55 protein-coding genes (2 of these 55 only partly in view) are annotated in these 56,409 nt (G+C 67.5%); 40 read left to right on the plus strand and 15 right to left on the minus strand.

The window, feature by feature from the left end; all coding sequences use genetic code 11:
* Positions 1-647: the beginning of a glucose-6-phosphate dehydrogenase gene (zwf, locus tag IEY84_RS05675; RefSeq protein ID WP_183544739.1), read on the minus strand. It extends 796 nt beyond the left edge of the window; the window shows 647 of its 1,443 coding nt (coding positions 1-647); it begins with the start codon at positions 645-647; its stop codon lies off the left edge, out of view.
* A gap of 8 nt (positions 648-655) precedes the next feature.
* A complete protein-coding gene (locus tag IEY84_RS05680) occupies positions 656-1,546 on the minus strand; it encodes a hypothetical protein (protein ID WP_183544738.1) in 891 nt (296 codons plus the stop codon).
* Between the two features lie 147 nt (positions 1,547-1,693).
* Here IEY84_RS05680 and IEY84_RS05685 point away from each other — a divergent pair, with 147 nt between their 5' ends.
* The 7 genes from IEY84_RS05685 to IEY84_RS05715 all read left to right on the plus strand — a co-directional run bounded on the left by IEY84_RS05685 (position 1,694) and on the right by IEY84_RS05715 (position 7,049).
* A complete protein-coding gene (locus IEY84_RS05685) occupies positions 1,694-2,884 on the plus strand; it encodes an acyltransferase family protein (RefSeq protein WP_229788380.1) in 1,191 nt (396 codons plus the stop codon).
* A 157-nt stretch (positions 2,885-3,041) separates the two neighbouring features.
* On the plus strand, positions 3,042-3,329 hold the full coding sequence (locus IEY84_RS05690; protein WP_183544737.1) for a WXG100 family type VII secretion target: 288 nt from the start codon (positions 3,042-3,044) through the stop codon (positions 3,327-3,329).
* A 95-nt stretch (positions 3,330-3,424) separates the two neighbouring features.
* Positions 3,425-3,721 carry a hypothetical protein gene (locus IEY84_RS05695; RefSeq protein ID WP_183544736.1) on the plus strand — a complete coding sequence of 99 codons (297 nt, stop codon included), beginning with the start codon at positions 3,425-3,427 and terminating at the stop codon, positions 3,719-3,721.
* Complete coding sequence (locus tag IEY84_RS05700; protein ID WP_183544734.1) at positions 3,718-4,851, plus strand: TrbC/VirB2 family protein; 1,134 nt, start codon at positions 3,718-3,720, stop codon at positions 4,849-4,851. Before IEY84_RS05695 ends, IEY84_RS05700 begins: the two co-directional genes overlap by 4 nt.
* Positions 4,848-5,519 carry a hypothetical protein gene (locus IEY84_RS05705; protein ID WP_183544732.1) on the plus strand — a complete coding sequence of 224 codons (672 nt, stop codon included), beginning with the start codon at positions 4,848-4,850 and terminating at the stop codon, positions 5,517-5,519. The genes IEY84_RS05700 and IEY84_RS05705 overlap by 4 nt, the downstream gene beginning before the upstream one ends.
* Positions 5,497-6,147 (plus strand): hypothetical protein, encoded by a 651-nt coding sequence (locus IEY84_RS05710; protein WP_183544730.1) that lies wholly within the window; start codon positions 5,497-5,499, stop codon positions 6,145-6,147. Before IEY84_RS05705 ends, IEY84_RS05710 begins: the two co-directional genes overlap by 23 nt.
* A gap of 29 nt (positions 6,148-6,176) precedes the next feature.
* Positions 6,177-7,049, plus strand: a complete 873-nt coding sequence (locus IEY84_RS05715) for a hypothetical protein (RefSeq protein ID WP_183544728.1) — start codon at positions 6,177-6,179, stop codon at positions 7,047-7,049.
* A gap of 45 nt (positions 7,050-7,094) precedes the next feature.
* Here the strand turns inward: IEY84_RS05715 and IEY84_RS05720 are convergent, their stop codons facing one another.
* Positions 7,095-7,988, minus strand: a complete 894-nt coding sequence (locus IEY84_RS05720; RefSeq protein WP_183544726.1) for an HAD family hydrolase — start codon at positions 7,986-7,988, stop codon at positions 7,095-7,097.
* Positions 7,989-8,137: 149 nt separating this feature from the next.
* Here IEY84_RS05720 and IEY84_RS05725 point away from each other — a divergent pair, with 149 nt between their 5' ends.
* The gene (locus IEY84_RS05725) at positions 8,138-8,854 is read left to right on the plus strand and encodes a class E sortase (RefSeq protein WP_183544724.1); all 717 of its coding nucleotides are present in this window, start codon (positions 8,138-8,140) and stop codon (positions 8,852-8,854) included.
* Positions 8,855-8,863: 9 nt separating this feature from the next.
* Here the strand turns inward: IEY84_RS05725 and IEY84_RS05730 are convergent, their stop codons facing one another.
* Together IEY84_RS05730 and IEY84_RS05735 are read right to left on the minus strand one after the other, a co-directional pair.
* Entirely contained in the window at positions 8,864-10,474 is a 1,611-nt protein-coding gene (locus IEY84_RS05730; RefSeq protein WP_183544722.1) for an ABC-F family ATP-binding cassette domain-containing protein, read from the minus strand.
* 250 nt (positions 10,475-10,724) lie between these two features.
* Positions 10,725-11,375 carry a TetR/AcrR family transcriptional regulator gene (locus tag IEY84_RS05735; RefSeq protein WP_183544720.1) on the minus strand — a complete coding sequence of 217 codons (651 nt, stop codon included), beginning with the start codon at positions 11,373-11,375 and terminating at the stop codon, positions 10,725-10,727.
* Between the two features lie 38 nt (positions 11,376-11,413).
* On the opposite strand from IEY84_RS05735, the gene IEY84_RS05740 reads away from it, so the two are divergent.
* The 4 genes from IEY84_RS05740 to IEY84_RS05755 all read left to right on the plus strand — a co-directional run bounded on the left by IEY84_RS05740 (position 11,414) and on the right by IEY84_RS05755 (position 13,283).
* A complete protein-coding gene (locus IEY84_RS05740; RefSeq protein ID WP_183544718.1) occupies positions 11,414-12,211 on the plus strand; it encodes an alpha/beta fold hydrolase in 798 nt (265 codons plus the stop codon).
* A 106-nt stretch (positions 12,212-12,317) separates the two neighbouring features.
* The gene (locus IEY84_RS05745; RefSeq protein WP_183544716.1) at positions 12,318-12,632 is read left to right on the plus strand and encodes a hypothetical protein; all 315 of its coding nucleotides are present in this window, start codon (positions 12,318-12,320) and stop codon (positions 12,630-12,632) included.
* 22 nt (positions 12,633-12,654) lie between these two features.
* The gene (locus IEY84_RS05750) at positions 12,655-12,951 is read left to right on the plus strand and encodes a chorismate mutase (RefSeq protein ID WP_183544714.1); all 297 of its coding nucleotides are present in this window, start codon (positions 12,655-12,657) and stop codon (positions 12,949-12,951) included.
* A 119-nt stretch (positions 12,952-13,070) separates the two neighbouring features.
* On the plus strand, positions 13,071-13,283 hold the full coding sequence (locus tag IEY84_RS05755; RefSeq protein WP_183544712.1) for a dodecin: 213 nt from the start codon (positions 13,071-13,073) through the stop codon (positions 13,281-13,283).
* 22 nt (positions 13,284-13,305) lie between these two features.
* On the opposite strand, the gene IEY84_RS05760 is transcribed toward IEY84_RS05755, so the two are convergent.
* Positions 13,306-13,806 (minus strand): Lrp/AsnC family transcriptional regulator, encoded by a 501-nt coding sequence (locus IEY84_RS05760; protein ID WP_229788381.1) that lies wholly within the window; start codon positions 13,804-13,806, stop codon positions 13,306-13,308.
* Between the two features lie 105 nt (positions 13,807-13,911).
* On the opposite strand from IEY84_RS05760, the gene IEY84_RS05765 reads away from it, so the two are divergent.
* A complete protein-coding gene (locus tag IEY84_RS05765) occupies positions 13,912-15,093 on the plus strand; it encodes a trans-sulfuration enzyme family protein (RefSeq protein ID WP_183544708.1) in 1,182 nt (393 codons plus the stop codon).
* Positions 15,094-15,192: 99 nt separating this feature from the next.
* Here IEY84_RS05765 and IEY84_RS05770 read toward each other — a convergent pair whose 3' ends face one another.
* From IEY84_RS05770 to IEY84_RS05780, 3 genes are read right to left on the minus strand one after another with little or no spacing between them, the layout of a single operon-like run.
* Positions 15,193-16,563 (minus strand): hypothetical protein, encoded by a 1,371-nt coding sequence (locus tag IEY84_RS05770; RefSeq protein ID WP_183544705.1) that lies wholly within the window; start codon positions 16,561-16,563, stop codon positions 15,193-15,195.
* A gap of 33 nt (positions 16,564-16,596) precedes the next feature.
* Positions 16,597-17,595, minus strand: coding sequence for a 5'-3' exonuclease (locus tag IEY84_RS05775; RefSeq protein ID WP_229788383.1), 999 nt, complete (start codon positions 17,593-17,595; stop codon positions 16,597-16,599).
* Positions 17,596-17,621: 26 nt separating this feature from the next.
* Entirely contained in the window at positions 17,622-18,899 is a 1,278-nt protein-coding gene (locus IEY84_RS05780) for a cation:proton antiporter (protein WP_183544703.1), read from the minus strand.
* Between the two features lie 129 nt (positions 18,900-19,028).
* Between IEY84_RS05780 and IEY84_RS05785 the strand changes: the two genes are divergently transcribed.
* A complete protein-coding gene (locus IEY84_RS05785; protein ID WP_221208728.1) occupies positions 19,029-20,531 on the plus strand; it encodes an FAD-dependent oxidoreductase in 1,503 nt (500 codons plus the stop codon).
* 10 nt (positions 20,532-20,541) lie between these two features.
* Here the strand turns inward: IEY84_RS05785 and IEY84_RS05790 are convergent, their stop codons facing one another.
* The gene (locus tag IEY84_RS05790) at positions 20,542-20,988 is read right to left on the minus strand and encodes a hypothetical protein (RefSeq protein WP_183544699.1); all 447 of its coding nucleotides are present in this window, start codon (positions 20,986-20,988) and stop codon (positions 20,542-20,544) included.
* 34 nt (positions 20,989-21,022) lie between these two features.
* Positions 21,023-21,637 (minus strand): aromatic acid exporter family protein, encoded by a 615-nt coding sequence (locus tag IEY84_RS05795; RefSeq protein WP_183544697.1) that lies wholly within the window; start codon positions 21,635-21,637, stop codon positions 21,023-21,025.
* A gap of 308 nt (positions 21,638-21,945) precedes the next feature.
* Between IEY84_RS05795 and IEY84_RS05800 the strand changes: the two genes are divergently transcribed.
* Together IEY84_RS05800 and IEY84_RS05805 are read left to right on the plus strand one after the other, a co-directional pair.
* Positions 21,946-22,665, plus strand: a complete 720-nt coding sequence (locus tag IEY84_RS05800; RefSeq protein ID WP_183544695.1) for a sulfite exporter TauE/SafE family protein — start codon at positions 21,946-21,948, stop codon at positions 22,663-22,665.
* Between the two features lie 152 nt (positions 22,666-22,817).
* Positions 22,818-24,806 (plus strand): VWA domain-containing protein, encoded by a 1,989-nt coding sequence (locus IEY84_RS05805; RefSeq protein ID WP_183544693.1) that lies wholly within the window; start codon positions 22,818-22,820, stop codon positions 24,804-24,806.
* A 162-nt stretch (positions 24,807-24,968) separates the two neighbouring features.
* On the opposite strand, the gene IEY84_RS05810 is transcribed toward IEY84_RS05805, so the two are convergent.
* Positions 24,969-26,351, minus strand: coding sequence for an outer membrane protein assembly factor BamB family protein (locus IEY84_RS05810; protein WP_183544691.1), 1,383 nt, complete (start codon positions 26,349-26,351; stop codon positions 24,969-24,971).
* A gap of 142 nt (positions 26,352-26,493) precedes the next feature.
* Here IEY84_RS05810 and IEY84_RS05815 point away from each other — a divergent pair, with 142 nt between their 5' ends.
* The 5 genes from IEY84_RS05815 (at position 26,494) to IEY84_RS05835 (ending at position 31,255) form a co-directional block, all read left to right on the plus strand.
* Positions 26,494-27,111, plus strand: a complete 618-nt coding sequence (locus tag IEY84_RS05815; RefSeq protein ID WP_229788400.1) for a TetR/AcrR family transcriptional regulator — start codon at positions 26,494-26,496, stop codon at positions 27,109-27,111.
* A 138-nt stretch (positions 27,112-27,249) separates the two neighbouring features.
* Positions 27,250-28,467 (plus strand): acetyl-CoA C-acetyltransferase, encoded by a 1,218-nt coding sequence (locus IEY84_RS05820; protein WP_183544689.1) that lies wholly within the window; start codon positions 27,250-27,252, stop codon positions 28,465-28,467.
* A gap of 40 nt (positions 28,468-28,507) precedes the next feature.
* A complete protein-coding gene (gene fabG, locus IEY84_RS05825; RefSeq protein WP_183544687.1) occupies positions 28,508-29,257 on the plus strand; it encodes a 3-oxoacyl-ACP reductase FabG in 750 nt (249 codons plus the stop codon).
* A complete protein-coding gene (locus IEY84_RS05830; RefSeq protein ID WP_183544685.1) occupies positions 29,254-29,706 on the plus strand; it encodes a MaoC family dehydratase in 453 nt (150 codons plus the stop codon). Before fabG ends, IEY84_RS05830 begins: the two co-directional genes overlap by 4 nt.
* A gap of 34 nt (positions 29,707-29,740) precedes the next feature.
* The gene (locus IEY84_RS05835) at positions 29,741-31,255 is read left to right on the plus strand and encodes a long-chain-fatty-acid--CoA ligase (protein ID WP_183544683.1); all 1,515 of its coding nucleotides are present in this window, start codon (positions 29,741-29,743) and stop codon (positions 31,253-31,255) included.
* Between the two features lie 54 nt (positions 31,256-31,309).
* Here IEY84_RS05835 and IEY84_RS26650 read toward each other — a convergent pair whose 3' ends face one another.
* On the minus strand, positions 31,310-31,855 hold the full coding sequence (locus tag IEY84_RS26650; RefSeq protein WP_221208726.1) for an MmyB family transcriptional regulator: 546 nt from the start codon (positions 31,853-31,855) through the stop codon (positions 31,310-31,312).
* A 617-nt stretch (positions 31,856-32,472) separates the two neighbouring features.
* Between IEY84_RS26650 and IEY84_RS05845 the strand changes: the two genes are divergently transcribed.
* The 7 genes from IEY84_RS05845 to IEY84_RS05875 all read left to right on the plus strand — a co-directional run bounded on the left by IEY84_RS05845 (position 32,473) and on the right by IEY84_RS05875 (position 38,674).
* The gene (locus tag IEY84_RS05845) at positions 32,473-33,783 is read left to right on the plus strand and encodes an MFS transporter (RefSeq protein WP_221208725.1); all 1,311 of its coding nucleotides are present in this window, start codon (positions 32,473-32,475) and stop codon (positions 33,781-33,783) included.
* Positions 33,784-34,180: 397 nt separating this feature from the next.
* Positions 34,181-35,134: an NADPH:quinone oxidoreductase family protein gene (locus tag IEY84_RS05850; protein WP_183544681.1), complete on the plus strand. Its 954-nt coding sequence runs from the start codon at positions 34,181-34,183 to the stop codon at positions 35,132-35,134.
* Positions 35,131-35,655 carry a thioesterase family protein gene (locus IEY84_RS05855; protein WP_183544679.1) on the plus strand — a complete coding sequence of 175 codons (525 nt, stop codon included), beginning with the start codon at positions 35,131-35,133 and terminating at the stop codon, positions 35,653-35,655. The genes IEY84_RS05850 and IEY84_RS05855 overlap by 4 nt, the downstream gene beginning before the upstream one ends.
* 199 nt (positions 35,656-35,854) lie before the next feature.
* Positions 35,855-36,613 (plus strand): SDR family oxidoreductase, encoded by a 759-nt coding sequence (locus IEY84_RS05860; RefSeq protein ID WP_183544677.1) that lies wholly within the window; start codon positions 35,855-35,857, stop codon positions 36,611-36,613.
* Positions 36,614-36,697: 84 nt separating this feature from the next.
* A complete protein-coding gene (locus tag IEY84_RS05865; RefSeq protein ID WP_221208724.1) occupies positions 36,698-37,303 on the plus strand; it encodes an HAD family hydrolase in 606 nt (201 codons plus the stop codon).
* A complete protein-coding gene (locus IEY84_RS05870) occupies positions 37,300-38,349 on the plus strand; it encodes a phosphotransferase family protein (protein WP_221208723.1) in 1,050 nt (349 codons plus the stop codon). Before IEY84_RS05865 ends, IEY84_RS05870 begins: the two co-directional genes overlap by 4 nt.
* A gap of 19 nt (positions 38,350-38,368) precedes the next feature.
* Positions 38,369-38,674 (plus strand): putative quinol monooxygenase, encoded by a 306-nt coding sequence (locus IEY84_RS05875; RefSeq protein WP_183544673.1) that lies wholly within the window; start codon positions 38,369-38,371, stop codon positions 38,672-38,674.
* A 104-nt stretch (positions 38,675-38,778) separates the two neighbouring features.
* Here the strand turns inward: IEY84_RS05875 and IEY84_RS05880 are convergent, their stop codons facing one another.
* A complete protein-coding gene (locus IEY84_RS05880) occupies positions 38,779-39,792 on the minus strand; it encodes an NADP-dependent oxidoreductase (protein ID WP_183544671.1) in 1,014 nt (337 codons plus the stop codon).
* The gene (locus tag IEY84_RS05885; protein ID WP_183544669.1) at positions 39,789-40,283 is read right to left on the minus strand and encodes a MaoC family dehydratase; all 495 of its coding nucleotides are present in this window, start codon (positions 40,281-40,283) and stop codon (positions 39,789-39,791) included. The genes IEY84_RS05880 and IEY84_RS05885 overlap by 4 nt, the downstream gene beginning before the upstream one ends.
* A gap of 185 nt (positions 40,284-40,468) precedes the next feature.
* Between IEY84_RS05885 and IEY84_RS05890 the strand changes: the two genes are divergently transcribed.
* The 12 genes from IEY84_RS05890 to IEY84_RS05945 all read left to right on the plus strand — a co-directional run.
* Positions 40,469-42,004 (plus strand): class I adenylate-forming enzyme family protein, encoded by a 1,536-nt coding sequence (locus IEY84_RS05890; protein ID WP_183544667.1) that lies wholly within the window; start codon positions 40,469-40,471, stop codon positions 42,002-42,004.
* A 57-nt stretch (positions 42,005-42,061) separates the two neighbouring features.
* Positions 42,062-42,832, plus strand: a complete 771-nt coding sequence (locus IEY84_RS05895; RefSeq protein WP_183544665.1) for an SDR family oxidoreductase — start codon at positions 42,062-42,064, stop codon at positions 42,830-42,832.
* Positions 42,833-42,845: 13 nt separating this feature from the next.
* On the plus strand, positions 42,846-44,189 hold the full coding sequence (locus IEY84_RS05900) for an MFS transporter (protein WP_183544663.1): 1,344 nt from the start codon (positions 42,846-42,848) through the stop codon (positions 44,187-44,189).
* Positions 44,190-44,287: 98 nt separating this feature from the next.
* Positions 44,288-47,539: a carboxyl transferase domain-containing protein gene (locus IEY84_RS05905; protein WP_183544661.1), complete on the plus strand. Its 3,252-nt coding sequence runs from the start codon at positions 44,288-44,290 to the stop codon at positions 47,537-47,539.
* A gap of 120 nt (positions 47,540-47,659) precedes the next feature.
* Positions 47,660-48,349 carry a TetR/AcrR family transcriptional regulator gene (locus IEY84_RS05910; RefSeq protein ID WP_183544659.1) on the plus strand — a complete coding sequence of 230 codons (690 nt, stop codon included), beginning with the start codon at positions 47,660-47,662 and terminating at the stop codon, positions 48,347-48,349.
* A gap of 554 nt (positions 48,350-48,903) precedes the next feature.
* Positions 48,904-50,631, plus strand: a complete 1,728-nt coding sequence (locus tag IEY84_RS05915) for an AMP-binding protein (protein WP_183544657.1) — start codon at positions 48,904-48,906, stop codon at positions 50,629-50,631.
* A gap of 271 nt (positions 50,632-50,902) precedes the next feature.
* Positions 50,903-52,243: an ABC transporter substrate-binding protein gene (locus tag IEY84_RS05920; RefSeq protein WP_183544655.1), complete on the plus strand. Its 1,341-nt coding sequence runs from the start codon at positions 50,903-50,905 to the stop codon at positions 52,241-52,243.
* Between the two features lie 32 nt (positions 52,244-52,275).
* A complete protein-coding gene (locus IEY84_RS05925) occupies positions 52,276-53,298 on the plus strand; it encodes an ABC transporter ATP-binding protein (RefSeq protein WP_183544653.1) in 1,023 nt (340 codons plus the stop codon).
* Positions 53,295-54,329, plus strand: a complete 1,035-nt coding sequence (locus IEY84_RS05930; RefSeq protein WP_183544651.1) for an ABC transporter ATP-binding protein — start codon at positions 53,295-53,297, stop codon at positions 54,327-54,329. Before IEY84_RS05925 ends, IEY84_RS05930 begins: the two co-directional genes overlap by 4 nt.
* Complete coding sequence (locus IEY84_RS05935; protein ID WP_183544642.1) at positions 54,329-55,273, plus strand: ABC transporter permease; 945 nt, start codon at positions 54,329-54,331, stop codon at positions 55,271-55,273. The genes IEY84_RS05930 and IEY84_RS05935 overlap by 1 nt, the downstream gene beginning before the upstream one ends.
* On the plus strand, positions 55,273-56,145 hold the full coding sequence (locus IEY84_RS05940) for an ABC transporter permease (RefSeq protein ID WP_183544640.1): 873 nt from the start codon (positions 55,273-55,275) through the stop codon (positions 56,143-56,145). Before IEY84_RS05935 ends, IEY84_RS05940 begins: the two co-directional genes overlap by 1 nt.
* Position 56,146: 1 nt before the next feature.
* Positions 56,147-56,409 carry the 5' portion of a CaiB/BaiF CoA transferase family protein gene (locus IEY84_RS05945; RefSeq protein ID WP_183544638.1) on the plus strand. It continues 925 nt past the right edge of the window, so only the first 263 of its 1,188 coding nucleotides appear in the window; the start codon lies at positions 56,147-56,149; its stop codon lies beyond the right edge, outside the window.

Genomic DNA, 56,409 nt, shown 5'->3' on the forward strand with positions numbered 1-56,409 from the left:
ACGGACTCGATGCTGTGCCGGTTCCAGGCGGGCTCGAAGAGACCGTTGGCGAAGCGCAGCGCCAGCAGGTTCTGCACGGCCTCCTTCCCGATGAAATGGTCGATCCGGAAGATCTGCTTCTCCTCGAACGCCTCGCTGAGCACGGCATCGAGCTCGCGCGCCGACGCGAGATCAGTGCCGAACGGCTTCTCCGCGACCAGCCGGCTGCGCGCGTTCAGCCCCTCGCGGGCGAGCATCCCAACCATCGGCTCCACCGCCTGCGGCGGCACGGACAGATAGAGAAGCCTCTGTACGTCACCCACGGTCTGCCCGCTGTCCAGCGCCAGCCGGTCCTCGGCCTCGTGCACGGCCGTCGCGAGCGCGGTGCCGTCCTCGGCGGAGGAGGCGACGAACCGGATCCGCTCCAGCAGCGGCCCGGCCACGCCCTCGTCGACCTCCTTGACGAACTCCTTCAGCGCCTGGCGAACCTGGTCGCGAAACTCGTCGTCGGTGCCGGGCGAGCGCCGCCCGCTGCCGATGATCGCGAGCTGGTCGGGGAGCCGCTTCGCGAGGGCGAGCCGGTACAGCCCGGGGAACAGCTTGCGCGCGGCGAGGTCACCGGTCGCGCCGAAGAGGACGAGTACGTGCGGTGCGGGCTTCGAGGACACAGGCACAGTCAATCACCCGCGGTCGAACGCGCGGAGAGACGCGCTTCGGTCGTCAGGTAGCCGACCGCGGAGGACAGGATGTCTTGGCGCTGCTGCTCGGGCTTGCCGCGACAGGGTTGGCGGCTCATCGTGTCGAGGAGATCGCGTACCCGTTCGGGTCGGTCCAGCAGCAGGGTGCTGATCAGGATCCCGTCGCGGTGGAAGCGCCGGGATCCGATCCGGAAACGACGACGCGGGGCCACAGCGAGTGAGGTTGCGCCGGCCTTGGGCCGGACCACAACATAGGCGTAGCGGAACGGGATGATGCCCTTGATACGCACGGTGCGTACGTCCATGTCGACGCTGTCCACGTCGTCCCAGCCCAGCGTGATGCTGTCGCTGCCGAGCTCGATGGCCAGGGTCTCGGGGGTGAGTACGAGAGCGCGACGGCAGGGCCACGTGGTGACCGTGTCGATGATGACCGGGACGATGGGAACGGCGAGGACGCCGACCAGTATGCCGAGCAGAGGGTTGCCGGCATCGATCGCGGCAGCCGCGGCCTCGACGAGGAGGGCGAAGAGGCAGACGAGGACGAGCGCGCCGAAGACCTCCGTGACACGTCTGAGACGTACTTCGAGACCGGGTACGCCGCTAGGGCCGACCGTGTGACGAATCCGGCGGGCAGCGGCCGACTTCGTCGGACCGATGCTCTTGATCAGAAGCAGGCCTGCTCCGCCGACGATGAGGAGTATGGCGAAGGTGGTGAAGAAGGCGGGGGAGATGAACACATCTTCTTCCGTGACGAGGACGCCGAGGATGAACGAGAGCCCGAGCCCGGCGCAGAGGAGCGCCAAGACCGACCAGCCGAGGCGTCCCACCGTGCGTTGCCACCAGGGTCGTGGATCGTCCTCGCCGAGCATGGGTCGAGCGTAGGGCTGGTCCGCCGCCGATTGCGCCTCGACGAAGCGGTGACCCGGTGTCCGCCTTCTGGGTCTGCCTGAAAACGGACGCGGATGACCTCGCCCCGCCCTACGCTGAGTCGCACCACGCCGTGACGGAGGCCACCGGTGCACGCTCCAGACCAGCCCGTGACCGAGCGGCGCCCCGAGCTGGATGCACTTCGCGCGCTGATCGTCGTCGGCCTGATCTTCTTCCACTCGGCGATGGTCTTCGACACCGAGGGCGACTTCTACGTCAAGAACGGCGCCACGACCAACGTGACCGCGGCCGCCGGACCGGTGGTGGTCTGGGCGATGCCGCTGATGTTCGTGATCGCCGGGGTCGGCGCGGCGACGTCGCTGCGGCGTCGTGGTGCGGGCGGCTTCGCCGTCGAGCGCGTACGTCGCCTCGGGGTCCCGCTCGTGTTCTCGGCCTTCGCGCTCCTGCCCCTGCCGCAGTGGCTCCGCCACCGGCAGGACGGCTCGACGGAGTCCTACCTCGCCTACTGCCGGCGGTTCCTCGACGTACATCTGAGCGTGTCGAACCTGCCCTTCCTCGTGCGCGGCGACGAGTTCGAGTCCGGCCACCTGTGGTTCGTCGTACTCCTCCTCGCGTTCTCCCTCGTGGTCGCGCTCCTGGTCGCACTCGTCACGTGGCGCGCCTTGGGCCGCAGCTCGGCCTGGTCGGAGTCGACCGCTGCCGTGGTCGAGGCCCGCCCCGTACTGCTGCTGGTCCCCGCATTTCCGCTCGCCGCCGTCTGCGCGGTGTGGGGACTCGAGGTGGAGTACGGCGGCTGGCACCGGCTCGCGTACCTCATCTTCTTCGCCGGAGGCGTTGTGATCGCCACCGATCCGCGGTTCCGCACCGCGATGCGACGGATCGCCGCCCCGGCCGCATGGCTCTGCCTGCCGTTGTTCCTGGCCAGCACGCCGGGATTCTTCGGGACCGACGAACCGTTCACGGCGATGGAGCCGCTCGCCATCTGGGCCCGCGTCTGTTACGGCGTGACCGGATGGTGCGCGGTCGTCGCGATCCTCGGCCTCCTCGACCGCCCCCGACCCGCTGCCCGGTCGGCGGTCTCCTCGCGTCGATCCCGTCTGACGGCGTACCTCGGCGACGCCGTCCTCCCGCTCTACGTGCTCCACCAGCCGATCGTGGTCGCCGTCGCGTACGTCGTCGTGGCCAGGGAGCTTCCGGCCGTGGCCAAGTTCGTGATGATCGTGGCTGTCTCGCTCACGCTGACCATCGCGATCTACGACTTGCTCGTACGCCGTACCGAGGTCACACGGTTCCTGTTCGGGATGCGGCCGACTCCTTAGGGAAGCTCGATCCCGCAGGCTCGTGGAGGGATGTCAGAAAGTTCGGCGACGTTTTACTTTCTGGGCTGTTTAGAACTCGCCGCATTGGGTAGAAGTCACTCTGACGAACGGCGCCTCGACGGGTGTCGGCAATGAAATCGCGGGAAGGCAATGACCGATGAGTGACTTCGGGGCAACATACGACGAGATGACCGGCACCGCCGACAAGCTCGACCAGGGCAAGGACACGATCGAGTCCGCTCTGGACGAGTGCCAGGGTTACGTCGACGAGCTCGTTCAGGACGGGTTCAAGACGGAGAAGGCGTCGGGCAAGTTCCAGGACGGCTACCAGGAGATGACCCAGGGTCTGAAGGACGCCATCGCTGGTGTCGAGGACATGGCGCAGTCGCTGCGCGACATGGCCTCTGCGATCCAGGACCTCGACTCGCAGCTCGCCGGCGGCTGATCGCCGTACGAGTGCGGGGTGGGCCATCGACTTGGCCCGCCCCGCGTCTCAACTCGTTCGACTGGGTTGTCAGCGATCAAGACCGGAGGTGACACGTGGACGTGTCGATGAATTACGCCGCGATGGAGAGCAGCTCGCGCGCGTATCGGAACATGCGTGATCTGCTCGAAGCGTCGACAGCAGGGATGGACGACATCGATTCGTCCGCAGTCCCTCAGGACGTACTCCGCGACCGTCTGTCGGACCTGCATGACTCGTGGGGCAGCGGCATCGACAAGCTGGCCGAGTTCTCAGAGGGCGCCGGCAAGGCGGTCGACACTGCGCTCGAAGCATTTCGCTCGTTCGACACGGATACCGCGGCCGCGTTCGAGGGTGACGGAGGATCCGCATGAGCGGCGAGTTCCCCGCGCTCGGGTTCGATCCTGCTCCCGGTGACGTAGGGAGCGTCGAAGCGTTCGTCGAGACGCTCGGGGCCGCGGCGACCGGGCTCAGCGATGCTCGGACCATGCTCGACGGCACGAACGAGGACGACTGGTCCGGCGAAGCCGCGACCGCGTTCCGTGCCTCGATGGACGACGACTTCCGTCCCCGGCTCGTCGACACAGGCGACGCCCTCCAGGGCTCGTACGAGGCGCTGAGCCGTTGGGCATCCTCGCTGGCGTCCTTTCAGCAACGTGCCCGTGACCTGGAGTCGCGTGCAGCCGAGGCCCTGGCCAGCGCCAACGCCGCTGACCAGGAGCACGACGAGGCGCAGTCGGCACCCGATGGTGACGACCAGGCGACCCAGGACGCTGCCGACCGTGCCGATGCAGCACACCAGGAGCTGGAGGGCATCCGTGCCCAGGCACGTAGCCTGAAGTCGGAGGTCGACGACGAGTCCATCGCCACCGCCGGAGATCTGGAGTCGGCCGCAGAGGTTCTCGACAAGCATCACGGGAACTGGTTCGGCGACCTCGTCAACGATGTCGGCAACGCCATTGCCGACGGCTTCGACTGGTTCATGGAGTACGTCGTCCCGGTTCTCGAGGACATCCTCCGTGCCGTGGCGCCGATCATCGCGATTCTCGCCATCTTCATCCCGGTCCTGGGGCCGATCGCACTGGGAATCAGCATCGCCCTGGTCGCGATCGACGGACTCCAGGCACTGACCGGTCGAGGATCGTGGAGCGACTTCATCACCGGCGCAGCTGGCCTTGCCATCGGCTTCGGGGCGGGCGCCCTTGCTCGCTCGGCCTTCGGATCCGGCGGATCCATCGTTCAGTTGAACCTCCCGTCCATGGGCCCAGCCCTTGCCGGCGGCGGAGCCGCGGCTGGAAGTGTCGTGACGGTCGCGACGCTGAGCTTCAACTCGGCAAACATCGCAGCGAACACCTACTGGGCCTTCACCACCGCCAAAGGCGCGGTGGACGACAGCCAGGGCTTCGCCGACTCGCTGTCGGGTCCGTGGACGAATCTCTCGGAGCGCATGCACAACCTGACCTCAGGGGACGGGCCGCGTACGAACGAGGAGCTGGGTTCATGACGGAGACGTCGACGCCGCTGAAGATCTGGCAGCGGATGCCGCCGGGGTGGATCGAGTTCCGTGCCATCGACGACCCGGACGTCTGGTGGGAGAGCTATCTCGCCTCCGGCGAGGGGTGGTTGAGCGAGGAAGCCACCAGGGTTCTGACCACGGCGTTTCGTGAAGGAGTCTCCGCGTTCGCCGGGACCTCGTTCGACTTCGCCGGGGTGCACCTCACTTTCGAGCCGACGCCAGCGGTCTGGATGATGTGCACCCAGGTCATCCAGACGGTAAAGGACAGCGCTGCGGCGAAGTCAGCCGTAGACACCCACCGGACGCTTGCCCTGGCCAAGCTCGGAGCGAACGGATCAGCGACCACATTCCGCTCGGGTGACGGCCGCGTCGGCACGATCACTTACACGGCAGTCCCGAGCGACAACCCCGCGTTGAAGTCCGGCGGCGTCCTGCTGGCGGTTGGCGAGCTTCCGCTGCCGGATCGTCGCGGGAGTGCCTTCATCACCGGGTTCTGCAGCGACCTCGACCAGTTCCACGACCTCCTGATCCGGATCGCGTTCACGCTCGATACGCTGCAACTCCTCCCTGAGGGGCAAGAGCCGCCCGCTGATCAGCCCGGGCAGGCTGCACAGACCGTTGGATCGGAGTTACGTGGCGTTCTGGATCACGGATAAGGCGCAGGAGTGGGTCGAGGCCGCGGAGACGGAGAGCGGACACTCCACGGATGCGGTCTGGGCATCGAAGCTCTTGAGTGACGACCTGATGCGCGGGTCGCGCTGGTGGCTCGGGCTCGCCGCCTTCGTGCTCGCCTTCGTGGCGGCCGGGGCCGCCGGATCAGTCGGGATGATGCTGCTCATCGAGCCGCCCATCGGCGGCGACGTGATCGCGGCGGTCCTCGTCATGCTGCTGGCGATCGTGGTGCTCGTGGCCGCCGTCGGGATGCTGTGGCAGCTGCACCGGTCCGGGCGCCGGTTGGCCCACTCGCTCCGCTGGTGGCTCGCGCTCCGCGCTGATGCCGTGCCCAACCAAGGCTTCGCCGGATGGGTCGGGCCACGAGCAGCCCTGTTCAACCCTTCGGTGTTCGTACGTGTGCTGACCGCGACGCTCGCCGGGCTCGTCGGGATCTTCGGGTTCAGCATGATCGGGTACGCCCTCACCGAGAATGCGGTGCTGCTGATCTCGGCCGCACTGTGGGGCGTGCTCGGCACGGCGTGCTTGTTCGGCCAGCTCGGTGGCGTCATGAAGCTGGTCGCCGGGCTCGGCGATGCGGACCCGATGTGGAGCCGAATCCGTGGCCGTTAGGCCATGCGTACGACTGAAGAGCTGACAGCATGAACGACACCACCGGTGACACCGCGCGGAGCCGAGTAGAGCGACGAGTCGCGGACACTCCCACGAGCGATCTCACGGCAGCGAAGCTGGACGAGATCGTTCTCGAGGAGACCGCCACCGGCGAGAGCCTCAAAGCACTCTTCCGTGACGCAGAGGAGACGCGCTTCGCGATCGAGGGTGGGACCCGAGCGGCGCTGAACGCGGGCACATCGCTCAACTGCTTCGGGCTTCTGGCCGTAGTCGCCGCCGCAGGTGCTTGGGGCGGTGTCTTCGGTCGGTATGAGTCACCAGGGTGGACGTGGATGCTTCCGGCGCTCGCGCCGGTGGTTGCTGCCGCAGCGTTGATCGTCGCGGTGTTCTCGTTCGGGCGCCCGGCCACGCGGATGGCGTCCGGATCGGTCACTATCGGCTTCGCCCTCATCAGCGTGGCCGGCGGCATCACGTTGTTCGCCTCCGACCTCGAGCCATGGGAGCAGAGGTCGATCCTGGCCTCCATCGCTGTCGGTGGCGCAGCAGTCGTTTGGCTCCGCATCACTCGGATCCGCAACACCGATGCGTCCCGCGACCTCGAGCTTGCGCTTCTCCGTGCGCGCCGTGAGGCACGGGCTCTCCTCGAAGAGGAACGAGCGAAGTTCCTGCCGAGGCTCGACCGAACCCTGGAAAGCGTACGGGCTGATCTCAGCGAGCTCGACGCGCTCTGGACCTTCGCGGCCGACTGCGCCGCCAAACGTGGCGTCAAGGACCTCGATCGGGCGAACGGACCTGTCGGCGCATCGAAGCTCACGTTGATCTTGAGCATCCCCTGGGACCACAACGACGTCGCTGGCAAGAGGGCCGAGGCAGATTGGGAGAAGAGGGTTCGTCCGCAGTGAGGTTCGTGGATCATCTGCACAGCTATGTACGCACCGCGACATAGGTCAGGTGGCGATTGGCCCGCTCTGCGGTCCGTTCAGCAACTCGGTAGTACGCATCGTCGGCTCATCGCGCGACCAGGCTGACACGAGGTGATCAAGGACGCCGTCATCGGTGTTCGCACCTATGACGCCGGTGGCGGCCGCGAGGACGTCCCAGGCCGCGTTGGCGACGGCGTACGCCTGATCTGCAGCCCCGAACATGGGCAGGTCGTTGAGGTTGTCGCCGTAGACGACGACCTGGTCGACGCTCAGGTGGTCACGGAGCCAGGCGACGGCATGGGCCTTGGTGGCGCGCGCGGCGCTGAGCTCGAGGTAGGTGTCCTGCGGGTGGTGTGTGTCGATCTGGGCGATGAGGGAGAGCCTGCCATCGGTGGCCGCCGCGATGTCGATGGTCAGTGCGGCGATGGCGGCTGCCTCACCGATGATCGTGGAGTAGAAAACGCCAGAGCGGGGGAGCTGCGCCCAGCCGGGGGCCGGGCGGAAGCGTGAGTCACCGACCCTGTCGGCGAGGAAGCGGCGCATGCCGTCGGACTCCTCGTCTTCCACCCAGGCGGCTCTTTCGGCGGTCGGGGTCCCGTTGTAGACGATCGGCGGAACTCGGTGTTCGCGGCAGATCCGGAGCACCGTGTCCAGGTCGTCGTCCGGGATGCGTTCCTCGTTGAGGATCGCGCCGGTGTGCGGGTCGAGCTGGAACGCGCCACCGGAGACCGTGACCGGGATCCGCAGGTCGAGCCCATCTGTGACTCGAGCCGCGGAGACGTACGAGCGGGCGGTTGCGTAGGTGAACTGCAGACCGTTGGCGACGAGGTCGTTGATGCCGTCACGGGTTGATGTCGAGAGCGAGGCGCCGGGGCCGAGGAGAGTGCCGTCGAGGTCGCTGAGGATCAAGGTGCTCAAGATGTCCCGTTTCTCGTGGTCATGAAAGTTGTCGATGGGCGTGGGGCTCCCACCGGTGCTGCGTGGTCCATGATCTCGTCTCGCGGCGAGACTGCTTTCGGCGCGGCGTACCGTGGGTTTCCTGAACCGGACCCGCTTGAGGCGGACCCATGAACACGACATCACCCTGGAGCGTTGCCGGGGCACTGATCGCTCTCGGTGCGCTCGTGCTCGCTGGGTGCGCGACTCCGGAGGGCAGCGTCGATGAGCCTGCCACGGTCACCACCTCGTCGGCCGCTCCGGCGCTGCCACCTTCCACGTCTTCGACGGCGCCGCCGTCGCAGTCGGTCGTTGAAACACCGTTGCTGTCCTCCGACGGTCGGCCGATGCGCGGGGAGCTGTCCATCCCGCGCATCGGCGTCACCGCTCTCGAGGTCGTGCCCTATCGAGGATGGACCGACGACGCTCCCGGGACTGAGATCCAGAACAACGGCGTCGCGGCCAGCCCGTACGGTCCTCGCGGCGGCACCGGACCGGGTGGGATCGGCAACTATCAGGTGACCGCGCACCGGCTCTCATCCACGCGGGCATTCCTCCGGCTGCCCGAGCTGCGGCGGGGTGACCGGGTCTCCGTGCGCACCGAGGAGGCGACGTACGTGTATCGCATCACCGGTACGCGGGAGACATCGTTCCGGTCGGCAGCGTCGCTGCGCGCCCAGCGTGCGGCGGTCCCCGGCAAACCTGGCCAGGAGCCCACCCGAGCGATGATCACGCTGTCGACCTGCGCCACTCCTGAGGACCACGCCGAAGGCAACTACTGGTCCGACGAGTTCGACAACCCCGAGCATCGCATCGACAAGATCGGCGTCCTCGTGGCCGTGCGGTGAGGGCCGCCGTCAGTGACCGTCCAGGTCGCGGCGCTGATGCATCCGCCCGTCCCCATCGAGCTCGATGACGGTGTCGATGCCGATCCGCTCCAGGAAACCGTGGTCGTGGCTGACCACGAGCAGGGCGCCGCGGTAAGCGTCGAGGGCCTCGGCGAGCTGCTCGACGCTGGTGATGTCGAGGTTGTTGGTCGGCTCGTCGACGATCAGCAGCTGCGACGGCGGGTCGGCGAGGAGGAGGCGGGCGAGGGAGACGCGGAAGCGTTCGCCGCCCGACAGCGTGCGTACCGGGCGGTCGACGCTGTCGCCTCGCAGGAGGAGGCGGGCGAGCTGGTTGCGGATCGTGGCGGGCGGCAGCTCGGGTGCCACGCTGCGTACGTTCTCCATCGCGCTGGCCTCGTCGTCGAGGCCGTCCAGCCGCTGGGGGAGCAGGCCGACCAGGTTGGTGAGAAGACGGCCGTGCGGTCGTCCAGGCACCGGGTCGGAGCCTCGCACGAGCTGGTCGAGAAGCGTCGACTTCCCGGTGCCGTTCGCGCCGATCAGCGCCACCCGTTCCGGCCCCTGGATCACGACTGTCCGGCCCTCGTCCTCCAGCTCCGCGATCCGCCGGCTGCGCGGTACGCCGGGGTCGGGGAGGGTGAGGTGGATGTGCTCCTCGTTGCGTACGCGGGCACCGGCTGCGTCGACGGCGGCCTTGGCGGCCTTCACCTTGTCATCGAGCGTGGAGCGGAGCGATCCGGCCGACGCCTGGGCCTTGCTGGCCCGGTTGCCGGCCAGGATCTTCGGGATCCCACCGTCCTTCTGGGTCCTCTTTGCCGTACGCTCGCGGCGGGCGAGCTTCGTCTCCGCCTCTATGCGCTGCCGCTTCTCGACCTTGAGCGCCTGCTGAGCCGAGCGGGCGGCCTGCTCGGCGGCCGCCGCCTCCTGCTCGCGGTGCTCCTTCCAAGCACTGTAGGGGCCGCCGAAGGTGGTCAGCGTCCCGGCGTACAGCTCGGTGGTGCTGTCCATGTGCTCGAGCAGCTCGAGGTCGTGGCTGACGACCACGAGCGTCCCTGGCCACTGGTCGACGAAGTCGGCGAGCTTGGCGCGGGTGGCTCGGTCGAGGTTGTTCGTGGGCTCGTCGAGCAGCGTGATCGGGGTGCGGCGGATGCGTAGGCCGGTGATGGCGATCAGCATGCCTTCCCCGCCGGAGATCTCGGCGACGCGACGGTTGAGGTCGGCGGCGGAGAAGCCGATCTGGTCCAGGGCCTCGTCGGCGCGGGACTCGATGTCCCAGTCGTCGCCGATCGCATCGAAGTGGCGTTGATCTACCGACCCGTTCTCGATCGCCCGGATCGCGGTGAGGATGCCGTCGATGCCGAGCAGGTCGGCGATCGTCGTGTCCTGCCGCAGGGTGAGCATCTGGGGCAGGTAGCCGACCTCACCGCCGACCTCGATGTGACCGGAGGTCGGTGACAGCTCGCCGGCGATGAGGCGGAGCAGGGTGGACTTGCCGGCGCCGTTGCGACCGATCAGGCCGGTCCGGTCGGCGCCGAAGGTGCCGGAGACGCCGTCGAGCGCGACGGTGCCGTCGGGCCACTCGAAGGTCAGGTTGCGCAGGGTGATGGCAGATGTGGTGGACATCGCGATGTTCTCTCTTCTCGTCCGTCGGTCGCCGAAAGGGCGCGACGGGAAATCGACGAAAGGGCGAAGTGCACCGCGACGCCGACCGAGGGGTCGTGGTCACGCGTTCGCAGCTGCGAACGTGCCGATGAGAGTCACGCGGAGATGTCGACGCCCAAGAAGGGCGGGCTCACGCGCGTACGTCAGGCGATAGCCACCGGCAGTGCGGCGGCTAGAACTTGTCCACCTCGATCAGTCCCACGCCGTCATTCTATCCCCGTGCGTGCGCGGGGCGGCTATCGCGGCCGCGGTCCTGAGCGGCCGTGGCGAGCAGCGTCTCGAGCGCGGCGTCCACGATCTCGAAGAGCCTGCCGCGGCCCACTCCCTGGTTGGACTGCGTCGAGAGCCCGTGCCAGAGCGTCTGCACGAGCGCGGCGAGCGTCGATGGCACGACGTCGGGCTGCACCTGACCCTCGTCGCGCGCTCGTTCGATGCGCTCTCGGAGCAGCCGCTCGTTGGAGGCGTGCAGATCGGCGACATAGGTCCGAGTGTCGATCGTGTCGGGTGTATCCGTCATCGCCGCACTGCTGATCAGGCACCCAGGATGCCGTGCGCTGGGTTGGGTGAACTCCTCCACCGAACGACGAAGAAGCAGACCGAGGACGTCGTCGAGATCGGGCTCAGCGCATGCCTCGGCATAGATGGTCCGGTATCGCTCGGCGTACGTCCGGACGGCTTCCTCGAAGAGGCCCGCCTTGCTGTCGAACGCGGCATAGATGCTCGATGTGGACATGTCGAGGGCGGAGCTGAGCGCGCGCGTGGTTGTGCCCGAATAGCCGCGGCTCCAGAAGAGGCGGGCGGCCGCCAGCACCGCATCGTCTCGATCGAACATCCGGGGACGTCCGACTGGTCGGGGACTCATGTCTTGAATTATAGAGCGACCGCTGCATAATTGGAATTATGGAGCGTACGTTTCAGAAGGTGGTGCCGACCGGTGCCGACAGCTGGGTCACTGTTGACATCTACGGGAACGGGGCTCAGCCCGGCCTGCTCGTCGTACCGGGTGTCATGAGCGATGCCAAAGGATGGCGACACGTGGCTCGAGCCATGACCGCGTGGCCTTCGGTCGTGGTCGTCAACCGACGCGGACGAACTCCGTCGGGCCCTCTCGGCGACGAATACTCGATTCGGACCGAGATCGACGACCTGACCTACGTGCTCGAGCAGATCGGCGAACCCAGGGCTCTCTTCGGCTGGAGCTACGGGGGTCTCATCGCTCTCCTGCTCGCTTCCGAGCGCCCGGTCGAGCACGTGATCGCGTACGAACCGGTTGCGCCCGGTTTCGGCGGCCATGCGCTGCTGTCCCTGCAGGAGGCCCATGAGCTCGGCGACTGGGATCACAGCGTCGAGATCGTGAACCGGCAGATCTCGGGATTCTCGACGGAGCATGTCGAGGTCCTCCGGTCCAACAGCGACGGGTGGGCGACGCTGCGTCAGCTCAGCGAACCGCTCTACGCCGAGCTCGTCGCGCTCTCGCTGGCCGAGATCCCGGGATCGTTGGCATCACGAGCGGGCCTGATCGACCTGATCATCGGCGAGGACAACATCGGCATGGCGCCGTACGGCACCTCGTTCGAGCAGGTCAGGGATCGGTTGTCGCAGGCCGACGTCCATCGTCTGCCCGGACAGGGACACCTCGCCCACGTCGACGCACCTGAGGCGCTCGGCCGGATGCTCGACTCCCTGGTCCGGTCGTGATGAGGGCAGGGCCGGCGAGCCGCACGGTTCCTGGGCGATAGGCTGGGGACGAGGTTCGAGACCGACGGTCCGGGCATGGCGAGGATCGGTCAGGGGAGTGGTGGACATGGTGGCGAGTCGTTCGGCGCGGGAGCGGAAGGCCGCTGTCGAGGCCGGTCCGCTGGCGAAGGTGAAGATCGACGTCGGCGATGACGACCAGTTCGTCTACAAGGTGACCTGCACGGTCTGCACGGTGAAGGGCGACCGGCCGTGGTCCACCTATCGTGCCGGCGAGGACAACGGCTACATGGCCGCGATGGACCGCTGGATCTTCCACCTCAAGGAGAAGCACCCGGACGCCGACGCACCGTGCCTCGTCTACCTGTCTGCCGCCCAGCAGCGCCTGCATGAGCGACGAGTCGCGGCCGAGTCGCGGGGCTGAGACCACCAGACGAGAGGTTGTCATGACTGAGCCGACCTCACTTGCCGACGTACGTGGCCGGATCGACGCGCTGGACGAGCAGCTGACCGAGCTGCTGGCTCGCCGCCAAGAGCTGGTCCGAGCTGCGGCGGTGTTCAAGAAAGACGAACTGGCCGTACGCGCCCCCGACCGGGCCAACGCAGTGATCGCCGCTGCTCGCGAGCGCGCGGTCGCCGCGGGTCTCGCGCCGCAGGTCGCCGAGGAGATCTGGCGGGCGATGATCGGTGCGTTCACTGCGTACGAGCTCGATCGGCACCGCGAAGGACACAGCGACCGGTAGGGCGTGACGGCGATCCTGTCGCTCAGGTCCTTGCACCGTCTCGATACGGGATCCATGGTGGGTACAGAGGTGGGTCAACCTCGGCCTGTACGACAACCACCACGAGAAGAGGCAGCATCATGTCTTCACACACCTACCGCGTCACCGAGATCGTCGGAACCTCCGAGGTCGGGCTCGACGACGCGATCCGCAACGGTCTCGGCCGCGCCTCCAAGACGCTGCGTAACCTGGACTGGTTCGAGGTCACCCAGATCCGCGGTCATGTCGACGAGGGCGACATCCAGCACTTCCAGGTCGGGCTCAAGGTCGGCTTCCGGATGGAGGACGACTGACGGGACGGCGTACTTCCAAGATCTACGCGGTGTCGCGCGGCAGCACGCCCGGCCCCTCGCGGAGCTCGAAGACCAGCAGCGTCTCGGTCTGACGTACGACGCGGTGGACCGTCACGTGCTGGAGCACGAAGTCGCGCAGGGCCTCGGCGTCCTCGACGGCGACGTAGAGGTGGAAGTCGTCGGCGCCGGCCACGTGGAAGGCCTGGATGACGCCGGGTGTGCGGACCAGGTCGTCGTACAGCTTCTCGACGTGCTCCTGGCTGTGGCTGCCGAGCCGGACCTTGATCACGGCCTGCAGCGGGTAGCCGAGAGCACGGGTGTCGACATCCAGGCGGCGGCCGGTGATGACGCCGTTGTCGCGCAGCGCCCGCACCCGGTAGGCGCAGGTCGACTCGGCGATCCCGAGCCGGGTTGCGAGGGCCTTGTTCGTGAGCTCGGGGTTGTCGCCGAGCTCACGCAGGATTCCGCGGTCGACGGTGTCGAGGGCGGCTGCGGGTGGTTGCGTTTTCGCCAACTCAGGCACCTTGGTTCGTCGGTTGTGTTGCTCGGAAGGGGCAAGATCCTGCGTCTGTCGGGTTGTTCGGCAATCAATGTGGCCTGATCTTGTGATTCCCGCCACCATCGTCGCATGTCGCTCGCGAACCACCACCTCGACTCACTCGCCGTCCACGCCGGACGGGAGGACCTGGCGATGCTCGGCGTCCACGCCCTCCCGCTCGACCTCTCCTCGACGAATCCGCTCCCCGACATCGAGCGGGGTGGCGCGTCGTACGAGGCGATGGCGACCGGCGGCGAGCCGCTCGCCGACGGCGGGTTCGTCTACCAGCGCCTGTGGAACCCCACCGTCGCGCGCTTCGAGTCGGCGCTGGCGCGGCTCGAGCAGGCCGAGGCGTCGGTCGCGTACGCCTCGGGCATGGCCGCGATGACCGCGGCGATCATCGCGAGCACCTCCTTCAGCGGCAAACGGCACATCGTCGCGGTTCGCCCGTTGTACGGCGGCACCGACCACCTGCTCGCCTCCGGCCTGCTCGGCGTCGAGGTGACCTTCTGTGCCGAGGACGAGGTCGCCGTCTCGGTCCGGCCCGACACTGCGCTGGTCGTCCTGGAGACCCCGGCCAACCCCACTCTCGATCTCGTCGACATCGCCACCGTGGTCACGGCCGCCGGCGACGTGCCGGTGCTCGTCGACAACACCTTCGCCACCCCGGTGCTGCAGAACCCGCTCACGCTGGGGGCGACGATGTCGCTGCACAGCGCCACCAAGTACATCGGCGGCCACGGCGACGTGGTCGGTGGCGTGATCGCCTGTGACGAGGAAACCGCCTCGCGGCTGCGCCAGGTGCGGGCAGTCACCGGTGGCCTCCTGCACCCGTTGGGCGCCTACCTCCTGCACCGCGGCCTCGCCACCCTGCCGACCCGTGTCCGCACCCAGCAGGCCGGCGCGGGCGAGATCGCCGCCTGGCTCCAGTCGCACCGGGAGGTCGAGCACGTCTACTTCCCGGGCGAGGACGATGACCGCGGCCTGGTCGGCAAGCAGATGCACGGCCCCGGCGCGATGGTCACGATCGCGCTGCGCGGCGGGTACGACGCAGCCGCCCGCCTGACCTCCTCGGTCCAGCTCTTCACCCACGCCGTCTCCCTCGGTGGCGTCGACTCGCTCATCCAGCACCCCGCCGGCCTCACCCACCGCCCGGTCCCCGCCCACGCCAGACCGTCGGCGAACCTCGTACGTCTCTCGATCGGCCTCGAGAGCCCGGAGGATCTGATGACCGATCTCGACAGAGCACTCTCCGGCTTGCCTGAGAGGTAGCAAGCGTGTCCCCGGCGTCGAGGGTCTGGAGCGGTCGAGCTTCTCGACGGGACGCTGCAGTGGGCATGTGTTGTCTCGCCCTCTGCTGACAGCTCTGCGTCAGGGCGCAGTCGCGTTCCAGGCGTTGAGCAGTTCGCGGGTGTCGTCGGCGAGGCCGGGGTCGAACTTCGAGGCCCGGGAGGTCGCGGTCGTCTCGAACGACCCGAAGTACGTCCCATAGCCTCCGTCTCGGCTGTCCCAGAAGCTGATCTTGATCCGTCCGGGGAAACCGGCTTCCCGGATCGTCGTGGCGATCGAGTCGACGCTCGAGGACGGGCCGATGGTGATCAACAGCTCGTAGGGCTCCTTCTTGCCCCAATGCCCATCGACGCGGGCTCTGCCGCCACTCGTCGTCCAGAGGTCGTCCAAGACGGGGACGAAGTCGGTGACGACTGCTCCACGTAGCGCCTTGATCAGCTCGTATTCGCCCATGGCGATGGTGACCCGGGCGATGTCCGGCCACTTCCTGCTGATCCGGTCAGCGACGGTCGTGAGACCGTCAAGGATCGCGCGGTCGGCAGCGGATCTCTCGTCCTCGGAGGCATCGGATCCCAGCTCCGGAACCGGTAGGCCAACAGTAGCCGCGTCCATAGAGGTGTCCGCGTCGACCACGGTGGCATCGATCCGAGTCATGTCGTCTATGAAGGCGCGCATACGGGAGGTGTCCTGGTGGCGGACGCTCAGTCTTCTCTCGCCGCCCACCTCGATCGTGGTGGCGATCTCGGGCGCGAGCGCGGCGTAGGTCGTCATGGCCGCGTACGCCTCCGGCAGGTCTTGAGCGTAGACGTCGACGGAGGGTGGGTCCTCTCCCCAGATACTGACCTTCGTCGGCGGAAACGGCGCGTCCTGTCCTGGGATCCTGGCCAGAGCAGGGAGGTCGGATGATGCATTGCCCAGGGTGGTCGCCAAGTCGAAGGCAGTCTGCGAATGCAGTTCGACGAGCATCTTCGGATCGACGTCTTCGTTCTGCTTCGCCCAGGCTGAGAGGCCCTCGAGAGCAGGGATGACGGATCCATCGATCTTCGCGTCGACTTCGTATGGGGATGCCTTGCCGCTGGAGACCCCCGGCTGGTGAGCGAGCACAGCGCCGGCTTCGATCCACCTGGTGTCAACGATGCTGTCGAGCGCGATCTCGACACCTCGGTAGGTCGTGTAGACCCAGTCTGAGTCGAGACCCTGCGCCTCCGCCGCCTCGTACACGGACTTGACCGTGTCCTCGACCTTCGCCTCCTCGATGTCGCCGTCGAGGACGACTGCGGGCGAGGCGCTCAGACTCGAGAGGTCCGCGGAGCGTACGCCGGGGACCTTCTCCAGGGCCGAGATGACCTGATGACGCTCCCAGGCGGGTTTACCTTTCACGACGGCGACGGAACCGATCGTTCCGACGGCGAGCACCCCGAGAACGGCGATCACTCGCCAGCGCTTGACCATGCAGCGAGCGTAATCGAGGCGGGCCTGCCCGGCCTAGGAGGCCGCCGAGGCGGGGTTGGTGCTCAGGACTCGTTGCGCCAGCGAGGTGGTCGCCTCGACGCCGAGGAAGCCGACGACCCGGGCGACGCGGTCCAGGTCGAGGGGGAGGAGGCCGGGGGTGCCGGGGATGTCCGGGGTGAGCCGGAGGTTGAGGTCCTCGTGGCAGGTCATCATGCGGAGGTTGAAGTCGTAGCGCTCCCGCGCGCCGGGGGCGGACAGCGCGCGGACCACGCGTGCGGAGATGCGACGGGAGCCGGTGTCGGCGGCCCACCGGTCGAGCACCGTCGTCACCAGACGACCAGAGTTGTCGTCGATGTCGGACCAGACCCGCCCCATCGGGCCGACCTGGTCGAGGAGGGCGGCGGCGGTCTTCTCGCCGATGCCGCTCACGCCGGGGAGGTTGTCGCTGGCATCGCCTCGCAGCGCGGCGTACTCCAGATAGCGAGTGGCCGGTACGCCGTACATCGCATACAGCCGAGCAGGGTTGAGCAGCGGTGAGCCGTTGATGCCGCCGTTGATCAGCCGCAGGACCTGGGTGTGGTCGCTGATCAGCGCGAACGCGTCGCGGTCGGAGGTGATCACGACGCAGTTCCAGTCGTTGCGAACCGCCCAGGCCGCGGCGGAGGCGTTGACGTCGTCGGCCTCGAGGCCGGGGGGAGTGAGGGTCGCGAGCCCGAGGGCGTCGAGCATCGCGCCGGCCCGGCCGAGCTGCTCGACCAGCATCGGGTCCTTCTCGGCGCGTCCAGCCTTGTAGTCGGGATAGGCGTCCCGACGTACGGACGCGGTGCGGTCGTCGAGGCCGAAGAGCACCGCATCAGGGGCGAACGCGTCGATCGAGTCGAGGATCTGCCGCAGCATCCCGTGCAGCGCCCAGGCGGGCCGGCCGGCGCGGTCGATCATCCGGGTGTGTGCGCGGGCGTGATGGTTGCGGTGCAGCAGGGAGGGTGCGTCGACGACCAGCAGGAGGCGGCGCGGCGCGCTGTTCATCGACATCGTGCTCATCGTAGGCGCGGGTGGTGTCAACGGGCGGAATCGATGCGGGTCATCACCGGAGTCGCGAGGATGCCGTGGATGAACACCGAGGCGACGACGGTGAAGGCGACCGTCGACCACAGCCAGTCTTGGGCCAGCGTCGGGTCCTCGCCCGCGGCGTACGCGAGGTAGTAGATCGACCCGATGCCGCGAACTCCGAAGAACGCCGTGGCCAACCGTTCGCGCCGGGTGAGCTCGACCGCACCCCCGCCTCGACCCGGCCACGGGGCCAGGGCCAGGATCCCCGCCGCCGGACGCACCACCAGGATCAGCGCCAGCCCGATCGCGACGCCCCGCCAGTCGAGGGCCTCGAGCAGGCCGCGGGTGAGCGCGATGCCGAGCATGAGCAGGACGAAGAGCGTCAGCAGCCGCTCGAGCCGCTCGGCCACCTCGTGCATGGCGGCGTGGTAGTCGTGTGACCGCTCGGCAGAGCGGAACGAGATGGCGCAGTCGAAGACGGAGAGGAAGCCGTAGCCGCCGAGAACCTCGCCGACGCCGTACGACGCGATCAGCGCCGCGAGCGCGAGCAGCGACTCGCCCCGCTCCGCCACCCGCAGGGCTCGGTTGCTGGACCGGAACGCGACGTAGGCGAGCAGCTTCCCGACCACGACCCCGGCCAGGACGCCGATCACGACCTTGGCGACCAGGTAGAAGCCCACCCACTCCAGCGCCCAGCTCGACACCGCTCCTTGGGTGGCGAGCAGGATCGCCGCGTAGACGAACGGGAAGGCGAGACCATCGTTGAGACCCGCCTCCGAGGTGAGCGTGAACCGGAGCTCGTCGCTCTCGTCGACCTCGTGGTCACCGGTCTGCGGGCCGGCCACCTGTACGTCGGAGGCGAGCACCGGGTCGGTGGGTGCCAGCGCCGCGCCCAGCAGCAGCGCAACCGCCGGGGCGAGTCCGGCTGCCCAGCCGAGAACGGCGATCGCGGCGATGCTGAGCGGCATCCCGATCGCAAGCAGCCGCCATGTCGGAGACCACTGCCTCCAGCTCCGCCAGCTGCGGACCTCGAGCGGACGGTCGATCGCCAGCCCGACACCCATCAGCGCCACGATGACGACCAGCTCGGTGGTGTGCTCGATCGCGACCCGGTTGTCCTGCGGGTCCAGCGGCAGGCCGTCGGGCAGCGGGGTGAGCCCGATCAGCATCCCGACCCCGACCAGCACCATCGGTGCCGAGATGGCCCATCGGCTGAGCAGATCGGGGAGCACGATCGCCAGCAGGAGGCTGGCGCCGGCCACCACGTAGGCAAGGTCCGCAGTCATGATCACTCGCCCCGTTTCGTCGCGTTGGAGGTGCGCTCGGACGGTCTCGTTGCCCACCAGGTTACGTACGTTTCAGTCGGCTCGAGCCTGCCCGACGCGCCGAGCGGGTACCTGAAGCGCATGCGAGCGATGTGGACGGACCGCCCCGACTCCCCGGACCAGACCCCGAACCCCGACCTGTTTCCCGAGGACGACCGCTTCGACGACGTCGTGGTCGGCGCGGGAATCACCGGGCTGACCGTCGGCCTGCTGCTGGCGCGAGCCGGACGCCGGGTGGGCGTCGTCGAGGCCCGCCGGATGGGTTCGGGAACCACAGGACGTACGACGGGGAAGCTCTCGCTGCTCCAAGGGATCAGGCTCTCCCAGATCCTGGGCGCCCAGTCGCACCATGTCGCCCAGGCGTACGTCGATGCGAACCGCGAGGGCCAGCAGTGGCTGCTGGGCTTCTGCACGGAGCACGACGTCCCCGTCCAGACCCGTGACGCGGTGACCTATGCGAGCGCTGACAGTGAGCTGGCGAAGGTCCGAGAAGAGCATGAGGCCGCCCGCTCGCTCGGCCTGGACGTACGCTGGGCCGACCGTCTCGACGTCCCGTTTCCGCTCGCGGGGGCGACGGTGCTGGCGGATCAGGTGCAGTTCGACCCGATGGATGTCCTCGGTGCCCTCGCCGCGCAGCTGCGCAGCCACGGCGGGACGGTGCACGAGGGCCGGCGGGTGATGGGGGTGTCGGTGCGGGGGACGCCGGAGATCACGCTCGACGACGGGCGCGTGCTTGGCGCCGAGAACGTCGTGCTCGCGACCGGGGTGCCGACCCTGGATCGGGGCCTCTACTTCGCCAAGGTCGAGCCGAAGCGCTCCTATCTCCTCGCCTTCGAAGGCGTCGAGATCCCGCCGGGGATGTATCTCTCGGCGGCCTCGTCGAGCAGATCGATCCGCGGCGTACCCGGAGACGCCACCTCCGCGCCCCGACTCCTCGTCGGTGGCGCCGGGCACGTCGTCGGCCGCACCGAGTCCGAGCTGAGCCGAGTCCACGAGCTGCGGGAGTGGACCGCGCGCTACTTCGACGGCGCGGTGGAGACACACACCTGGTCCGCGCAGGACTACGCGTCGCACGACGGGATCCCCTTCGTGGGCAAGCTGCCCCGCGGTGGCGGCCGCATCCACCTCGCTACCGGTTACGACAAGTGGGGACTCACCAACGGCGTAGCCGCGGCGCGAAGCATCGCCGGCCAGATCCTGGGGTCGACGCCCAGCTGGGCGAAGGTGCTGGGGCGACGGATCACGCGCCCCAGCGGCGCGGCCCGGATCGCCGGGCTCAACGGCGGCGTCGGTCTGGCCGCGGCCCGGTCGCTGGCGCGGGCCGAGTCCTCGACAGCGCGCGTCCCCGCCGCGGAGGGCGCCGGGACCGTGGGCCGCGACGGCCTCCTGCCGGTCGGCGCCTCCAGGGTGGAGGGACGTACGTGTCGCGTGGTCGCGCTCTGCACCCACCTGGGCGGCACGCTGCGCTGGAACGACGCGGAGAAGAGCTGGGACTGCCCGTTGCACGGGTCCCGCTTCTCGGCGAGCGGTGAGGTCCTGGAGGGGCCGGCCACCAAGGCGCTCGCTCGACGTGACGCGTCGCGCGAGGCGTGATCGGGAGGACTCACCGAACCGCCTCGCCGTCACCGACCGGTCGCGGAGTCTCCAGGCAGCGCCGGATGTCGGTGACGATGCTTCCGGCCGTGAAGAGCTCGTCGTCGGAGGACTCGCGCACACGTACGGCATGGATCTGGTCGACGAGGCCGGCCAGGGTCTCGCCCGCCGCCGCCCTGGCGCCGAGGTCGACGGTCCGCCCGTCTCCGGACTCGACCAGGTCCGCGAGCGCGAGCAGTGCTCGGGCGGTCGCGGGGCGCAGCTGCGGGCCGAGCCCCACGCGCTCGTTCTCCGCGCGCTCCTCCTCTTCCAGGAGCTGGGTCAGACCCTCGACGAGGATGCACACCCGCTCGAGGTTCGCGGCCTGCTCGAACTGTCGGTCCAGAAGGCTTCGATGGCGTGCCAGCCGCCGGTTGGCACGCGACGCTTCGAGGACGAGATGTCTCGCGTCGCGCATACGCTGCAGGGCAGGCTCGAGCTGTGCCCGACGTTCACCCCACTCGGTCTCGGTCGGTGGGCCGTCTCCTTGGAGAGCATGTGCCAGCTGCCGGAGCTGGACGATCACCTCTGCGCGGGACGTCGCGCATCGCCTCGTCTGCAGGCCCGAGAGGCAGCTGTGGGAAGAGCACGATCGCCACGACGCCGATCATGGCGCCGATCAGGGTGAGCCCGCCGTAGGCACTCACGAACGCGACCGGATCCTCGCCTCCGATGATCAGTACGAACAGGGCTGCCGTCGGGACCCATTGCCCCATGCCACCGAGCAGACGCCAGTTCACCGCCATCGTGCCCAGGCCGATCACCAGCGCCGCCGTCCACGCGCTGGGCTCCAGGATCGCCGCGGTGACCAGCGCGATCGCCGAGCCCAGCCAGATGCTGAGGACGCTCTGGACCGCGTTACGGACCGAACCCATCACGGTCGACGACATCGCCACCACGGCCCCCAGCGGCGCGTAATAGGGGAACTCGCCGGCCGGGCCCGGGAAGACCGCACCGACCCAGAAGGCGATCGCCCCCGCGCCTGCCGCTCTCAGGGCGAGACCCCACGGCAGGCTGCGTACGCGCGCCTGGATGTCGGTCGGAGGTCGGATGAGGGGAGTTGCCATCTGTGTCAGCGGACGCATGCGAGTAGCGGACGAGACATGATCTGACTGGTACCCCGGACGGTACGTGTTCATGACCTCGGTCGGCGGTGTGATTCAGACCCGTGGCGTCGTCCTCGCCGAGTTCGTCGCCTGGCTCCCTGACTCTCGTCGGGGTGTTGTCTGCAGCTCCTGGACGGGCCGTTATATTGGCTCCCGATGTCTATCGTCGAGGTGAGGTTTGGCCCGGTTGAACATGTCGACCGCCGGTCTGCGCGTCCCCACCATCGCTTGCCAGCGTCTCGCGCGCCACGCAGTCTGAGTCAGCCCGCTTGATCGAGTTCCTCACCCTCACCGGGGTCGCTCTGCTGGTGTTCGTCGTCGCCGCGCTCGTCCAGGCGGTGACCGGTTTCGGGTCCGTCCTCGCTGCAGTGCCGGGCCTGCTCCTGGTGACCGACCCCGCCCGCGCCGTGGTCGCCGCGACGGCGGTGAGTCTCGTCCTCACGGCGGGCATCGCGCTGCGTGAGCGTGCGTACGTCGACCGGCGGGACAGCCTCCTGCTGACTCTGACGGGGATCATCGGGATGCCCGTCGGGCTGGTGCTGCTGACCGTGGCCGACGAGCGTCTCCTCACGGCGGGGATAGCCGTGGTGATGCTGGTCCTGGTGCTGCTGATGGCGCTCATGCCGAAGGTCGGCCGCCGCGGTCTGCCGGTGGCAGGCATCGTGAGCGGGGGGCTGCTGACGTCGACCGGGATGAACGGCCCTCCTCTGGTGATGGTGCTCATCGACCGCGAACCGAGGCGCTATCGCGCGACCCTGCAGGCGGTGTTCGCTGGTCAGGACCTGGTCGCGGTCGCTGCCTTCCTCGTCCTCGGCCACGTCGACGTCGAGGTGCTGCTGCTCGTTGTCGGTGGGGTGGCCGGGCTGCCCGTCGGCTGGCGGTTGGGTGACGCGCTCTTCCACCGCGTGCCGCGGGAACGGCTGCGCCCGCTCGTCATCGGAACACTCGTCGTCTCGGCCGCTGTGGTGCTGGTGAACTCGGTCGTCTGAGGTGGCAAGGCAGAACGCGTGACGGGCATCACAACAGAAACGTCGCTGACACCGGGGCGGGGATCCGCTCCTCCCGTGGATCGGCACAATGACGCGGCCGAGGGTCGCCACCCACAGCTCGCGACCCCTGACCGTCTAGGAGCCCCCGCCCCGTGCCGTCCCCTCATCACCGGACCGTCATCTATCGCGCGCTCGCCAGCGTTGCCGCCTCGGCCGTGCTCGTGGCCACCGTCCCGTGGACCCTCACCCCGCCGGCCTCAGCCGCCGACGAGACCGATCCCGCGCCGGACGCCATCCAGCGCATGCAGCTCGTGCTGGACTCGTCGGGCTCGATGGCGGAACCCGCGGGCGGTGGGGGCACCAAGATCGACGCCGCCCGTACCGCTCTCGACAACGTCGTCGACACCCTTCCCGATGAAGCCGAGGTCGGGATGCGCGTCTACGGCGCCACCGTCGACTCGGGGGCGGGGGCCTGCACCGACTCCCAAGAGGTGGTCCCCACTGCCACCGACAACCGTGACGAGCTGCGCGCCGCGATCGACGACTACAAGCCCCTCGGCGAGACGCCGATCGGCTATGCCCTCCAGCAGGCGGCGAAGGACTTGGGCTCCGACGGCAAGCGCACGATCGCGCTCGTCTCCGATGGCGAGGCCACCTGCCGACCCGACCCGTGCAAGGTCGCCAAGGCGCTGTCGAAGGACGGCCTGGACCTTCGCGTCGACGTGGTCGGTCTGTCGGTCGACGCCAAGGCCCGCAAGCAGCTGCGCTGCATCGCCGAGGCGGGCAACGGGTCGTACTACGACGCCGACTCCGCCGAGGACATGACCGACAGCCTCGAGGTCACCTCGACGCGCGCGTTCCGTCCTTTCCGGTTCACCGGCACCCCGGTCGAGGGCACCAACGAGACCAGCACGGCGCCCACGGTGACCAACGGGCAGTATGTCGACACCTACAGGGGCGAGGACCTGCACTACCGCGTCGAGCGGACCGAGCCGGGCACGACGCTGCACGTCTCCGCACTCACCCGGTCGCCCGACGCTGCCACGGTCTCGGGCCTGAATCTCGACCTCGAAACACCCGGCCGCGGCCTTTGTGGATCATCGAGTCAGAACGTAGATGTCAACATGTTCGGTGCTCGAGCGCTGGTCGCCTCCTCGGCGACCAGCTGGGAGGCGCCGAGCGAACAGCCGGAACGCGATACCAGCGAGTCGCCCGAGCCGGACTCGTGCGCTGACGGGCCTTTCGTGTACGCCGCGCTCAAGCTGCCGGCAGGCGGGGACGCGCTCGTGGGCAAGCCGGTCGAGCTGTTGGTCTCCGAGGAACCACCGCTGGTCCAGGACACCTACGCCGACCTGCCCCCGGCGCAGGACTCGGTCCGGTGGAACCAGATGAAGCCCGCTGCCTCACCCGAGGAGGTCGTGCCGGGAGACACGCTGTCGAATGCACCGGTCGTGAAGGACGGCACGTACTCCGGCGAGCTCCTCGGCGGCGAGACCCAGGTGGTTGCGGTCCCGGTCGACTGGGGGCAGCAGCTACAAGCCCAGGTCGATGTCAACCTCACCGATCGTCTGTGGAAGGCCACCGGGACCTCCTCGAACCTCAACCTCGACATCCTGGGGCCGGATCGCACCAAGACCAGCCCGTCGCTCACGATCGAGAACGAGCCGGAGTGGTGGCGCGACAGCTTCATCAACCTGATGGGCGACGACGTGAAAAGATTCCGCACCGGCGCGACGACACCAGAGATCCGGTATCGAAACCGCGAGGAGGACACCACCCTCAACGGCTCGCGCGCCGGAGTTCGCTTCATCGAGATCAACATGTCGAAGAACGTCAAGGACGGGGTGGCGGTTCCCTACACTCTGACGCTGCAGACCTACGGTGAAGCCGGTGGGGGAGCTCCGGAGTACAACGAGATCGACGGTCTCGTCACCTCCGCCGAGCAGGTCGGCGCACCCCCGAGCGAGTCCACGCCGGAGACGGCGAACCAGGTCGGCGCGACGTCCGGAGACTCGGCCGACGAGACCGACGGTACCGATGGCCAGGGCATTCCGATCTGGCTCCCCATCGGCGGCGGTGTAGCCGTCCTCATTGTTGCGGGGATCGTGCTCGCCGTGATGCGGGCACGACGCTCGTCCTGAGCAGTTCGGCGGAACCGCCGCTCCTTGCGGCGGTTCCGCGGGACCACCGCCGCCAAGTTCTTGCGGCGCTCTGGATCCTGCCCTCGCAGGTTTCGAAGGACCATCTTGAAATGCGAGAAACCCCAGGTCACCCGGCGGAGCGACCGTACCGGCCGCAGAGGGTCAACGCCGTTTGTGGAGCACCATCGAGCCAGGTTGTCCCGAGATGATGTATTTCTGGGAGAAGGTGAGCAGGTCGCTCTCCCCGACGGCTGGTGTGATCGGGCTGTCCATAGGACCTTCGAGGTAGTCGACGAAGTTCTGGTCGTCGTTCTCGCCCATCAGTGGCTCCACGAGGCTGTAGTCATCCTCGAGGACGAGCGGGTAGTCGATGCTGAGCATGGTGCTCGTCGCCATGTCGTAGCGGATCGGCTCGCGGACGCCGTCCTTGGCGACGAACAAGGTCCACGGCTCGAACTTGCCCTTCTCGGCCAGCAGCCAGGTCACACCGGCACTCTTGGCCACCGAGTACTCCTGCTCCCAGCTGTCGTGGGTGCCGGAGATGCCTGGGTCTTCGAGCTCGGAGACGCGCTTGCCGGTCGCGATCTCGTAGACCCCGTCATGAGGACCGAGATCGCCACCCTGACCCAACTCGACGATCATCCAGTCCTTCGAGATCGTTCCCACGTTCGACTTCCACGACGTCTTCCAGGTGTCCTCGCCGGTTGCGCCGTCGATGACGTCGATCGTTCCCGCGCGGGTCTCGTTCTTGGTCGGACGGGTGCCGATGACGTGGTCCCTGGAGACGTGCGTCCCGATGAAACCGTCCTTCCGCCAGCGAACCTTCCCGGTTGCTGTGTCGACCCCGACGGTTTCTGCGTGGTGGAGGATCGGTGCTTTGTACGAACCGGGCTCGTTCAAGGTGGAGAGGTCGGAGTCTGACCAGGCTTGATGCACGGAGTAGACCATCGTGTCGCCGACGGTGCCGACGATGTCGAACCTGTTCGACGCCGTGCGGCCGCCGGGCCCGGTGCCCTTCGGTGTCCAGTGGAGGACCGACGCCGACCACTTCGGGGCGCCGGAGCTCGAATCGAGAGCGACGACGCCCTGCGGCGTGCGGCCGCGGTCGTCGCTGCACATGATCGGAACGAAGGCCGCCCCGCTGCCGACGTACGTCCGATTCTGTCCGTAGTAGAGACAGTCGGTGAGGCCCGCTGCCTTGCGAAGGTCGAGATCACTCGACCGCCACTGCTCCTTGCCGGTCGCGGGGTCGATGCCGACCACGTTGTTCAGGTAGGTGACCTTGCGGTCCGGTACGCCCTGCACCAGGAGCAGCGAGTCGTCCAGGTAGACCTGTTCGGCGCTGCCGTTCTTCCTCACCAGCTTCGACTTCACCAGGTCGATGACCGGCTCGTACTCAGGCCACGTGCGCGGCTCCGCCGACTCCGTGGGCGAAGCACTCGCGCTCTCCTCGCCCTCGGAGCGCGAGAGGTTCACCCCGCAGCCGCTTCCCAGCAGAAGCAGTACGCCGCACGCGGAAGCAGCCTTGATCGTGCTCTTACGCATTTCACTCCCCGAGATCGCCCAGGCCCGGCCGTGCCGGACGCAGATCCGACAATAACTGCCACGAGCTTCGTACCGACGACTTGCCCGCCGCCGCGGTGGTTACTCTGTGGAACATCGCCTCGAGGGAGTGGGTCCGTTGGCAGTGCAGGAGCAGCGAAGAACCGGTCGGCCGCCGTCGATGGTGGACGGCAAGACCGTGCCGCAGCGGATCCTGGCCGCCGCCCTGGAGCTGTTCGCGGAGAAGGGCTTCGAGAGCACGTCGGTCCAGGACGTGGTGGCGGCGGCCGGTGTCACCAAGGGCGCGATGTACCACTACTTCAGCTCCAAGGAAGACCTGCTCTACGAGATCTACGGCCGGGTGCTCCGGATGCAGATGGAGCGGCTGGACGAGGCTGTCGCGCAGGAGGGGCCGGTCGAGGATCGGCTGCGAGCAGCCTGCGCGGACGTGGTCGTGACCACGGCGAACAACCTCGAGGGCACCACGATCTTCTTCCGCTCGCTGCATCAGATGAGCGCGGAGAAGCAGCAGGAGGTACGCCGCGAGCGCCGCCGCTACCACGAGACCTTCCGTGGCCTGATCGTCGAGGGCCAGGAGAGCGGCGCCTTCCGTGACGACGTGAGCGCGGACCTGTGCGTCGACTACTTCTTCGGATCCGTGCACCACCTCCCGATGTGGCTGAAGCCGACCGGTCGCCTCACGGCCGAGGAGGTGGGCAGGTCGTTCGCGGAGCTGTTCATCGCCGGCCTGGTCACTCGCTGAGCGCCGCCACGAGCACGCTCTGATCGCCGGATCGCGGAAAGCCCGCGATCCGGCGAGATGGTTGACGTGATCGGGATCACTGAGGCAGGCTATGCGACGCCGCACTAAGCAACTGCTTAGTTTGTAAGAGGAGGCCACATGCCTGAAGCCGTCATCGTCGCCACAGCTCGCTCGCCGATCGGTAGGGCGGTGAAGGGGTCGCTCAAGGACATGCGCCCCGACGACCTCGCCGTCCAGATGGTGCAGGCCGTGCTGGCCAAGGTGCCCGAGCTCGACCCGCGCGAGATCGACGACCTGATGCTGGGCGTCGGGCAACCCGCCGGTGAGGCCGGCAACAACCTCGGCCGCGCGGTCTCCGTGCTGGCGGGGATGGACCACCTGCCCGGCACCACCGTGAACCGCTACTGCTCCTCGAGCCTGCAGACCACCCGGATGGCGCTGCACGCGATCAGGGCGGGGGAGGGCGACGCCTTCCTCTCCGTCGGGGTGGAGACGGTCAGCCGCTACTTCAAGGGCAATGCCGACGGTCTGCCCGACACCCAGAACCCGCTGTTCGACGACGCCCAGGCGCGTACGGAGAAGCTCGCCGCCGGCGGCGAGGCCTGGCAGGACCCGCGAGACGGGGGAGCGCTTCCCGACCTCTACATCGCGATGGGCCAGACCGCCGAGAACGTCGCCCAGGTCAACGGGGTCACCCGAGCGGACCAGGACGCGTTCGGCGTACGCAGCCAGAACCGCGCCGAGCAGGCCATCGCCGACGGCTTCTGGGCCAAGGACATCACCCCGGTCACGCTGCCGGACGGCACCGTGGTCAGCGCCGACGACGGCCCCCGCGCCGGCGTCACCCTGGAGGCCGTCTCAGCGCTCAAGCCGGTCTTCCGCCCCGACGGCACCGTCACCGCCGGCAACTGCTGCCCGCTCAACGACGGCGCTGCCGCGGTCATGATCATGTCCGACACCAAGGCGAAGCAGCTCGGCCTGACCCCGCTCGCCCGGATCGTGAGCACCGGCGTCAGCGGCCTCTCGCCCGAGATCATGGGTCTCGGCCCGGTCGACGCGTCCCGGCAGGCGCTGGCGCGGGCCGGTCTCTCGATCGACGACATCGACCTGGTGGAGATCAACGAGGCCTTCGCCGCCCAGGTGCTCGCCTCGGCACGAGAGCTGGGCATCGCCGAGGACCGCCTCAACGTCAACGGCGGCGCGATCGCGATCGGCCACCCCTTCGGCATGACCGGTGCGCGCATCACCAGCACGCTGATCAACTCCCTGCAGCACCACGACAAGCAGTTCGGCCTCGAGACCATGTGCGTCGGTGGCGGCCAGGGCATGGCGATGGTGTTGGAGCGGCTCTCTTGAGCCGTCCTTTCCTCAGCCCGACAACCTCAGGAGTGAACACATGACCCGAACCGCCATCGTCACCGGAGCCGCTCGCGGCATTGGAGCCGGCGTCGCCAAACGCCTCGCCGCCGACGGGATGTCCGTCGCCGTGCTCGACCTCGACGAGACCGCCTGCAAGCGTGTGGTCGACGAGATCGAGGCCGCCGGGGGCCGAGCCATCGCCGTCGGCGCCGACGTCGCCGACGAGGAGCAGGTCACCGGAGCGGTCGACCGCGTCGTACGCGAGCTCGGCGCTCCGACCGTCCTGGTCAACAACGCCGGGATCATCCGCGACAACCTGCTCTTCAAGATGAGCCTCGACGACTGGGACTCGGTGATGAGCGTGCACCTGCGCGGCTCGTTCCTGCTGACCCGCGCGGTCGAGAGCCACATGCGTGAAGCCGGCTGGGGCCGGATCGTCAATCTGTCGAGCACCTCGGCGCTCGGCAACCGTGGCCAGGCCAACTACGCCGCCGCGAAGGCCGGCGTGCAGGGTTTCACCAAGACGCTCGCCCTCGAGCTCGGCCGCTACGGCGTGACCGCCAACGCCATCGCCCCCGGGTTCATCGAGACGGAGATGACCGCGGCCACGGCCGAGCGGATCGGCGTACCGTTCGAGGACTTCAAGAAGGGTGCGGCCGCCCAGATCCCGGTGGCGCGCACCGGCAAGCCGGAGGACATCGCCCACGCGGTCTCGTTCTTCGCCAGCGAGGGTGCAGGGTTCGTCTCGGGCCAGGTGCTCTACGTCGCGGGAGGGCCGAAGGCATGAGGACCTTCAACGGCATCGAGGAGCTCGCGGCGGCTGTCGGCACGCACCTGGGTCACTCCGAGTGGCACTCCGTCGACCAGAAGCAGATCGACCTGTTCGCCGATGCGACCGGTGACCACCAGTGGATCCACATCGACACCGAGAAGGCGCAGGCGGGCCCGTTCGGGACGACCGTCGCGCACGGCTTCCTGACCCTCTCGCTGGTGCCGATGCTCGCCTCCCAGGTCTACCGGCTCGAGGGCGTGAAGATGGGTGTCAACTACGGCGCCAACAAGCTGCGCTTCCCGTCCCCGGTGCCGGTCGACTCCCGCGTACGTGCCGGTGTCGAGCTGCTCGCCGTCACGCCGAGCTCGCTCGGCTACCAGATCGCCACCCGGGTGACCATCGAGCGCGACGGCGGCGACAAGCCGGCCTGCGTGGTCGAGTCGCTCGCTGTCGTCGTCCCCTGAGCCCGTCCCAGCCACGAAGGAGCAAACAGAACCGATGTCGTTCAACCTCGCCACCATGCTGCGGGAGTCCGCGACCGCGCGGCCCGACAAGCCACTGATGTACGCCGGCGACGCGGCGTTCACCTATGCCGAGGTCGACGCGCTCTCGGGAAGGGTCGCGGCATCGCTGCGCGCCCTCGGGCTCGAGCCGGGTGACAAGGTCGCCGTGCAGCTGCCGAACCTGCCGCAGTTCGTCTTCTGCTACTTCGGCATCCTCAAGGCGGGCCTGACGATGGTGCCGCTCAACCCGCTGCTCACCGGTCCCGAGGTGGCCTACCACTTGGGTGACAGCGACGCCCGGCTGCTGGTCACCTTCGAGTCGCTGGCAGCGGCGGGCATGGCCGGAGCACGATCGGCCGGGGACGTACCGACGTACGTCGCCACCCTCGGCGGCTCGGTGCCGGAGGGTGCGCGCTCGTTCGACGAGCTGCTGGCCGCCGAGGACGGCGGCGACATCTACGCGACCTCCTCCGACGACACCGCGGTGCTGCTCTACACCAGTGGCACCACGGGCAAGCCGAAGGGAGCCGAGCTCACCCACTTCCAGCTCTACATGAACTGCACGGTGGCGGGCGAGCTCTTCGAGGTCAGCGCCGAGGACGTCACCTTGGCGGTGCTGCCGTTCTTCCACGTGTTCGGGCTCTCCAGCGTCCTCAACAACGTCGTCCGGTTCGGTGCCGGCCTAGTTCTCCAACCGCGCTTCGAGGCGAAGGTCGCGCTCGACGCTCTGGAGAAGCACCGGTGCACGATCTTCGCCGGCGTGCCGACGATGTACGTCGCGCTGCTTCAGGAGGACCTCGTCGCCCGTGACCTCTCCGCGCTCCGGGCGTGCATCTCGGGTGGCGCCTCGATCCCCGGCGAGGTGATCCGCGAGTTCGAGGAGCAGGTTCCCGGCGTCGTGATCCTCGAGGGCTACGGGCTGTCGGAGACGGCGAGCACGACGACCTTCAACGTCAGCGCCGAGCAGCGCAAGGTGCTCTCGGTCGGCAAGCAGATCTGGGGCGTCGAGGTGCGCGTCGTCGACCCCGAGGGCAACCCGCTGCCGCCGGGCGAGGACAACGTCGGCGAGATCGTCGTGCGGGGCCACAACGTGATGAAGGGCTACTACAACCGCCCGGATGCCACCGCGTCGGCGATCAAGAACGGCTGGTTCCACACCGGCGACCTCGGCTACCAGGACGACGAGGGCTACTTCTTCGTCGTCGACCGGCTCAAGGACCTCGTCATCCGCGGCGGCTACAACGTCTATCCGCGCGAGGTGGAAGAGGTTCTCTACGAGCACCCCGACGTCGTCGAGGCCGCCGTCATCGGCCGCCCCGACGAACGGCTGGGGGAGGAGGTCGTCGCCTTCGTCGCGCTCAAGCCAGGAGCCGGCGTCGGCCCGGCGGAGCTCACTGCACACTGCAAGGAGCGGCTGGCGGCGTACAAGTACCCTCGCGACCTGCAGGTGCTCGAGGCGCTCCCGAAGGGTGCGACAGGCAAGATCCTCAAGCGTGAGCTGAGGCGCTGAGCGGGCCGAATGCCGTGCTGATCGGTCGAGAGACCGGCTCCCGCGGGGTCAGTCCTATCGGCCTGTGCTGGTCCCCACGGCGTACGCCGGAAGCTCAGCCGCCAGCGATGCGAGCAGCTTGAGCCGGTCGGCTGAGGGGGTGCCGGGCTCGGCGGTGTAGACCATCAGGACCTGTCCGGGCTCGGCGGTGACGGCGAGCTCCTCGTAGGCCAGGGTGACCTCGCCGACCTCGGGATGGTGGAACCGTTTGGTGCCGGCTCCGTGGGTGCGTACGTCGTGGGCGCCCCAGAGGCGGCGGAAGGTGTCGCTTCGGGTGGAGAGCTCGCCGACGAGGTCTTGGAAGACCCGGTCGTGGGGGTCGCGGGCGGCCTCGGCGCGCATGATGGCGACGCACATCTGGGCGAAGAGGTCCCAGTCCGGGTAGAAGTCGCGCGATGCGGGGTCGAGAAACTGGAACCTGGCCAGGTTGGGGATGCGGCCGCCGTCGCCGATGAGCGGGGTGTAGAACGCTCGTCCCAGCGGGTTGGTGGCGAGCAGGTTCTGGTGGCTGTCGCGTACGAACGCGATGCCCTCGGTGATCGAGTCGAGTGCCCACTGCAACGACGGTCGTGGGGGAGCGGGCTTCGACGGGCGTCGCCGGGCCCGGGCTGAGGTCGGGATGCCGTCGGCGGTGCGGGCGAGGTCGAGCAGTGGGCGCGTTCGGTGTCGTCGAGCTGGAGCGCGTTGGAGATGCCCCGTGCCTGGGCTGTGTGGTTACTACATGGTGCTGCGCGCGATCTAGTAGCACGCGGCCAATCGCGGCGCACCGCCCGCTCCCCGAGCCGGTGGGGGCTGATTGCCTGTGGGGCCGCATCGCCGAGAAGTTGCCCACGGGTCGGGGCCCATCGGCGAGGACGAGGAACGCCGGTCGGCTCTGCTCGCGGTGTCGGACTACGACCCCAGATGGCCTCCGGCTCTGCCAAAGAAGCGGTATGCGGCGCCAGCCGATGTGCGAGTCCTCGGAGGTACGCCCAGTCGGTGTTGACCCAGGACGAGTGGAGGCAAGCAAAAGGCTGATGATTTGTGTCAGCCGCGGGTCTACTGGGCGCCTGGTGCTGGACGTGTGACCGGTGGTGTCCTTCATGTGGCCTATGCCACAGGAACCCGTTGACGTCCGACGAGAGGTGTGACAGCGTTCGCCTTGAAGTTGAGCCCGACTTCATATTCGGAGGTGTCCCGTGTCAACTGAAACCCACCGCATCGCAACCAGCAAGGCGATCCGCAGTTTCGTGCCGCTACTGCTGATGGCCTACTTCATGGCCTTCGTTGACCGCTCGAACGTCGGTCTAGCCAAGAACGACCTCGAGGTCGACGTTGGGATCAGTGCCACGGCGTACGGGCTCGGCGCGGGGATCTTCTTCCTCAGTTACGCGCTGCTCGAGATCCCCAGCAACCTGATCCTCCACCGGATCGGCCCGCGGATCTGGATCGCCCGCATCGCGGTCACCTGGGGTCTGCTCTCCTCGGCGATGATGTTCATCAACTCCGAGCTGACCTTCTATATCCTGCGGTTCCTGCTCGGCGCCGCCGAGGCCGGCCTCTACCCGGCGCTGATGTACGTCGTCACACTCTGGTTCGCCCAGGAGGACCGCGCCCGGGTGGTCGGATACATCCTGATCGCCTCCTCGCTCGCGTACGCACTCGGTAACCCCATCGGCGGGGCCCTGATGACGCTGGAGGGCACCCTCGGTCTGCACGGCTGGCAGTGGCTCTTCTTCATCGAGGGCATCCCGGCCGTCCTCATCGGCATCGCGATCTGGTTCAAACTGCCCGACCGCCCGCACGACGCCACCTTCCTCACCACCGAGGAGGCCGACGCACTGGTCCGGGAGGCGGCCGTACCCGCTAAGGAGCAGATCCGCGGCAACCTCTCCGCCGGCTTCAAGAATCCTGTGATCCTGCTGGTTGCGGCGATCTACTTCCTCAACCAGGTGATCACCTACGGGACGATCTTCTTCGTGCCCTCCGTGGTGGAGGCGATGGGCGTCGACGGCTCCTTCACGATCGGCCTGCTGGCTGGTGCCATCGGGCTCGGCTCGATCCTCGGCGTGCTCGTCTTCCCGCGCTGGCTGCGCCGGGCCGGCAACGAGTTGCCTTTCATCGCGCTCGCCTCGGCCGGCACAGTGGTCTTTTCGGCGGTGTTCCTGCTCGTCCAGGTCTCCGCGGTGCAGTACTTCATGCTGATGTGCTCGGCCTTCATGTTCACTGGTGTGCTGCCGATGTTCTGGTCGGTCGCGATGGCCCGGGTGTCGGGCAAGATGGCGGCCGCCGTCCTCGCCTTCATCAACACCATCGGCCTCACCGGCGGCTTCGTCGGTCCCTACCTGTTCGGCATCGCCGAGGACCTCACCGGCGACCCGGCTGCCGGCTTGGTCGTGGTCCTGCTCTCCAGTGTGATCAGCCTGCTGCTCACCCCCCTCCTGATCTGGTCGGTACGCCGCGGCCGCACCGAGTACGCCACCGAGCCGGAGCCCGAGCCCAGCGCCTGACGACACGCAACGACGCTTTCGATCAACATCGGCGGTGCTGTCGGATCTCTGATTCCACCTGAGATCCGACAGCACCGTCCGAGGGTGACCCTTCGACGGCGTCAGTCTTCGCCGTCGCTTGGGCCGGCGGGTCGGATCAAGCTGGAGACGATCACCTGCATCGTCGAGGCCACCTCTGATTTCGGCCCTCCGCGGACTGCTGGAGGGCAACTGGCGCGCAGTCGAGAACACGCTGGTCATACCGGTCTCGCTGTTGAGTCCAGCCGAGGCCTTGGTGGCTGGCGCTGGTCAGGGTTGTGGTCCCTGGATGGTGTCGAGCATGCCGCAATCAACCGGAAGGGAGTGCGCGGCGAATCTCTCTTGAACATGGATTCATATTCATAATAAGGTCGGGGGCATGCGAGCGATCCAGATCACACGGCTTGATGGCCCTGAGTCCGTGGAGCTTTCCGACATCCCTGACCCCGTCGATGACACCTCGGTGATCATCGAGGTCAAGGCGGCCGGCGTGGCCTTCCCTGAGCTGCTACAGACCCGTGGGCTCTACCAGGTCAAGCCCGAGCTTCCCTTCGTACCCGGCGCCGAAGTCGCGGGAGTGGTGGTTTCCGCGCCGGAGGGCGCTGGGCTCGCTACCGGTGACCGCGTGGCGTCCCTGTGTCTTCTCGGTGGCTTCGCTGCGAAGGTCGCGGCCCGCGCCGATCTCACCTTCAAGTTGCCCGACGAGGTCACCTTCGAGGAAGGAGCGGCGTTCCTGTTCAACTACGCGACCGTCTATTTCGCGCTCATCGAGCGCGGTGAGATGAGGGAGGGCGATCGGGTCCTCATCCATGGCGCCGCCGGCGGTATCGGGACTGCGGCCATCCAGGTGGCCAAGGCATTCGGTGCGGGCACCGTGACTGCGGTGGTCTCGACCGACGAGAAGGGTCAGATCGCCACCGATGCCGGAGCCGACGAGTATGTCCTGGCCGACGGCTTCCTCGAAAGCGTCGGCCGCGCCAGCGTTGATCTCGTGGTCGACCCGGTTGGCGGCGACCGCTTCACCGACTCACTACGCGCGCTGCGAGAGCACGGCCGACTGCTGGTCATCGGCTTCACCGGCGGTTCGATCCCAGAGGTGAAGGTCAATCGACTTCTGCTCAACAACATCTCCGTGGTCGGTGTTGGCTGGGGCGCGTACTCCCTGGGCAGGCCAGGCCACGTCGCCACCCAGTGGGAGGCCATGCGGCCCCATCTCGCCAGCGGCGCGCTCAAGCCCGTTCTCGGCCCGACATTTCCGCTCGAGAAGGCGAGCGAGTCCCTGATCTCACTCGAGCAACGGTCCGCGACTGGGAAGGTGGTACTCACCGTATGAGCCTGACGACCCCGACGCGCCAGGGGCTTCCGAGCGTCGCCGCCGTCGAGACCCTGGGTCGCCCCTTCTCCCGTCTCGTACCGCCCGAGTGGAAGGACGAGAACGGTCACGTCAACGTGTGTCATCACTTCGCCTTCCACATGGACGTCAACATTGCCTGCTTCCGGCAGTTCGGCGTCGACGAGGCCTACGTCCGAGACCGTGGGCTCAGCACTTTCAGCATCGAGCAGAACATCCGCTACTACGACGAGGTGCTGGTGGGTCACCAGGTCAGCGGGTATGTCCGCATCCTCGACGTCAGCCCCAAGCTTGTGCACGCGATCTCGGTCGTCGTCGACGAGACCACCGGTCGGATCGCCAACACGGTCGAGTTCGTCGAGGGCCACGTCGATCTCACGACTCGGCGTACCACCCCCTGGCCGGCAGACCTGCTCAAGGCACTTGAGACGCGCCTCGCCGAGCACCGGGCCCTCGAATGGTCCCTACCACTCAGCGCTGGCGTAGGCCTGCGCGGCAACTGAGCGGCGAACCATGGCGCGCACGGCAGGAGCACCACCGCACAGCGGGTGCTCTCAGACATCACGGGACCAGGGCGTCGCGACCTCCAGGATCGACGCCGAGCTCGCGGCCCGTGCCTCGGCGAGCGCTCTGCCAGTTAGACCGATCTGAGGCGTTCTCGCGCTACAGACCCACCACACACCTGCATTCCAGAGGAGAACCATGAGCAACGAACCGCGCACCGCCATCGTCACCGGGGCAGCCCGAGGCATCGGCGCCGGAGTCGCCCAGCGTCTGGCGGCTGACGGCATGAAGGTCGTCGTCCTCGACCTCGACGAGGCGGCCTGCGAGCTGGTCGCCAAAGAGATCCGGGAGGCGGGCGGCACCGCTCTGGCCGCCGGTTGCGACGTCTCCGATGAGGCGGCCGTCAAGACCACCGTGGCCCGCGTCGTGGAGGAGGTCGGCGCGCCGACCGTGCTGGTCAACAACGCCGGCATCATCCGCGACAACTTGATCTTCAAGATGACCCTCGAGGATTGGGAGGCTGTGATGGCCGTCCACCTGCGGGGCTCGTTCCTCATGACTCGCGCGTGCCAGACTCACATGACCGAGGCCGGGTTCGGTCGCATCGTCAACCTGTCCAGCGTCTCGGCACTCGGCAACCGGGGTCAGACGAACTACTCTGCGGCTAAGGCAGGACTGCAAGGCTTCACGAAGACACTGGCGATCGAGCTCGGCAAGTTCGGAGTCACGGCAAACGCCATCGGTCCTGGATTCATCGAGACCGAGATGACACAGGCCACCGCGGCCCGGATCGGCGTGCCCTTCTCGGACTTCACTGCGATGGCGGCTGCAGAGATCCCAGTGCAGCGCACCGGTAAGCCCGAGGACATCGCCCACACCGCGTCATTCCTGGTCAGCGAGGGCGCCGGCTTCGTCAGCGGCCAGGTCATCTATGTCGCTGGCGGGCCGCGCGACTGACCTGGCCAGACGAGGAGACGAGCAATGAGCCCAGCAATGAGCCCAGCAATCACCCCAGCAATCACCCCAGCAAGACGCGCCGTCATGGTTGACTTCGGCGGCGTGCTCACCACGAGTGTGATCGAGTCGTTTCGTGCTTTTGGCACCGAGATCGGAGACCGCGACCTGCCGCTGCGGTTGCTGAGTCGCGGCGAGCCCGGTAGCGGCCTGATTGTGGCTCATGAAGAGGGCCGGATCAGCGCGGAGGAGTTCGAGACCGGCTTCGCCGCACTGCTCGGCGAGCGTGGAGTGCAGATCGAGTCCGCGGGCTTGATCGCCCGCCTCCAGGCCAAGGTCAATCCCGACCCCGACATGATCGCGTTGGTGGCAGACCTGCGCGCGGAGGGTCGGCCTGTGGGACTTCTCTCCAACTCGTTCGGCGCTGACCTGTACGACGGCTGGAACCTCTCGGAGATGTTCGACGCGATCACCATCTCGGGCGAGATCGGCGTCCGGAAGCCGTCGCGCCGTGCCTACAGGATCGCGTGCGAGAACCTCGGGGTCGAGCCGGAGGAGACCGTGATGGTCGATGATCTGCAGCAGAACATCCACGCCGCCGCCCGGATCGGTATGGGCGGCGTCGTCCACCGCGATGCCGCGTCCACCCGGGCCGAACTGGCGGTCCTGCTCACCGGGGCGGTGACCGCATGAGCACCCCCGCCTCTCCGATGACCAGCGGCAGGGAGCAGATCGCACTCGATGTCTCGGCGCTCGGGCGCTGGCTAGGTGAGAAGGGTGTCCAAGTCACGGGCGCGCTCACAGCCACCCGGATCGGTCTGGGCCAGTCCAACCTCACATACGCGCTCACGGACGAAGCAGGAGGACGGTGGGTGGCTCGGCGGCCCCCGCTGGGCACGCTGCTCTCTTCCGCCCACGACGTCGCCCGCGAGCACCGGATCCTCTCGGCGCTTGCGCCGACCGATGTCCCCACTCCCGGCGTGATCGGACTGGTCCAAGACCCGGCCGTCTGTGACGCGCCAGTGCTCGTCGTGGAGTTTGTCGACGGGTTGGTGGTTGACCGGATGTCGGTCGCCGAAGACCTCAACGACGCCCAACGCCACCGTTCGGGGCTCGAACTCGCCGCGGTCCTCGCCAAGCTGCACACGCTCGACCTGGCCGATGTCGGCCTGGCGGACCTCGCGAGTCACCAGCCGTATGCCCAGCGGCAGCTGAAGCGTTGGAGCCGGCAGTGGGAGGCCAGCCGCACTCGCGAGCTACCGACCCTCGACCGACTCACCGGCTGGCTACATGACCACGTCCCGACAGAGACCTCTCTGAGCGTGGTCCACGGCGACCTGCACATCCGCAACGTCATACTCGACCCGACGACGACCCAAGTGCGCGCGGCCCTCGACTGGGAGCTGTGCACACTCGGAGACCCGCTCGCCGACCTCGGCACTACGCTGTCCTACTGGCCAGAGCCGGCCGAGCCGTCGATCGGGATGTTCGAGGCCTCCCAACTGCCCGGGTTCGCGACGCGGCGGGAGATCACGTCGGCGTACGCCGCTGCCTCCGGTCGAGATCTCGACGCGCTCACTTTCTGGGAGGTCCTGGGGATGTGGAAGATCGCCATTATCTGCGAGGGCGTGCGCCGCCGCGCGCTCGACGAGCCCGCCAACGCCGCCGAGGGTGGCCCCCCGCCGGTCTCGATGGTCGACGGCATCGTCGATCGCGCGCTCGACCGCGCCCACGCCTGAGTTCACATAGGAGAGAACCTTGATCAACGTCACCGCCGCCATCACTGTCAAGCCCGGCCAGGGGCCGGCCCTCGAGGCCGCATTCGCCGCCGCCCGACCCGACACCTTGCAGGAGCCGGGCTGTTTGCGCTACGACCTGCAGCGCGTTCGCCGCAGCGACGACCGCTACCTCGTGCTCGAGACGTGGGCCTCGCCGGCTGCACTGAAGGAGCACGGCTCCACGGAGCGCTTCGCGGACTTCGGTAAGGCGCTGTCTGAGATCGTGGCCGGCGCTCCCGATGTCACCGTCTACGAGCCGGTGGGGGAGCAGGTCGCGCTCGGCTGACCGTGGCCAACCACGGTCATGGGGGCGCACCACCGTCGGCGATGCGCCCCCTTTTCGTGATGTCGGCTAGCTGGCAGCGCAGGCTCCCGTCACCGTCGGGTCAGCTAACTGACCGCGAGTACCAGCTTGCCGGTGTTGATACCCTTGAAGAGCCCGAGCAGGGCCTCGGGAAACGCCTTCACGCCGCCTTCGAGAACGGTCTCTCGAGCCACCAAGGTGCCGTCGTTGATCATCTGGCCGATCGTGGCGACTGCCTCGGGGTAGCGGTCCTCGTAGTCGAAGACGACGAAGCCGGTCATCGAGGCACGAAACACCAGTAGTGACATGTAGCGACGCGGGCCGTCTGGCAGCTTCTCGGCGTTGTAGCTTGAGACGGCGCCGCAGATCACCACACGTGCGTGCGGAGCCAGGTTGGCCAGGCCCGCGTCGAGGATCTCGCCACCGACGTTGTCGAAGAAGACATCGACCCCCTTGGGCGCAACCTCACGGAGGCGCTTGAGCGGATTTTCGGCCCTGTAGTCGATTGCTTCGTCGAAGCCGATCTCGCGCAGCCACGCGCACTTGTCCTGTCCGCCGGCGATGCCGATCACCCGGGCGCCGCGTGACTTGGCGACCTGGCCCACGATGCTGCCGACCGCGCCTGCCGCGCCTGAGACGAGCACGGTGTCGCCCTCGGCCAGTTTTCCGACGTCGAGCAGGCCGAAGTACGCGGTCATACCGGGCATGCCGAGTGCTCCGAGCCAGGTTGGAGACGGAGCGAGATCGGTGTCGATGCGCGCAAAGGTCTTGTCGTCGGCCGGGGTGCTCAATGCGTGTTCGACGACTCCGAACATGCCCGTCACCGCCGTGCCGACCGGGTAGTCGGGGTGCTCGGAGGCGACGATGGTACCCGTGCCCTGGGCGCGCATGACCTCACCAATGCCGACGGGCGGAATGTAGGAGCGGACGTCGTTGAGCCAGCCGCGCATTGCCGGGTCGAGGGAGAGGTGATCGACTTTGACGAGGACTTGGCCAGTAGTCGGGCCGGGCAGTTCGGCGGTTGTCACCTCCCAGGTGGCGGCGTCGGGGTAGCCCTGCGGCCGCTGGGCGAGGCGTACCTGAGTGGTCGTCGTGGTCACGCGCCCGCCTCGGCCGGGTGCTCGGTGAAGCGACCGATCGACTCGGCGACACAGATCGGCTTGTCGATGCCCTCGCCCTCGAAGTACTGGGTGGTGGTGATCTGTGCCGCAGCGCCGTCGGGCGTCGGGTCGACGGCAGTGATGGTCGCGCGCATGCGGACCTTGTTGCCGACGGGGCGCGGGTGGGGGAAACGCACTTTGTTGTAGCCGTAGTTGAGCGAGTGCATGAAGCCGTCGAAGGCCATCAGTTCTTCCATGAAGGCCGGACCGAGCGACAGCGTGAAAAGACCGTGGCCGATGGTCGTCCCGAAGGGGCCGGCGGCGGCGCGCTCGGTGTTGACGTGGATCCACTGGTGGTCACCCGTGAGGCCGGCGAAGGCGTTGATGTCCTCCTGCGTCAGGGTGTGCCACTCGGTCGGGCCGAGCTCGGTTCCGACCAGGTCGGTCAGCTCTTTGATCGTTGTCGGTCGAAGGATCGTGGACTCGGTCATGGGTTGGCCTCCTGAGAGTGGGCGGGAGGGGCATATGCCCGTGTGTGACGTGACACACGCTAGAGCATATTGAACATGATGTCATGTTTGACGAATGGATGCGATGTGCGTCACACTGCCGTCGGCGCCGGATAGTCGCCACAACGTCCCCGAGTGTCTTGAACGCATCGATGAAAGGCCGCAGCATGACCAACCTTGTCGGGCACATCTGGCGTCATGCCGACGAGAGCCCGGACCGCCCCGGACTCCGTGATGGCGATCGATCTTGGACTTTCGGCCAGATGCGATCACGGATCACAACCATCGCGACCGACCTGCGAGAGCGGGGCGTCGCCATCGACGACCGAGTGCTCATGGTCCTGCCCACCAGTGCCGAGTTCGTCTTCATCTACCACGCGCTGCTGTCCCTGGGTGCGACACCGGTGACCGTGAACCCGCTGTGCGCGCCGCGTGAGATCGAGTACTTCATCGAGGACGCTGGCTGCAGTCTCGCCATCAGCTGGGACGAGTCGACCGACGCGGTCGCCACTGCGACCACCGGCCGCGACCTGCCACTGTGGGTCGTCTCCTCCGGCGAGTTCGACGCACTGCCCGACGACGTACCCCCGGACGATCTGGTCGACGTCGACCCCGACCACGCGGCCGTCCTGCTCTACACCTCCGGCACCACCGGCAAACCCAAGGGTGCGGTGCTGACCCACCGCAACCTGATCTTTACCGGAGACGTCATCTCGCGCGTGCTCGAGACCGGGCCGCAGGACGTCATGGGCACAGCGCTTCCGCTCTTCCATGTCTTTGGGCAGGGATCGGTGATGGCCTCGGTGTACACCGCGGGCAGTTGCTTCTCGGTGATCCGTCCCTTTGATCCAGTGAAGGTGCTCGACACGGTCGCAGAACACCGGCTCACCGGCCTGTCTGGGGTGCCGACCATGTGGATGGCGATGCTCCACGCAGAGACTGATCGACGTCCTGAGGAGTTCGCCCAGCTGCGGGTCGCGTCCTCCGGAGGTGCGGCCATGCCGGTCGAGGTCGCCAAGGCGTTCAAGGCACGCTTCGGCGCGACCATCCTCGACGGCTATGGCCTGTCGGAGACCACCGGCGGCGGCACCGTCAACCTTCCAGAAGGTCTGCGCAAGGAGGGCAGCGTCGGCCAAGCGCTCCCGGGAACGAAGATCGCGATTCTCGATCCTCTGGGCAAGCAGCTGCCGGTCGGCGAGGTCGGCGAAGTCGCGCTGTCCGGCCCGATGGTGATGCGCGAGTACTGGAATCGGCCTGACGCCACCGCGGCCGCCCGCTCGGGCGAGTGGTTCCTGAGTGGCGATCTCGGCCGCGTCGACGACGACGGGCACGTGTACATCGTCGACCGCAAGAAGGACCTCGTCATCCGCGGTGGTTACAACGTCTACCCGCGTGAGGTCGAGGAGGTTCTGTACTCGCACCCCGCGATCCGTCAGGCCGCCGTGGTCGGCGTCCCTGACGAAAGACTGGGCGAGGAGGTGGCTGCGGTGTACGCCGTCGTCGACGGCGCCTCGCTCGAGCCCGGCGAACTCCGTGCCTGGCTGGCCGACAAGCTGGCCGCGTACAAGATCCCCCGGCTCTACCAGGAGGTCCAGGCCCTGCCCACGGGGGCCACGGGCAAGATTCTCAAGCGTGGCATTGACCGTAACAGTCTCCTTACCTCTGGCACGCGTACCAGCCGCCAGACCACGCCCACAGGCTGACCGTGCGTCGGCATCACGCCGCCGCTTCCACCGACGTCATCTCTCTCAAGGAGCCCCATGGAACTCGACAACCTCTTCTCCCTCGCCGGTCGCTCCGCGATCGTCACTGGCGGTTCGCGCGGCATCGGTCGAATGATCGCCGAGGGCTTCGTCCGCTCAGGCGTCCGCACCTACATCACCGCTCGCAAGGCCGAAGCCTGCGACCGCACCGCTAAGGAGCTCTCCGAGCTCGGTCACTGTGTCTCGATTCCGGCCGATGTCTCGTCGATCGCGGGTATCACCGATTTCGTCGCCGCCTTCCGCGAGCACGAGTCGAGCCTCGACATCCTGGTCAACAACGCGGGTGCTGCGTGGGCGGAGCCCTTCGACGAGTTTCCCGAGTCCGGCTGGGACAAGGTGATGGACCTCAACGTGAAGACACCGTTCTTCCTCACTCAAGCACTCAAGAGCGACCTCGTGGCGGCTTCGGGTACCCATCTGGCCAAGGTCATCAACATCGCCTCGATCGACGGCATCTCGCTCAATCCGCTCGAGACGTACTCCTACCATGCGTCGAAGGCCGGCCTGATCCAGTTGACCCGCCGCATGGGGGTGCGGCTGATCGAGGAGGGCATTGCCGTCTCGGCGATCGCCCCCGGCGCATTCGCCTCCAACATGAACAAGGAAGCCCGCGACCACGCCGACAAGATCGTTGGTCACATCCCTGCGAAGCGGATCGGTGCCACGGAGGACATGGCGGGCGCCGCGATCTTCCTTGCATCGAGGGCGGGCGACTACGTCGTTGGTTCGACGATCACGGTGGATGGCGGGGTGACCCACGCCCGGTGAACGCGCCTTCCCGGTGGTCCTCGATGAGGTTGGGGACCACCGGGAAGCGCGTCGGAATGCGATCCTGCTGGGCCTCATGTTCGGGCTGGCCAGTATGGGCTCATCCTCGGCCGCGGTCGCGTTGCCTGCGGTTGCCGAGCACTTCGACCTGGGCCTCGGGGTGGTCGCGTGGACAGTGAGCATCTACGTTCTCTTCCTTGCCGTCTCGACGGCGGTCTACGGCCGGGTGGCCGACCTCGTCGGCGTTCGGGTGCCGCTGTCCTTCGGTGTGTCGCTGATGACGGCCGGGGCCGTGGCCGCGGCGTTTGCTCCCACTTTCGAGATACTTCTGCTCGCCCGAGCCTTCCAGGGGGCCGGCGCGGCCGCCGTGCCCACGCTCGGCGTCACGCTGATTTCCGCGCGTTACTCCGGGTCTGTACGGGGCCTAGCCTTGGGCTGGTTGGCCGCCCTCGGGGCCGTGGTCAGCGGACTTGGGCCGCTGCTCGGCGGGATCACCGAGACGACTCTCGGGTGGCGTGCGGTGATGGCCCTTCCCCTGCTGGGGCTCATGGTTCTTCCGATGTTGTGGCCGATACTCGCCGGCGGTGGGTCCGGCAGCCGCCTCGACGTGCTCGGCGCGGTGCTCGTGGCGGTTACCTCGGCCGGATTGGTCTTGCTGGTCCAATCGCCGTCCACGGGGCTGGCTGTGGCGGGAACGGGTGCGGCCTTGCTGTTGGTCGGTGGCACGATGGTGGTCAGGCACGTACGCCGAAATCCGCTGGGCTTTCTTCCGCACGCAGTGATCTGCAACGGGCGCGTGGTCCGGCCAGCGCTCGCTGCGGCGGCCGCCCCCTCCTGTTGGTTCGCTTTGGTCGTGGCTGTTCCGGCTGTGCTGGTCGAGGAGGGGTGGGCGACCTGGCAGGTCGGCCTGCTGCTGTTGCCTGGAGCTGTGTTGGCCCTATGGGTCCCGCGCCTGGTGAGCAGGCTGCTCGCGACCTGGGGCGGCCCGACGGTGATCGCCATCTCCACGTTGTTTTCCGCGGTGGCGCTCGGCGTCGCCTCGGTTGGCTTGGCGCTGTCCGATCCGCTCTTGGTCGGGCTGGCGGCCGTGATCTTGGCGGTGAGCTTTGGGATGGGGCAGCCGGCCCTGATGACCACCGTCGGCGAGACGGTGGACGCCGACGTTCGGGGAGTGGCTCTGGGTGTCGCCACCCTGGTCTTCCTGGTGGGTGGCAGCGTCGGCTCCGCTGCGGTTGGCGGGCTGGGTGGCGTGATCGGCGTACCAGTCACCGTGGCCTGCTTGGTGCTGGTGCCGGCGCTCGGCCTGCTTGCGATTCTCGTCGACGTACGCCACGACCGCGCGGCAGCCGCAGGGTGATCAGGGTGGCGTTCGCCACACTGACCGGGCTAGTGTGTTGATGTTGACGTCAGTGTCAAATGCCTCGATGGAGGCACCGAACTACCCGATGAGGTGCGATGAGTAAGATCTTGGTGGCGAATCGAGGCGAGATTGCGGTCCGGATCATCCGGGCTCTTCACGAGCTGGGACTAGAGGCTGTCGCGGTGTATCCGGCCGACGATGCCGGATCGCTCCACGTGCGTCGGGCTGACGAGTCTGTCCAACTGCCCGGAACCGGCGCTGCGGCCTACCTTCACGTCGAGGCGATCGTCGCTGCGGCACGCGAAGTCGGAGCCGAGGCCCTCCATCCGGGCTACGGCTTCCTGAGCGAGAACGCCGAGCTCGCCCGGGCCTGCGCGAAGGAGGGGATCCGCTTTATCGGTCCTTCTCCTGAAGTACTTGAACTGTTCGGTGACAAGGCCCGGGCGCGCGAGTTCGCCGTTGCCAACGGCGTGCCCGTCACACCCGGCACCAGCGGTGGCACCTCGCTCGAGGAGATGCAGGCCTTCGCTGTCGAGCACGGCGGCGTGATGATCAAGGCACTCGCCGGTGGCGGCGGCCGCGGTATGCGCGCAGTGCCGGAGCCGACCGCCGAGTTGGTCGCCGACGCCTACGAGCGCTGCGCTTCCGAGGCTCAGTCGGCCTTCGGCAACGACGACCTCTACGTCGAGCGGCTGCTGCCGCATGCCCGGCACATCGAGGTCCAGATCGTCGCCGATGGCCAGGGCGGCGTGCAGCATCTGTGGGAGCGTGACTGCAGCATCCAGCGCCGCCACCAGAAGCTCATCGAGGTCGCCCCCGCAACGGCGCTCGCCGCCGGCCTGCGCGAGCGGATCCTGGCCGCAGCGGTCACGCTTGCCCGGTCGGCCGGCTACCGCGGTATCGGCACGTTCGAGTTCCTCGTGCCAGCTGACGGCAGCGAGGTCTGGTTCATGGAGGCCAACCCGCGTCTGCAGGTGGAGCACACGGTGACCGAGGAGGTCACCGGCGTCGACCTGGTCAAGACCCAGGTCGCCATCGACTCGGGCCGCTCTCTCGCCGACCTCGGCCTTACCGAACCGCCCGCGGTGCGTGGCGTCGCTATTCAGTCCCGTGTCAACGCTGAGACGCTCGACGTTTCGGGCGAGCCGCACCCCGGCGTCGGCACAGTCACCGGGTTCACGCCGCCGACCGGCCCCGGGGTTCGTGTCGACACGTGCGCCTATCCGGGCTACACCGTGAGCCCGCGATATGACTCCCTGCTCGCAAAGGTGATCGTCCATGCTGACGACCTCTCCACCGCGGTCGCGCGCAGCACCGCTGCACTGGCGGAGCTCGAGGTCGAGGGCGTCCCGACGAACGCCGCTCTGCTGCATGGCCTGATGACCCAGCCCGATTTCACCGCTGGTGGCTGGGACACCGGCTACCTGACCGCCCGACTCGACGACCTGCTCGATCACCGCCTCGTGCCGCGCTCCTGCGCGCCGGTCGCGGCGGCCGGCTCGCGCCGTGTGGAGGTGCCGGCCGACGCGACCGCCGTGCGGGCACCGATGGCGGGCGTGATCGTTGCCTTCACCGCGGTGCCGGGTGACGTTGTACGCGCTGGTGCGCCGATGCTCGTGCTCGAGGCGATGAAGATGGAGCACGTGGTGCGGGCTGACCACGACCTCCGCCTGACTCAGACCCTGGTCGAACTGGGTGACCTTGTCGACGCCGCGGCGCCCCTGATGATTGGTGAGGCCGTCGATGCTGACGATACCGGCGTGACCAACGGTCACGTCGTCGAAGACGTGGACGAGGAAGATTGGTCGCCCGAGGTGGCCGAACTGGCCCGCCGCAAGGAGTGGGCGCAGCAGATGGGTGGGCCCGAGAAGGTCTCGCGGGTCCATGCCGCCGGCCGGATGGATGTGCGCTCCCGTGTCGAGGCCTTCGCCGATGCCGGCTCCTTCCGCGAGATCGGCGTGCTGACCGGCTTCGCAACACGGGACGAGTGGGGCGAAGCAACCTCGGTCACGCCAGCGAACTTCGTAGCGGGGGAGGTCCGAGTCGACGGACGTAAGGTTCTCGTCGGTGCGGATGACTTCTCGGTACGCGGCGGTTCTGGAGACATGGCCGTCCACGAGAAGCAGATCTTCTGGGAGAGGTACGCGGGGGAGATGCGGCTGCCAATGGTGCGTCTGCTCGACGGTCAGAGCGGCGGTGGCAGCGTGAAAATGGCTCAGGAGTCCGGCTACACGTACGTCCCGGTCAACCCCGCGTGGGACTCCGTGGTGGACAACCTCTCGGTGGTGCCCGTGGTGGCGGCCGGCCTGGGACCCACCGTCGGTCTGGGGGCCGCACGCCTGGTGATGTCGCACCTGGCTGTGCTCGTCGAGGGCGTCGGGCAGCTCTTCACCGCCGGTCCGCCAGTGGTGAAGGGCGGCACGGGGGAGGACCTCACCAAGGAGGAGCTCGGCGGTGCTGAGATCCATCGAGGCACTGGGAGCGTCGAGCGTTTCGCCAGGGACGAGGCCGAGGCCTTCGACATCGTGCGCCGTTTCCTGTCCTACCTGCCTTCGAGCGTGTATGATCTTCCGCCGGTGGTGCCCAGCAGCGACCCGACTACGCGTCGCGATGAGCTGCTGCTGTCGGCGGTCCCGCGCAACAAGCGCCGGCCTTACGAGATCGAACCGATCATGGAGGCCGTCTTCGATTCTGGATCAGTCTTCACCTATGCCGAATACGGCGACGGAACCGTCACAGCGCTCGCTCGCCTCGATGGGCACCCAGTCGGCGTCATCGCCGCCGACCCGATGCAGGGCGCCACCATGTCGGTCGAGGGCGCATTGGCGATGACCCGTCTGGTCGACCTGTGCGAGACCTTCCACTTGCCCCTGGTCAGCCTCACCGACCAGGCCGGGATGACGATCGGGTCAGTTGCTGAGCGCCGCGCCACCATCCGCCATGGTGCTCGGGCGATAAGTGCCGTCTACCAGACCCGGGTGCCACAGGGCGAGATCATCATGCGGCGCGTGTACGGAGTCGGCGGCGCAGGCATCATCAACAGGCACCGGGCTAACCGGAGTTGGGCGTGGCCGTCGGGCGATTGGGGCTCCTTGCCTGTTCAGGGCGGCATCGAGGCCGCCTTCAGGGCACAGATCGAGGCGGCCGACGACCCCGAAGCCGAGAAGGATCGACTCACCACCCAACTCACGGCGGTGACCTCGCCGTTCCGGACCGCCGAGCGATTCGGGGTTCAGGACCTCATCGACCCGCGCGATAGTCGGGAGCTGCTCTGCGATTGGGTGCACGATGCCTACCGTCTGCTGCCCTCTCTCGTCGGGCGTCCGCAGTTCGGCACACGCCCGTGACCCGGCAGTCTGGCCGGGGTGGCTACCGCTCAGGCATATTGACGTCGGATTCAGTTAAGATGAGATATAGATTCAGGTGTGGCCGTCCGGGCCGCGCCGGACTGGAGCAGAGGAACCAAAATGTCGACCACCGAGGGAGCCGTCAGCCCGGCTGAGGGGGAGGTCGGGCGCCACCCGGTCACCCGGAGGGGCGCGCGTACGCGGCAGGGTCTCATCGAGGCGGCCCGGGTCGTCTTCGAGCGTGACGGTTACCTCAACGCTCGACTGACAGACATCACGATCGAGGCCAGGTGCTCTACCGGCACGCTCTACACCTACTTCACGGGCAAGGAAGAGATCTTCGCCGCCGTGATGGAGGCAGCGAAGAACGAGATGCTCCACCCCGGCACGCCACACGTGAGTGAGGATGAGGAGCCGTCCGTCATCATCGAGGCCAGCAACCGCGCATACCTGGAGTCCTACCAACGCAACGCCAAGCTGATGCAACTGCTCGAACAGGTCGCCAACGTCGACCCCGACTTCCGGAAGATGCGTCTCGAGCGCGGTCACACGTTCGTCGAACGCAATGCCAAGGGCATTGAGGATCTGCAGCGGCGCGGGCTCGCCGACCCCGACCTCGACCCGATGATGACGTCGCGCGCCCTCTCCGGAATGATCAGTCGACTCGCTTTCAACGCCTTCGTCCTCCACGACGGCGAGGACTTCGACGAGCTGCTTTACACCGCCACCCTCGTATGGTGCAACACGCTCCGCATCGACCACCACCTCGAGCGCCATGTGGCGTCAGCCACCTCCACCGAAGCCAAGTAGCGGGCCCAAGACCAGTCGACCGGGTTCACGATCAGGGTTGCAGCTCTCAATGTGAGCCCGGTCGAACTATTTGATCGCCCTGCCGGTCGAGCCCTTTGTGGCTGAGGTCGCCTTGCCGGCACGACCCGCTCTTCGGAATCAGAAAGTCGAGCGAGGAGCTCCGGCATGTCAGGAGACATCCTGAGGTAGTCCAGATCTTCGAGTGGCATGCCCCATGATCGGTGTTGTCATATGGCATCTCCATGCCCGCTCCCATCGGACCTGCTCCCATCGGACCCGCTCCCATCGGACCCGCTCGGCTAAGCCGGCGTATCCAGCGCCTTGGCCAACAGTTGCCGCACTGTCGGCTACGGCGTGAGCGGCGCCAGATCGGGCCTCTGTCGCCTTGACGCGTGATCCCGCTCCGCCTGCCTCCTGCGCCCAGGCGGATGACCACCGCTCGGTCGAGCCAGCGGGAGGTTTTGCTCAGAAGCAGTGACGCTGATCACTCTGTCGGCTAAAGTGACGTTGACATCGACTTCAGATTAATCTGTGAGTGGAAGACGAGGGATCGGATGACGACGACCGTGCCGCCGCATGTGAGCAAGATCGAGGACTACCTAGCACGGCTGCGTGACCTCCGCTCGGAGATCTGGCCTTTGGAGGTGCCGCGCGAGGTGATCTACCCGCTCGGCCAGATCACGATCACTGAGCACATCAGGCGCTGGGCGAGGGTGCGCGGCGACCACGCGGCAGTCGTATGGCACGGCCGCACCGTGACCTACGCAGAGCTCGACCGGCTCAGCGACCGAGTCGCCGCCCACCTCGCTCACCGAGGTCTGGGACCAGGCGACCGTGTGGCCGTGATGATGCCCAACCTGCCGCAGTTCCTGGTGACCTTCTTCGGCATCCTCAAAGCCGGCTGCGTGCACGTGCCGATCAACCCGATGTTCCGTCGGCTGGAAGTGCGCTACGAGATCGAAGACACCGGGGCCCGGCTTGCCTTCGTCCTCGACGACCTGATCGAGGAGTTCGCCGCCGGTGCAGAGGACACCAGCATCACCGAAGTCGTCGCGACCTCCGTGCGCGACTTCCTGCCGGAGAGTGAGCCGTTGCCGCCGGGGGCCCAGGACGGCGTACCCCCGGCACCCGGCGCCGTGCGGTTCCTCGACGTCATCGGCCGCGACGACCTCCCCGTTCCGGACGACCCTGGCGACCTCGACGCGCTGGCGGCACTCAACTACACCGGCGGAACCACCGGCATGCCGAAGGGATGCGAACACACCCAGCGCGACATGCTCTACACCGCCGCCACCGGCGGGGTGCAGGGCACCGCCATCACCCAGGACTCGGTGTTCCTGCTCTACCTGCCGGTCTTCTGGATCGCGGGCGAAGACGGCTTCCTGGTGCCACTGACGGCTGGCGCAACGCTGGTGCTGCAATACCGCTACGACGCCGACGAGACGGCACGTGCAATCGACCGCCACCAGGCCACCTCCTTCGTTGGCACGGTCGACAACGTGATCGAGGTCATGGAAGCGGCGCAGCGGCTCGGCACCAGTCTTGCCAGCCTCGAGCAGGTCACCTCGATGTCCTTCGTCACCAAGCTCTCCGCCCAGGTGCGTGAGCGCTGGGCAGCCGAGAGCGGCTCATCGGCGGTCCTGCGCGAGAGCTCCTACGGGATGACTGAGGACCACACCATGGACACCTTCACGCGTGGTCTTGAGGCGATCGACCTCGCAGGGAGACCCGGCTTCGTCGGCATCCCGATGCCAGGCACTGATGTGGCGATCGTCGACTTCCTCACCGAGGAACTGATGCCGATCGGAGAGGAGGGCCAGATCATTGTGCGCGCGCCCAGCCTGATGCGTGGCTACTACGGCAAGCCCGAGGCCACTGCCGACACGTTGCGGGACGGCTGGCTCTTCACCGGTGACTCCGGCCTGATTGACGAGCGTGGCTGTTTGCACTACCTGGGCCGGCGCAAGGAGATGCTGAAAGTCAACGGGATGAGCGTCTTCCCGTCCGAGTTGGAGTTCCAGCTCAGCCAGCATCCTGACATCACCGCAGTCGGCGTGGTGGGCCAGACGGATCACTCCAAAGGCGAGGTGCCCCTCGCATTCGTCGAACTTCGAGATGGCGTGGAGCTCAGCCCTGACGACATCCGCGACTGGAGCAGGCAGAACATGGCGCCGTACAAGGTGCCGCTCGTTCGCGTGCTGCCTGAGATCCCCCTGGCTCCCACGGGCAAGGTGCTCAAGCGCGAGCTCGAACGACTGGCCAGCAGCCCCAGCGAGGGCTAGTCGCCCCTCCGCCGCAGCTGCGCGGAACTACTCAGGCAGTGCCGCGTCGAGGTCGACGCCACCCTGTCATTGCCCTGGAAGGACCACACTCGTGAAACGCATCATCCGTTACCCCTTGACACTCTTAGCAGTGTTGACGCTCATGCTCGGAGTCGCCTCCTGCGGGAGCTCATCCGATGCAAGCAGCGCCGACCGCGTGCTTCAGGTCGCTTCTCCGGCCGATATCTCCAGTCTCGATCCGATCCGTGGCAACTCGGGGTCCGATCACGTGATGCTCTACCCGATGTATGCCACTCTGATCAGCTTCGACAAGGGGCTGACACCCCAGCCAGGGCTGGCAGAGTCGTGGGAGCAGAAGTCGCCGACCGAGCTGGTGCTCCACCTGCGCAAGGGCGTGACCTTCCACGACGACACGCCATTCGACGCGGGGGCGGTCAAGTACAACCTCGAGCGTGCTCTCGGCCCGGGATCGAACATCGCCCCGGACATTGCAGCCGTCAAGCAGGTCCGGGTCGATGATGCGGCCACGGTGACATTGCTGCTCTCCCAGCCCGACTCCTCGATCGTGATGGCGCTGGCCGACCGCGCCGGGATGATGGTCTCGCCAACCGCCGCTGAGAAGGCCGGCGGCGACATGTCTGCCGACCCGGTGGGAGCCGGTCCGTGGAAGTTTGTCGAGTGGAGGCGCGGGAGCCTCATCCGCTACGAGCGCTTCGCGGATTACTGGGACAAGGAAGCCACCGTCGCAAAGGGCCTGGACATCGCGATCATGCCCGACCCCAAGACCCGCGTGACATCTCTGCGCTCGGGTCAGCAGGACATCGCATTGATGATCTCGCCCGAGGACGCTCAAGGCCTTGAGAACGCCTCTGGCGTCGAGCTCGAGCAGAACCCGCAGCTCTACCTCGACCAGATCTACTTCAACCGCAGCGCCGAGGGCCTCAGGGATCCGCGGGTGCGGCGCGCCCTCAGCCTCGCCATCGACCGCGAGTCGATCCTCAAGAGCGCCTACTTCGGTCGCGGCCAAGCGTCGTCGGCCTTTATGCCGCACGATTATTGGGCCAGCCCGCCCGACGAGGTCGACTATCCCTACGACCCCGCGGAGGCGAAGAAGCTGCTCGCCGCGGCCGGTGCCACCGGACTCACCTTCGACATGATCGCCAACGCCAACTCCCACACCGTGCGGCTTGGGGAGATCATCAAGGAGCAGTGGGCCGCCGTGGGCGTGACGGTCAACATTCGTCCGCTCGAGGTCGTACAGGCGTCCAACGACTACTTCAACGACCGCAAGGCACCGGCCTTGCTCTCCGCCTGGACTGGGCGCCCCGACCCGGCTATGACCTACCGCCTCATGTTCACCGATGAGGCGTACTTCAACACCTCCGACGAGGGCAGCCCTGGTCTCGCTGAGGCTTTCGCGAAGGTCGACGAGGCCACCACCCCGGACGAGCGGAAGCCGGGCCTCGACGAGGCGGCGACTGCCGTCTACGAAGACACCCCCGTGGTCCCGCTGGTCTTCCCCGACAGCATGGTCGGACTCAGCGACGACGTCACCGGCTTCGAGAACAACCTGCTCGGAAAGCCCAAGTTCGTAGGGATCAGCTTCCAGTGAGCCCTTCCGCCGGCGTATGGAAGGAGCACCCTATGACTGCCACGCCGACTTCGTCCCGACCCAAGGTAGCCGCCCCCCTTCTGGAGGTGGAGGATCTGTCGTTGAGCTTCCGAAGCGGCTCGGGTGAGGCCAGGGTGCTCCACGACGTCTCGTTCTCCGTTGGCTCAGGCGAGATCGTCGGTCTCGTGGGGGAGAGTGGTAGCGGCAAGACCGTGACTTCGCTCGCGCTCGCCGGGCTGCTCGACCCCCGCACCGCGGTGACCAGCGGCAATGCGACGCTCAACGGCGAACCGTTGCTGGGCCGTGGGTCGGCGAATCGGTCCGACCTGCCGTTGGCGATGATCTTTCAGGAGCCGATGACCGCGCTCGATCCGGTCTTCACGATCGGCTCGCAGCTAATGGAGACGCTCACCCACCGCCAGGGGAAGTCGCGCAAGGAGGCCAAGCGGGAGGCGCTGGTTCTGCTGGAGCAGGTCGGAATCTCTGACCCAAGGGCTCGCCTTGCCTCCTATCCGCATCAGCTCTCCGGCGGCATGCGCCAGCGCGTCATGATCGCGATCGCCCTAGCCTGCGCCCCACGTCTGCTGATCGCCGATGAGCCGACCACGGCGGTCGACGTGACCATCCAGGCGCAGCTGCTGGAGCTGATCAAACGGCTCTCGGTAGAGCGGGATATGTCGGTCCTCTTCATCACCCACGATCTCGGGGTCGTGGCCGAGACCTGCGATCGGATGATCACGATGTACGCCGGCAGGATTGTCGAACAGGGTGAGGTCGAACAGGTGCTGTCCAAGCCTCGCCACCCGTACACCGCGGGCTTGCTGGCCGCGCTGCCTTCTCCGGAGACGCGCGGCCGCACCCTTGCCGCCATCCCAGGTCGGGTACCCCCGCCGACTCAGGTGGTCACGGGGTGCGTTTTCGCCGAGCGGTGTGACCACCGAGCCGACGAGTGCGGCGAGCCGCAGGACCTGGCCGGCAGTACCCACCAGGTGCGGTGCGTGCGCTCGGCGGAACTCACGCTTATCGGGGCACAGCGGCTGGAGGTGGGGCGATGAGCGCGTTGCAGAAGGGGCCCGACGAGGCCGCTGGAGGTGAACGGCGTGCGCCGCTGCTCGAGTTGCGGCAGGTCAGCGTCCGGTATCCGGTGGGCGGCCGTCGACGGCTGACCGCAGTCGATGCTGTCGACCTCCGGGTGCATGAGGGCGAGACCCTCGGCATCATCGGTGAGAGCGGCTCCGGAAAGTCGACGATCGCGCGGGCCGTTCTCGGGCTGGCACCGGTGTCGTCAGGCAAGCTGCTGTGGCAGGGCGAAGACGTCTCGGGCTTTGATCGTGCTCAGCGGCGCGAGTTCGTCCAGGCGGTGCAGATGGTCTTCCAGGACCCGCACAGCGCCCTCGACCCCCGGCGAACCATCGCCCAGAGCGTGCGTGAGCCGCTTGACGTGATGCGCCGGGGCGTCCGTGGCTCCCGCCAGGAGGTCGCGATGCAGGCCCTCGCGGACGTGGGCCTCACCGCAGAGATTGCGGGTCGCTACCCTCACCAGCTCAGTGGTGGTCAAAAGCAGCGGGCCAACATTGCCCGGGCGCTTGTCACCCGACCGCGTCTGTTGATCTGCGACGAGTCCGTGGCGGCGCTGGACGTCGCCTTGCAAGCCGAGATTCTCAACCTGCTGCAGGATCTGAAGGTCAACTACCAGTTGACGATCATGTTCATCAGCCACGACCTGAGCGTTGTCGCGCACCTGGCCGACCGGATGAACGTCGTCTACCTCGGTCAGGTGGTGGAGGACGCGACTACGACCTCGATGGTCGATCAGCCGCGCCACCCGTACAGTGAGGCGTTGCTGTCGGCCCAACCGCACGTCAACCTGCACGAGGAAACCAATCGCATCGTGCTGACAGGCGATATCCCCAGTCCGCTAGATCCGCCACCCGGCTGCCGGTTCCATACCCGTTGTCAGCACGCTATCGACCGGTGTGCGACGACCACCCCCGAGCTGACTGAGGCCCTGCCCGATCACTGGGCCGCCTGTTTGCGCACCGAGGAGCTCTACGGCTTGACCGGGCGTGCGAAGGAGCTGATCTGATGCGAGTACTGCGGGTGGTGGGCACCAGCCTGCTCACGGCGGTTCCTACCCTGATCCTGGCCACTTTCATCGTGTTCTTCATGCAACGGCTTATTCCGGGCGATCCTGCCGTAGCCCTCGCGGGCGAGTACGCCACCCCCGAACGGCTCGCCGAGATCCGGGCCGACCTCGGCCTCGACCAGCCCATGCTCGTGCAGTATTGGGACTGGATCAGAAATGCCTTCACTGGCAATCTGGGCGCGTCCTTCCTGTCTGGGCAGCCGGTGACGGAGCAGATCCTGTCGCGGCTGCCGCTGACCCTGCTCCTCACTCTCTTCGCGCTGATCGTTGCGGTCGTTATCGGTCTCCCGACTGGGGTCTGGGCTGCCCAGAACGCGGAGAGCCGGCTGGATCGGTTCCTCACGACCTCGGCCACGCTTGGTCTAGCTATGCCGAACTTCTGGCTCGGCATGATGCTGATCATCGTTTTCTCGATGGGGCTCGGACTCTTCCCGGGGCCGGGCGGGCCCTCCCTTCAAGACGACCCGGCCGAGGCCTTACGCGGGTTGGTGTTGCCGGCGATGGCCCTGGGCCTCGTGGGTGGGGCCGAGATCTGCCGGCAGGTGCGCAGCGCCATGATCGAGAATCTGGGCGCTGACTACGTGCGCACCCACCGTGCCAAGGCTCTACCTGAGTCCCGCATCGTCTGGCTGCACGCACTGAAGAACTCGAGTCTTCCCTTCGCCACCATCATTGGCCTTCAGGTCTCTCGGCTCATTGGCAGCGCCGTCGTCGTCGAGGCGGTCTTCGGGCTTCCAGGATTGGGCTCGCTGGTCGTCGACGCGACCAACCAGCGTGACTATGCCGTGATCCAGGGTGTTGTGCTGGTAGCGGCGGTTGTCGTGCTGTTCACCAACACCCTCGTCGACATCTCGTACCGCCTTCTGGACCCGAGGATCTCCTGATGACCGCCATCATTGTTGCGGCCGACTCCTTCGTCGGCCCTAGTCGCGAACGCTTCTCCTCCGGCAGGGCGCCGGTCGTGGCCAGCTACGTCATTCTCGCGATCGTGCTGGCTGTCGTCGTGTCGGCCGACCTGATCGCACCGTACGACCCAAACAAGCAGGATCTCGATGCCATCCTGCTCGGCCCGAGCGCGGCGCACCCCTTCGGGACCGATGACCTGGGCCGCGATCTGGTCAGCCGGATGATCTACGGAACCCGAGTGTCCGTCCTGGCCGCTGGCCAGGCTGTTGCCATCGCGGTGCTCATCGGCGTCCCACTCGGCCTGGCGGCGGGCTACGTCGGCAAGGCGGCGGACCTGGTCATCATGCGGGTCGTCGACGCGGTGATGTCCTTTCCCGCCATCGTGTTGGCCATCGGTATCACGGCAACCCTGGGTCCGGACATCACCACAGCGATGACCGCGGTCGGAGTGGTGATGGCCCCGACGATCATCCGGCTCATGCGCGCACAGACGATGAGCGTGAAGGGGGCGACCTTCGTGGAGGCGGCCCGCTCGTTCGGGGCCCGCGGGGTGCGGCGCCTGATACTGCCCCACATACTGCCCAATGTGATTCAGCCGGTGCTGGTGCAGATCGCCATCCTTATGGGCTTCGCGCTGATCGCCGAAGCGAGCCTGAGCTTCCTGCAGCTCGGCGTGCAGCCACCGACAGCCTCCTGGGGCTCGGTGCTCTCGCGCGCGTACACGTTCTTTGACCAGACGCCGATGCAGATCTTCATCCCGGGGATCGCCATCGCGCTGACCGTCTTTGCGCTCAACATCATCGGTGACGACGTGCAGCGTCGCCTCGACCCCAAACGGAAGGGGCGCTGAAATGGTGCCGACGGCCCCCGGTAGGGGAGCGCTCCGAGGAATCCGCGTCCTCGAGCTCACCCACGCCATCGCAGGCCCTCACGCAGGACAGATGCTGGCTGACCACGGCGCTGATGTGATCAAGGTGGAGCCTCCGACGGGCGAGCTGGCGCGTGGCGCCTACCCGCTCGTCGAGGGTGAGAGCATCTACTTCGCCACCCACAACCGTGGCAAGCGCAGCGTCGCCCTGAACCTGAAGTCGGCCGACGGGCTCGCCGCGCTCCG

It is taken from the genome of Nocardioides albus, assembly GCF_014648255.1.
Lineage (GTDB): Bacteria > Actinomycetota > Actinomycetes > Propionibacteriales > Nocardioidaceae > Nocardioides > Nocardioides albus.

What these genes read in the sequence shown, in the direction of transcription:
- IEY84_RS05680 (WP_183544738.1), bottom strand. Translation starts at nt 1,546, where the DNA reads ATGCTCGGCGAGGACGATCCACGACCCTGGTGGCAACGCACGGTGGGA.
- IEY84_RS05690 (WP_183544737.1), top strand. Translation starts at nt 3,042, where the DNA reads ATGAGTGACTTCGGGGCAACATACGACGAGATGACCGGCACCGCCGAC.
- IEY84_RS05700 (WP_183544734.1), top strand. Translation starts at nt 3,718, where the DNA reads ATGAGCGGCGAGTTCCCCGCGCTCGGGTTCGATCCTGCTCCCGGTGAC.
- IEY84_RS05705 (WP_183544732.1), top strand. Translation starts at nt 4,848, where the DNA reads ATGACGGAGACGTCGACGCCGCTGAAGATCTGGCAGCGGATGCCGCCG.
- IEY84_RS05715 (WP_183544728.1), top strand. Translation starts at nt 6,177, where the DNA reads ATGAACGACACCACCGGTGACACCGCGCGGAGCCGAGTAGAGCGACGA.
- IEY84_RS05725 (WP_183544724.1), top strand. Translation starts at nt 8,138, where the DNA reads ATGAACACGACATCACCCTGGAGCGTTGCCGGGGCACTGATCGCTCTC.
- IEY84_RS05730 (WP_183544722.1), bottom strand. Translation starts at nt 10,474, where the DNA reads ATGTCCACCACATCTGCCATCACCCTGCGCAACCTGACCTTCGAGTGG.
- IEY84_RS05735 (WP_183544720.1), bottom strand. Translation starts at nt 11,375, where the DNA reads ATGAGTCCCCGACCAGTCGGACGTCCCCGGATGTTCGATCGAGACGAT.
- IEY84_RS05740 (WP_183544718.1), top strand. Translation starts at nt 11,414, where the DNA reads ATGGAGCGTACGTTTCAGAAGGTGGTGCCGACCGGTGCCGACAGCTGG.
- IEY84_RS05745 (WP_183544716.1), top strand. Translation starts at nt 12,318, where the DNA reads ATGGTGGCGAGTCGTTCGGCGCGGGAGCGGAAGGCCGCTGTCGAGGCC.
- IEY84_RS05750 (WP_183544714.1), top strand. Translation starts at nt 12,655, where the DNA reads ATGACTGAGCCGACCTCACTTGCCGACGTACGTGGCCGGATCGACGCG.
- IEY84_RS05755 (WP_183544712.1), top strand. Translation starts at nt 13,071, where the DNA reads ATGTCTTCACACACCTACCGCGTCACCGAGATCGTCGGAACCTCCGAG.
- IEY84_RS05765 (WP_183544708.1), top strand. Translation starts at nt 13,912, where the DNA reads ATGTCGCTCGCGAACCACCACCTCGACTCACTCGCCGTCCACGCCGGA.
- IEY84_RS05770 (WP_183544705.1), bottom strand. Translation starts at nt 16,563, where the DNA reads ATGGTCAAGCGCTGGCGAGTGATCGCCGTTCTCGGGGTGCTCGCCGTC.
- IEY84_RS05775 (WP_229788383.1), bottom strand. Translation starts at nt 17,595, where the DNA reads ATGTCGATGAACAGCGCGCCGCGCCGCCTCCTGCTGGTCGTCGACGCA.
- IEY84_RS05780 (WP_183544703.1), bottom strand. Translation starts at nt 18,899, where the DNA reads ATGACTGCGGACCTTGCCTACGTGGTGGCCGGCGCCAGCCTCCTGCTG.
- IEY84_RS05785 (WP_221208728.1), top strand. Translation starts at nt 19,029, where the DNA reads ATGTGGACGGACCGCCCCGACTCCCCGGACCAGACCCCGAACCCCGAC.
- IEY84_RS05790 (WP_183544699.1), bottom strand. Translation starts at nt 20,988, where the DNA reads ATGCGCGACGCGAGACATCTCGTCCTCGAAGCGTCGCGTGCCAACCGG.
- IEY84_RS05795 (WP_183544697.1), bottom strand. Translation starts at nt 21,637, where the DNA reads ATGGCAACTCCCCTCATCCGACCTCCGACCGACATCCAGGCGCGCGTA.
- IEY84_RS05810 (WP_183544691.1), bottom strand. Translation starts at nt 26,351, where the DNA reads ATGCGTAAGAGCACGATCAAGGCTGCTTCCGCGTGCGGCGTACTGCTT.
- IEY84_RS05820 (WP_183544689.1), top strand. Translation starts at nt 27,250, where the DNA reads ATGCCTGAAGCCGTCATCGTCGCCACAGCTCGCTCGCCGATCGGTAGG.
- fabG (WP_183544687.1), top strand. Translation starts at nt 28,508, where the DNA reads ATGACCCGAACCGCCATCGTCACCGGAGCCGCTCGCGGCATTGGAGCC.
- IEY84_RS05830 (WP_183544685.1), top strand. Translation starts at nt 29,254, where the DNA reads ATGAGGACCTTCAACGGCATCGAGGAGCTCGCGGCGGCTGTCGGCACG.
- IEY84_RS05835 (WP_183544683.1), top strand. Translation starts at nt 29,741, where the DNA reads ATGTCGTTCAACCTCGCCACCATGCTGCGGGAGTCCGCGACCGCGCGG.
- IEY84_RS05850 (WP_183544681.1), top strand. Translation starts at nt 34,181, where the DNA reads ATGCGAGCGATCCAGATCACACGGCTTGATGGCCCTGAGTCCGTGGAG.
- IEY84_RS05855 (WP_183544679.1), top strand. Translation starts at nt 35,131, where the DNA reads ATGAGCCTGACGACCCCGACGCGCCAGGGGCTTCCGAGCGTCGCCGCC.
- IEY84_RS05860 (WP_183544677.1), top strand. Translation starts at nt 35,855, where the DNA reads ATGAGCAACGAACCGCGCACCGCCATCGTCACCGGGGCAGCCCGAGGC.
- IEY84_RS05865 (WP_221208724.1), top strand. Translation starts at nt 36,698, where the DNA reads ATGGTTGACTTCGGCGGCGTGCTCACCACGAGTGTGATCGAGTCGTTT.
- IEY84_RS05870 (WP_221208723.1), top strand. Translation starts at nt 37,300, where the DNA reads ATGAGCACCCCCGCCTCTCCGATGACCAGCGGCAGGGAGCAGATCGCA.
- IEY84_RS05885 (WP_183544669.1), bottom strand. Translation starts at nt 40,283, where the DNA reads ATGACCGAGTCCACGATCCTTCGACCGACAACGATCAAAGAGCTGACC.
- IEY84_RS05890 (WP_183544667.1), top strand. Translation starts at nt 40,469, where the DNA reads ATGACCAACCTTGTCGGGCACATCTGGCGTCATGCCGACGAGAGCCCG.
- IEY84_RS05895 (WP_183544665.1), top strand. Translation starts at nt 42,062, where the DNA reads ATGGAACTCGACAACCTCTTCTCCCTCGCCGGTCGCTCCGCGATCGTC.
- IEY84_RS05905 (WP_183544661.1), top strand. Translation starts at nt 44,288, where the DNA reads ATGAGTAAGATCTTGGTGGCGAATCGAGGCGAGATTGCGGTCCGGATC.
- IEY84_RS05910 (WP_183544659.1), top strand. Translation starts at nt 47,660, where the DNA reads ATGTCGACCACCGAGGGAGCCGTCAGCCCGGCTGAGGGGGAGGTCGGG.
- IEY84_RS05915 (WP_183544657.1), top strand. Translation starts at nt 48,904, where the DNA reads ATGACGACGACCGTGCCGCCGCATGTGAGCAAGATCGAGGACTACCTA.
- IEY84_RS05920 (WP_183544655.1), top strand. Translation starts at nt 50,903, where the DNA reads ATGCTCTACCCGATGTATGCCACTCTGATCAGCTTCGACAAGGGGCTG.
- IEY84_RS05925 (WP_183544653.1), top strand. Translation starts at nt 52,276, where the DNA reads ATGACTGCCACGCCGACTTCGTCCCGACCCAAGGTAGCCGCCCCCCTT.
- IEY84_RS05930 (WP_183544651.1), top strand. Translation starts at nt 53,295, where the DNA reads ATGAGCGCGTTGCAGAAGGGGCCCGACGAGGCCGCTGGAGGTGAACGG.
- IEY84_RS05935 (WP_183544642.1), top strand. Translation starts at nt 54,329, where the DNA reads ATGCGAGTACTGCGGGTGGTGGGCACCAGCCTGCTCACGGCGGTTCCT.
- IEY84_RS05940 (WP_183544640.1), top strand. Translation starts at nt 55,273, where the DNA reads ATGACCGCCATCATTGTTGCGGCCGACTCCTTCGTCGGCCCTAGTCGC.